General features: G+C 71.0%; 27 protein-coding genes and 1 riboswitch. Of the genes, 14 read left to right on the forward strand and 13 right to left on the reverse strand.

Annotated elements, in window-relative coordinates:
- Positions 1-152 precede the first annotated feature (152 nt).
- The gene (locus tag AB0J58_RS33110) at positions 153-866 is read right to left on the reverse strand and encodes a CHAP domain-containing protein (protein WP_364223379.1); all 714 of its coding nucleotides are present in this window, start codon (positions 864-866) and stop codon (positions 153-155) included.
- A 17-nt stretch (positions 867-883) separates the two neighbouring features.
- A riboswitch (cyclic di-AMP (ydaO/yuaA leader) is annotated at positions 884-1022 on the reverse strand.
- Positions 1023-1692: 670 nt separating this feature from the next.
- On the opposite strand from AB0J58_RS33110, the gene AB0J58_RS33115 reads away from it, so the two are divergent.
- From AB0J58_RS33115 to AB0J58_RS33125, 3 genes are all read left to right on the forward strand, one after another.
- Positions 1693-2733 (forward strand): hypothetical protein, encoded by a 1041-nt coding sequence (locus tag AB0J58_RS33115; RefSeq protein WP_343966073.1) that lies wholly within the window; start codon positions 1693-1695, stop codon positions 2731-2733.
- A 137-nt stretch (positions 2734-2870) separates the two neighbouring features.
- Positions 2871-4058 (forward strand): DUF6716 putative glycosyltransferase, encoded by a 1188-nt coding sequence (locus tag AB0J58_RS33120; protein ID WP_364223381.1) that lies wholly within the window; start codon positions 2871-2873, stop codon positions 4056-4058.
- A 621-nt stretch (positions 4059-4679) separates the two neighbouring features.
- Positions 4680-8102 (forward strand): amino acid adenylation domain-containing protein, encoded by a 3423-nt coding sequence (locus tag AB0J58_RS33125; protein WP_364223383.1) that lies wholly within the window; start codon positions 4680-4682, stop codon positions 8100-8102.
- A gap of 70 nt (positions 8103-8172) precedes the next feature.
- Here the strand turns inward: AB0J58_RS33125 and AB0J58_RS33130 are convergent, their stop codons facing one another.
- The 5 genes from AB0J58_RS33130 to AB0J58_RS33150 all read right to left on the reverse strand — a co-directional run bounded on the left by AB0J58_RS33130 (position 8173) and on the right by AB0J58_RS33150 (position 15243).
- Positions 8173-9462, reverse strand: a complete 1290-nt coding sequence (locus tag AB0J58_RS33130) for a polysialyltransferase family glycosyltransferase (protein ID WP_364223384.1) — start codon at positions 9460-9462, stop codon at positions 8173-8175.
- On the reverse strand, positions 9459-10388 hold the full coding sequence (locus AB0J58_RS33135; RefSeq protein WP_364223386.1) for a glycosyltransferase family 2 protein: 930 nt from the start codon (positions 10386-10388) through the stop codon (positions 9459-9461). The genes AB0J58_RS33130 and AB0J58_RS33135 overlap by 4 nt, the downstream gene beginning before the upstream one ends.
- A 451-nt stretch (positions 10389-10839) precedes the next feature.
- Entirely contained in the window at positions 10840-13008 is a 2169-nt protein-coding gene (locus AB0J58_RS33140) for an N-acetylneuraminate synthase family protein (protein WP_364223388.1), read from the reverse strand.
- Positions 13009-13072: 64 nt separating this feature from the next.
- On the reverse strand, positions 13073-14035 hold the full coding sequence (locus AB0J58_RS33145) for an alpha/beta hydrolase family protein (protein WP_364223390.1): 963 nt from the start codon (positions 14033-14035) through the stop codon (positions 13073-13075).
- Between the two features lie 161 nt (positions 14036-14196).
- Positions 14197-15243 carry a LacI family DNA-binding transcriptional regulator gene (locus AB0J58_RS33150; protein WP_364223392.1) on the reverse strand — a complete coding sequence of 349 codons (1047 nt, stop codon included), beginning with the start codon at positions 15241-15243 and terminating at the stop codon, positions 14197-14199.
- Between the two features lie 160 nt (positions 15244-15403).
- Between AB0J58_RS33150 and AB0J58_RS33155 the strand changes: the two genes are divergently transcribed.
- The 6 genes from AB0J58_RS33155 to AB0J58_RS33180 all read left to right on the forward strand — a co-directional run bounded on the left by AB0J58_RS33155 (position 15404) and on the right by AB0J58_RS33180 (position 22125).
- On the forward strand, positions 15404-16672 hold the full coding sequence (locus tag AB0J58_RS33155; protein WP_364223394.1) for a maltose ABC transporter substrate-binding protein: 1269 nt from the start codon (positions 15404-15406) through the stop codon (positions 16670-16672).
- A gap of 158 nt (positions 16673-16830) precedes the next feature.
- Positions 16831-18354 (forward strand): ABC transporter permease subunit, encoded by a 1524-nt coding sequence (locus tag AB0J58_RS33160; RefSeq protein ID WP_364223396.1) that lies wholly within the window; start codon positions 16831-16833, stop codon positions 18352-18354.
- Positions 18351-19187 carry a sugar ABC transporter permease gene (locus AB0J58_RS33165; RefSeq protein WP_364223398.1) on the forward strand — a complete coding sequence of 279 codons (837 nt, stop codon included), beginning with the start codon at positions 18351-18353 and terminating at the stop codon, positions 19185-19187. Before AB0J58_RS33160 ends, AB0J58_RS33165 begins: the two co-directional genes overlap by 4 nt.
- Positions 19188-19189: 2 nt before the next feature.
- Positions 19190-20980, forward strand: a complete 1791-nt coding sequence (locus AB0J58_RS33170) for an alpha-amylase family glycosyl hydrolase (protein ID WP_364223400.1) — start codon at positions 19190-19192, stop codon at positions 20978-20980.
- Between the two features lie 94 nt (positions 20981-21074).
- Positions 21075-21332, forward strand: coding sequence for a hypothetical protein (locus AB0J58_RS33175; RefSeq protein WP_364223402.1), 258 nt, complete (start codon positions 21075-21077; stop codon positions 21330-21332).
- 76 nt (positions 21333-21408) lie between these two features.
- Positions 21409-22125, forward strand: a complete 717-nt coding sequence (locus AB0J58_RS33180; RefSeq protein WP_343966116.1) for an MgtC/SapB family protein — start codon at positions 21409-21411, stop codon at positions 22123-22125.
- Positions 22126-22238: 113 nt separating this feature from the next.
- Here AB0J58_RS33180 and AB0J58_RS33185 read toward each other — a convergent pair whose 3' ends face one another.
- Both AB0J58_RS33185 and AB0J58_RS33190 read right to left on the reverse strand, forming a co-directional pair.
- Entirely contained in the window at positions 22239-23003 is a 765-nt protein-coding gene (locus AB0J58_RS33185) for an ABC transporter permease (RefSeq protein WP_364223404.1), read from the reverse strand.
- The gene (locus AB0J58_RS33190; protein ID WP_364223406.1) at positions 23000-23941 is read right to left on the reverse strand and encodes an ABC transporter ATP-binding protein; all 942 of its coding nucleotides are present in this window, start codon (positions 23939-23941) and stop codon (positions 23000-23002) included. The genes AB0J58_RS33185 and AB0J58_RS33190 overlap by 4 nt, the downstream gene beginning before the upstream one ends.
- Before the next feature lie 110 nt (positions 23942-24051).
- Between AB0J58_RS33190 and AB0J58_RS33195 the strand changes: the two genes are divergently transcribed.
- From AB0J58_RS33195 to AB0J58_RS33205, 3 genes are all read left to right on the forward strand, one after another.
- The gene (locus AB0J58_RS33195; RefSeq protein ID WP_364223408.1) at positions 24052-25161 is read left to right on the forward strand and encodes a histidine kinase; all 1110 of its coding nucleotides are present in this window, start codon (positions 24052-24054) and stop codon (positions 25159-25161) included.
- Positions 25158-25808, forward strand: coding sequence for a response regulator transcription factor (locus AB0J58_RS33200; protein ID WP_364223410.1), 651 nt, complete (start codon positions 25158-25160; stop codon positions 25806-25808). Before AB0J58_RS33195 ends, AB0J58_RS33200 begins: the two co-directional genes overlap by 4 nt.
- Before the next feature lie 137 nt (positions 25809-25945).
- On the forward strand, positions 25946-28261 hold the full coding sequence (locus AB0J58_RS33205) for a serine/threonine-protein kinase (RefSeq protein WP_364223412.1): 2316 nt from the start codon (positions 25946-25948) through the stop codon (positions 28259-28261).
- Between the two features lie 286 nt (positions 28262-28547).
- Here the strand turns inward: AB0J58_RS33205 and AB0J58_RS33210 are convergent, their stop codons facing one another.
- Entirely contained in the window at positions 28548-29894 is a 1347-nt protein-coding gene (locus AB0J58_RS33210; protein ID WP_364223414.1) for an aspartate aminotransferase family protein, read from the reverse strand.
- 89 nt (positions 29895-29983) lie between these two features.
- Between AB0J58_RS33210 and AB0J58_RS33215 the strand changes: the two genes are divergently transcribed.
- A complete protein-coding gene (locus tag AB0J58_RS33215) occupies positions 29984-30883 on the forward strand; it encodes a LysR substrate-binding domain-containing protein (RefSeq protein ID WP_364223416.1) in 900 nt (299 codons plus the stop codon).
- Positions 30884-30951: 68 nt separating this feature from the next.
- Here the strand turns inward: AB0J58_RS33215 and AB0J58_RS33220 are convergent, their stop codons facing one another.
- The 4 genes from AB0J58_RS33220 to pulA form a co-directional block, all read right to left on the reverse strand.
- Complete coding sequence (locus AB0J58_RS33220) at positions 30952-31827, reverse strand: AEC family transporter (protein ID WP_364223418.1); 876 nt, start codon at positions 31825-31827, stop codon at positions 30952-30954.
- Between the two features lie 138 nt (positions 31828-31965).
- On the reverse strand, positions 31966-34935 hold the full coding sequence (locus AB0J58_RS33225) for a carbohydrate binding domain-containing protein (RefSeq protein ID WP_364223420.1): 2970 nt from the start codon (positions 34933-34935) through the stop codon (positions 31966-31968).
- An 84-nt stretch (positions 34936-35019) separates the two neighbouring features.
- Positions 35020-36741, reverse strand: a complete 1722-nt coding sequence (locus tag AB0J58_RS33230) for a carbohydrate-binding module family 20 domain-containing protein (RefSeq protein WP_364223422.1) — start codon at positions 36739-36741, stop codon at positions 35020-35022.
- 92 nt (positions 36742-36833) lie between these two features.
- A complete protein-coding gene (gene pulA, locus AB0J58_RS33235; RefSeq protein WP_364223424.1) occupies positions 36834-42692 on the reverse strand; it encodes a pullulanase-type alpha-1,6-glucosidase in 5859 nt (1952 codons plus the stop codon).
- 368 nt (positions 42693-43060) lie between these two features.
- Here pulA and AB0J58_RS33240 point away from each other — a divergent pair, with 368 nt between their 5' ends.
- A complete protein-coding gene (locus AB0J58_RS33240; protein WP_343978852.1) occupies positions 43061-44353 on the forward strand; it encodes an extracellular solute-binding protein in 1293 nt (430 codons plus the stop codon).
- The last annotated feature ends 73 nt before the right edge of the window (positions 44354-44426 follow it).

Consider the following 44426-nt stretch of genomic DNA (forward strand, 5'->3'; position numbering starts at 1 on the left):
GCCGTCCGGGGCGCCGCTCGACCGAGCGGCGCCCCTGACGGCGTTCGAGCCGTCCGGTGGTCGCCGGACAGCGCGCACCGCCTGGATCGGGCAGGTCCAGGCGGTGCGGAGTGGCCGCGTCGCCGGGGGGGCGGCGCGGACGAGGGGATGGATCAGTCGGCGTAGACCGGGTAGCCGTAACCCACGACCTGCGAGGTGGGCCGGACGCGCTGCTCGACGTTGCCGTTGCCGGTGTTACCCTCGATCGTGGTGATCGTGCCGTCTCCGTTGTCCTTCTTCACGAAGCCGACGTGGTCGATGCCGTCGAGGTCCTTGCCGCCGGCCCAGTCGAAGTAGACGACGGCGCCGGGGGTGGGGGTGGTGCCCCAGTGCTGGTTGTTCTTGAACCACTTGGCGTGGGTGACGGTGTAGGCGTCCCAGCCCATCGTGGGCCGGATGCCGGCCATCTCGCCGACCCAGGAGACGAACATCGCGCACCAGGGGGCGTTGGCGTAGCCCTGGATGCTGCCGCCGTCACGGGCGACGGTCTCCTTGGCGCGCGGGGAGGACATGTACCACGAGTGGAACTTGGTCCCGCCGCCCTGGGAGTTCTCGCGGACGCCGATCTGCTTGGCGGCGAGGTCCAGGACCTGTGCGGCGGAGATCTTGGGCAGCCTCTCGGCCGCGATCTCGAGCGGGGTGCTCGCGGGCCTGTTCTGCGAGACCTCGGAGACCTTCGCGTCGGCGGGCGGCGTGTTCAGGGCGGGACGGCTGTCGGCCAGGGCGGCGGAGCCCACGGAGCCGGTCGCCAGGACGACGCAGGCGCCCAGGAGGGCGCTCGCCACGCGGGGGGCGCTGAGGGTGGGGGTGAGGCGGTGCTTGGTCATACCGGGGTCGACTCCTTGCTTCGCTTCCATACCGCCTACCGGGTTAGCTGACGGGTTCGGGCTGGGAAGTGCCCTACGGCGCGAGAACGCGCTGATTCACCCCAGGAACGTGGTTCCCCGGTTCCGCAGACTTCGCGGATTCGGCGGCCGTGCTCACCGCGGGCGGAGGGGCTCCGCCCAGGTGGAACACGGTCGGGCAATGTGACGGCAATGCTTAGACCTATACAGACCCAGACATTTGCCACGAACAGGACGAACGTACGTCACTCGGACAGACGATTACAAGTAGGACACATTGCCCTGACTTGGTAGTACGTCCAGATCGAGGGGGTAGGACGGGGGGTCGCTTGGCCTGGGGAGGGGGTGGGTCACGCCCGTCCTCCGGCCGGCCGCCGCGGCTGGGGTCGCGATCTCGCCGCGGGTGGAATCCCCTGTTCCCTCGGCGATCCGGGCGAGTGGTACCCGCTGCTGGATCGCCTGACCTGGGATGATATGTCGTGATCCGAGAGGCTCGCCGGCGAGAGCGTTCGACTCCAATTACTTAGAACAAATATTCGATGGTAAAAAGTATGGAGCGAGTGCGTCCCTCTACCCCAAAAGCCCGAACGAGGCCCGGCGGCCCACCGGCGGGAGGGTGAGCCTCAGCTCCCCGCCGGATCGGGAGCCGGCCGTGTCCTCGACGGGCTTCCGATGACGACCCCCCGATCCGGTGGCAAGCCGGCGCCTTGATGCCCTGAGGTTCGGAAAGGCCGCGCGAGCACGCGTGGGCGGCTGTTCACCCGTGGTTCCCCGGCGCTTAAGGCCACCGGGTTAGCTTGGGTCAGTCGTGAACGGGTCATCACCCGGCGTGGAGGACGGTCGAGACCACGCGCGGGATCAGGGTTCGGCCATCGCCTGGGTGGAATCCCCGCTGCAGATGCTCTGCGCCGTGGAGGCCCACCACGCGGGGCTGCTCGGTGCCCGCAGCCACCTCGTGCCCAGGGCGAGCCTCCGTCCGCTGGCCGCCACCGGGCGCGAGCTCGGGCGTCTCACCCTGCCGCCGGGCCTGGAGCTCACCGCCGCGCGGCCGGACATGCCCAGGCCGCGCCGGGGCGTGACCTGGGTGGTGGGCGACGCCTTCTCCGGCAAGGTCCAGTTCCGCTGGCTCACCGGGCGTCCCGGTCGCATCGTGATCGTCGACGACGGGCTGGCCACCATCAGGCTTCTGGAACTGCTCGTCGGCCACGTGGGTACGCCCCTGCTGAGGGCCCGGGGGAAGGCGGGACGGCTCAGAACCGCCCTCGGCGCGGCGGCCGGGCTCAGGTTGCGCGCCGCGGCCCGCTCGGGGCGGCTGTCGATCTTCACGGCGCTGCCCGTTCCGGCGGACCTGGCGAAGGCCGTACGGGCGAGAGGGGCCGAGCTGGTCACCCACGACTTCGCCTGGCTGCGGTCGCAGCCGCTGCGCGTGCCCCGTCCCAAGGAGCTCACGGTCGTCCTCGGCACCTCGCTGGTCCGCAACGGCCTGATCCACCGCGACCACTACCTCGGCTGGCTGGCCGCTCTCGGCTCGGCCGGGCCGGTGGCCTACTTCCCGCACCGCAGGGAGGACCCCCACGATCTCGTCAGGGTCGGGGAGCAGCCCGGCATCACCGTCTACGGCGGCGGGGTCCCCGCCGAGATGACCCTGCGGGGGCTGGCCGCCGGGCAGCGGGTACTGAGCCTGCCGTCCACCGCGGTCACCTCCCTGCGGGTCCTGCTCTCGGCCAGGGGCGTCCCGGTCGAGACGGTGGACGTCCCGGACGAGTGGTGGACGGGGGAGGCGGCCCCCTCGCTCCGCTCCCACCTGTCGATGTTCGCCCATCACGACACGGGAGCCACCGGGGCATGACCTCGTGAACTCGTGACCCCGCGGCCGGAGGCCGGCGGCGTGCCGCCCAGGGACGCGAGCCGTGCCGGGTCCGCCCATGTGAAATCGGATATGAAGCGGGGGATTCCCGTTGGAGGTTCTCGTTGAAGGTCCTGGCCGTGGCCGACTCTGACTCCTACCTGAAGTGGGCGGCCTGCCTGCTGCGGGACCTGCCCTCGGGATGCACGAGGGAGCTGGCGGTCATCCGCACCCCCATCACCCCGTCCCCGGGGCAGATCAGTGCCGCGGTCGCGGGCTCGGCGGCGGATCCGCCCGTGCTCTCGGCCCGCGCGCTGCGCCGGGCCGCCGAGCGGTTCGGGCCCGACGTGGTGCTCGCCGCCTGCACGGGGCCCGTGGTGGACGTGCTGGTCGGCGAGGTGCTGGCCGGGTTGCGGCCGCGGCCGGTGTTCGTCTCGGGCCTGCCGGGCATCTCCGTCCCCGCCACCGAGAAGGCCTGGCTGTTCCGCAGCGGATGCGAGCTGTTCGTGCTGCACAGCGGGCGGGAGGTCGAGGAGTTCTCGGCGATGGGCCGCGAGCTGGGCGGGGGCGGCCAGGTGGGGCTGGCCCGGCTGCCGTTTCTGCGAGGTCAGGAGGAGGTCGCCCGCATCGGGCCGCGGGACCGGGTGGTGTTCGCCACCCAGGCCAAGGTGCCCAGGCGGAGGCAGGAGCGCGAGAGCGTCCTGCTCGCCCTGGCCGAGCTGGCCGGGCGGCGGCCGGATCTGGACGTCGTCGTCAAGCTCCGTGCCCTGGACGGCGAGCGGCAGACCCACAACGAGCGCCACCACTACCAGCGCCTGTGGCAGTCGCTCGTGGCGGAGGGCAGGGTGCGCGTCGGGAGCGTGCGTTTCGCGGTGGGGCCCATGCACGAGCACCTGGCTCACGCGGCCGGGTTCGTCACCGTCAGCTCGACCGCCGCGCTGGAGGCGATCGCCCAGCAGGTGCCCCTGCTGGTGCTGTCGGACTTCGGGGTGGGCGCCGAGATGATCAACCTGGTCTTCGAGGGCAGCGGCCTGCTCGGCACCCTCGACGATCTTTCCGCGGGGCGCTTCCTGGAGCCGGACGCCGCCTGGTGCAGGGACAACTACTTCCATCCCGGTGACGAGAGCGACTGGGTCTCGCGGATGGTCTCCCTGGTCGGGCAGGCACGCTCGGGGCGCCTCGTCCCTGCCAGGTCCCTGCTCGACGGCCCCGAGTACGCCGCCGCCCGCCGTCGCGCCCGGATGCGCGTGGAGGTCCCGCCGAACGTGCTGCGCGCCGGCTACCGCGCCAAGCGCCGGATGCGCCGCTACCTGAGGGCGCTGGGCTAACCGTACGGCCCGGAGAGGTCAGGTGCGCGGCCGGCGGGTGGTCGGCCGTTGAGGGCGGTGTGGCCGCGATGACGACCGTGGTGATGACCGTGGTCGTGCGGCCGCCGCGGAAGTGCTCGGTGCTGTTCGGTCTCCGAGGCCGGGTCGCCGGAGCGGCGGTGGCCGTCGGAGGTGAGGGCGGTGGCGTGCTGCCCGGCGGCCCGGTAGCGGCCGTGCGGCGGGTACGGCCCGCGAGACGGCGGTTCGCCGGCCTCGCCGTGCCGACGGGGGCAGGGTTTCCGGCGGGAATTCGCGCCGCCCGATTGTGCGGCACGGGTCTGCGAGATTAAGTTAGGTCAGGCTAACCAAACTTTATTTAGGTTAGCCTATCCGAATAATAATCTGCCCTGTGGTCGCCGGAGGTCTCCAGATGTCCCAGCGTCCTTCCCTCTCCCCCCGGCGGAGCGGCGGAGGTCCCCTCGGGGGAAGCGGCCGTCGGCGCGGGCCTTCTCCGCCCCGCCTGTGGAGCCACGACCGCCGACGCCGTCCTCTCGGCGGCCTTCGCCGCCTCGGCCTCCTCGCGGAGCGCGACCGTACCCCGGCCCGTCCACGCCATCGAGCAAGCAAAGGACACCTCACTTCATGCTGACGATCGACGATCTCCGGCAGATGGCCACCGAGTTGCTCGGTCCAGGTACCACCCCGCCAGGCGACCACGAGGATCTGATCGCCTTCGGACTGGACTCGATCCGATTCATGCAGATCGCCAACCGCTGCCGGCAAGCCGGCTTGACCGTCGGCTTCGGCGACCTGGCCCGCACCCCCACCCTGGCCGAATGGGCACGTCTGATCGCTCCCTCGCCCGGCTCCGGCCCCGAGCCCGAATCCGGACCGGCCCCGGTGCTCGTGGACGGGAGCGATCCGTTCCCGCTGGCCTCTATGCAGCACGCCTACTGGGTCGGCCGGGGCGGATCGGCCGACCTCGGCGCGGTCGCCGCCCACCTCTACACCGAGTTCGACGGCCACGGCGTCGACCCGGCCAGGCTCGGTGCCGCGGTCGCCGCGCTGGCCGACCGGCACCCGATGCTGCGCGCCCGCATCACCGACGACGGCCGGCAGGTGATCGAAGCATGGAGCCGAGGGGAGGAGCTGGAGGTTCTCGACCTGCGCGAGGCCCCTCCGCAGGAAGCCGAACGCCGCCTGGCGGAACTGCGCGACCAGCTCTCCCACCAGCTCCTCGACGTGGCCGCCGGGCGCATGTTCGACATCAGGATCACCCTGCTGCCCGGCGGCGGCACCCGGGTACACGTGGACGTCGACATGCTCGCCGCCGACGCCCGCAGCTACCGGGTGCTGCTGTCCGACCTGGTCGCCCTGTACCGGGACCCCGCCGCGCGGCTTCCCGAGATCGGCTGCACCTTCGCCGGCTACCAGGCGGTCCGCGGCGCCCAGCGCCCAGCCGAGCGCGACGTCACCTGGTGGCGCGAGCGGGTGCCGAACCTGCCCGGCGCGCCGGCCCTGCCCCTGCGCGCCGACTCCGCGGAGCCCGACCGGGTCACCCGGCTGCACCACTGGCTCTCTCCGGCCGAGCGCGACCGGCTCACCACCTTGGCGCGCGCCCGCGGCCTCACCCCCGCGGTCGCCGTGGCGACCGTGTTCGCCGAGGTCGTCGGGGCCTGGAGCGGTGAACCGCGGTTCCTGCTCAACGTGCCGCTGTTCGACCGCCGTCCGCTGCACCCGGATGTGGACAACCTGGTCGGTGACTTCACCAGCTCGATCATGCTGGAGGTGGACCTGACCGAGCGGCGCACCTTCGCGCAGCGAGCCGCCCAGGTCCAGGAACGCATGCACGAGGCCGCGGCGCACTCCTCCTACCCGGGGCTGGACGTCCTGCGCGACCTGGCCCGCGAGCAGGGCGCGCCGGTACTGGCCTCCGTGGTGTTCACCAGCGCCCTGGACCTGGGTGAGTTGTTCGGCCCCGAGGTCGAATCCTGCCTGGGCGAGTCGGTGTGGATCGTCTCCCAAGGGCCACAGGTGCTGCTCGACGCGCAGATCACCGAGTTCCACGGCGGGCTGCTCGCCAACTGGGACGTACGCGCCGGGGCGTTTCCCGACAATCTGCCCGAGGACATGTTCGCCGCCTTCCGCACGCTGCTGGCCAGGATCGGCGACCCCGAAGCCTGGGACGAGCCCGTCGGGCCGCTGCTGCCCGCCGCCGCCCTGAAGGTCCGGGCCGAGACCAACGACACCGACGGCCCCCTGCCCACCCTCCCGCTGCACCGGCTCTTCTTCGACCAGGCCGCCCGCACCCCGCAGGCGCCCGCCCTGCTCGGCCCCGGAGGGCCGGTCGGCTACGGCGAGCTGGCGGAACAGGCCCTGCGGGTGGCGGGGGCGCTCCGCGCGCACGGCGTACGCGACGGCGACCCGGTCGCGATCCGCCTGCCCAAGGGCCCCGAACAGGTGGTGGCCGTCCTCGGCGTGCTCGCCGCCGGGGGCCACTACGTGCCGATCGGCGTCGAGCAGCCGCAGGCCAGAGCCGAACGGATCACCGTCCGGGCCGGGGCCGCCGTGGTACTCGGCCAGAGCCTGCCCTACCGGGACGCGGTGAGCTGGCCGGAGCCGCTGGCCGAGCCGGCCGCGACCGCACCCGAGGCGATCGCCTACGTGCTGTTCACCTCGGGATCGACCGGCGAGCCGAAGGGTGTGGAGGTCTCCCACCTGGCCGCGGCCAACACCGTCGCCGATCTCGCCGACAGGTTCGCTCTCGGCCCGGCCGACCGGACGCTCGCGCTGTCGGCGCTCGACTTCGACCTGTCGGTCTTCGACATCTTCGCGCCGCTGTCCACCGGTGGCGCCGTGGTCACCATCGGGGAGGAGGCGCGCCGTGACGCCGCCTCCTGGGTGCGGGAGATACGCGCGCACCAGGTGAGCGTGCTCAACTGCGTGCCGAGCCTGCTCGACATGCTGCTGACGGCCGCCGAACGCGACCCGCTCGGCCCGAGCCCGCGTGCGGTCCTGCTCGGCGGCGACTGGGTCGGCGTCGACTTGCCGGCCCGGCTCGCCGCCCAGGTGCCCGGCTGCCGCTTCGCCGGTCTGGGCGGCACCACCGAGACCGCGATTCACTCCACCTTCCAGGAGGTCACCGCAGGCCGCGTCCCCGTCGGCTGGACCAGCGTCCCCTACGGCACGCCGCTGCGGAACGTGCGCTGCCGGGTGGTCGACGCCCAAGGCCGGGACTGCCCCGACTGGGTGCCCGGGGAGCTGTGGATCGGTGGCGCGGGCGTGGCGAACGGCTACCGCGGCGACCCCGAGCGCACCGCCGACCGGTTCGTCTCCCTGGGCGGTGTGCGCTGGTATCGCACCGGTGACCGGGCCAGGTACTGGCAGGACGGCACGATCGAGTTCCTCGGCCGCGCCGACCACCAGGTGAAGATCCGCGGTTTCCGGATCGAGCTCGGCGAGGTCGAGGCGGCTCTGGGCGCCCACCCCGCCGTGCGCCAGGCCACCGCCCTGGTCCTCAGGACCGGCGCACCGCGGCTGCACGCCGTCGTGGCCGCGGCCGGCGGTCTCACCGAGGAGGAGATCACAGCGCACGCGGCCGAACGGCTGCCCGCGCACATGATCCCGGACCGGGTGGTCGTCGTCGACGCGCTGCCGCTGACCGGCAACGGCAAGGTGGACCGCCGTGCGCTGACCGCTCTGGTCACCGCCCGGGCGCAGGCCCCCGGGCAGGCCGAGCCGGTCACCGCGCTGGAACGGGTGGTCGCCCTCGTCTGGGCTCGGGCGCTCGGGCTGGAGAAGGTGGGCAGAGACGACGACTACTTCCTGCTCGGCGGCGACTCGGTGCTGGCCACCGTGATCGTCGGCAGACTACGAGACGCGCTGGACACCGACGCGGTCTCGGTTCACGACGTCCTGCGGCACCCGACGGTGGCGCGGCTGGCCGCCCAGGTCCATGACGACCGCACCGCTCAGGTCGCCGAGATCTACCTGGAGATCGAGGCGATGACCGACGACGAGCTCAACGGTGAGTTCGACGGGGAGACAGGGGCGAGCCGTAGCTGATCTGGGCCGGTGGTCCGGAGGCGCCCCGACGAGGTGCCTCGACGCGGTGCCCCGACGCGGTGCCTCCGGCTCAGGGGGACGTTCTCGACAGGCGGCTGCGGAGCCTGCCGAGAGGGCTCCGTTCCCGGGGGACGGCGGCCGGGGCGGGGGCGGGGGCGGCGATCAGCTCCAGGGCGGCGAGCCGCCGGTGCTTGAAGTAGCGGTCGGGGCCGCAGGTCCGGAGGTAGGCCGCGGCCTGCTCGCGCAGCCCCGGATACGCCTCGCTCCGCATGCAGTAGCCGACCGCGCCCACCAGGGCGGAGAGGTCCACCGGCGGGGGTTCCCACAGCGAACCGTCCGTCGACAGGCGGGGCAGCAGGGCGTCGGTGATGGTCGCCGGGATCCGGTTGCTGTTCTCGTACGGGGCGAGCCGCTCCAGGATCAGCTCGCCGCCCACCGTCGCCACCGGAAGCCCGAAGTACCGTCCGGCGGTGATCAGAGCGGTGGAGAAGCAGCCGACCACGAGCTCGGGCCCGCGGGTGGCGAAGCACGACTCCGCAGGGACGGTCTCCGCCACCACGTCCAGCTCGACGCCCAGTTCGGCGGCCGTCTCGCGCAGCCGCCGGGCGTGCCGCCGCCCGGCGGCCGGGTGCGGCTTGAACAGCACGCGCGAAAACCCCCGGGCGACGAGGCCGCGCAGCATGTCGGCGTGGAGCTGCGCCTCCTCCTCGGAGGTGAGGATGCCGAGGGCGGACAGGTACTGGCCGAGGATCATCGCCTGGCCCGAGGGCGGGTCATCGACCCGATGGCCGACCACGTCGAGGAAGGCCCGGTCGGGAAGAGGTTCGGCGGGCACCCCGTACTCGGAGAGCAGCAGCGGCCGGAGACCGGGCACCAGGTCGAGATGGAGCAGGCGGGTGATCCGCCCGTGGATCTCCTGCGGCAGCGGGTCACGGGTCGGGCCGTAGCTCATCAGACCGTCGGAGTAGACCGAGATCGGGCAGTCCCTGACCAGCCCGGCCAGCGTCCTGGCAGGGGGGACCACGACGGATTCCAGAACCAGCTCGGCGGGCCCGGCCCCCAGGGACAGGTGCGAGCGGAGCAGGCGGCCCAGCATCGGCACCTCGACGACGCGTGCCCTCCAGTCCGCCGGATGCAGCGGGGCCACGATCTCGTTCCACGAGTGGATCTCGTCGAAGCGCGGGCGCAGCGTGGCGAAGCCCGGGGTCTCGTCCAGAGCCGGGGTGATCTCCGGGATGGCCGCGTTGTTGGAGACCAGCAGGATCCGGCGCCCCCTGCGGGGACCGAAACGGCCGTCGTCGATCGCCGCCGCCAGCGTCATCGCGCCGAACAGGGTCGAGGCGTAGAACAGCTGCGTCATCGGCGCTCCAGGAGATCGAACAGGATCTGATCGCGTTCGGGGTCCAGGGCGGTCCCGGCGAGCAGGTCGGCGGGGAACCGCCTCAGCGCCGTGGCACCGCGCTCCTCGAAGCGGGCTCGAAGCTCGGGGGAGAGGCGCTCGCCCAGCTCCAGGTGGTGGGCCAGCAACGCGCGGAAGGTGCGCACCGCCTTGGGCACGAACTCCTCCTCCAGGTCCGCGAAGACCAGGTCGAAGGCGTCGAAGAAGTGCAGTTGCCTGGCGTCGCCGGTCCGCGTCAGCGAGCCCGCCACCATCCGCCGGTAGAACAGCCCGGCCAGTGACACCACCGCGAACGAATCCGCGTCGCGGTGCAGCCGCCAGATCCACGGCCTGTCCTCGGCGGTGTGCAGGTGCCCCGGGAAGGTCAGCAGGTCGCCGAGATCCCGGCGGTAGATCCCGGCCCAGGCGTAGGGGTAGTCCACCATGGTCTTGGCGTGATCGGGCAGGATATGGTCGCGCGGCTTCAGCACCACCTCGCGGGTGGCGAGCGGGGCCCGGTGGATCGTCCGCTTGCGGCCCTCCACCTGTACGTGGTCGACCCGGACGAAGTCGCAGTCCAGCCGCTCGATCGCGCCGACCAGGTCCCCGAGATATCCGGGCGCGAGCCAGTCGTCGCCGTCCATGAACGTCAGGTAGCGGCCGGAGGCCAGGGAGATCCCGAGGTTACGCGCGTCGGCCAGTCCGACCGGCGCGTCGTTGCGGACCACCACCAGACCGGGCAGATCACGGCAGAAGTCCTCGACGATCTGCCCGGTGGCGTCCACCGACCCGTCGTCCACCACGATGAACTCGAAGTCCCGCCGCGCGTTCCTGGCCAGCGACGCCAAGGCGTCCCCGACGTAGCTCTCCGCGTCCCGCACCGGAACCACCACCGACAACTTGATCAACTTCGCCCTCCCATCCTCGACTCAGATGAACGAACCAAGAGGCCCATGTCACCCCCCACCTCGTCCTCTGGGGGACGACCCGTGAGGATGCGCCGGTGACCGGACCAAGGAGCCCTCTGGGGGCGTGCCCCAAGCTCCTCCCTTGGGGACTCCCCGTGAGGCCGCGCCGGGGACTGGACCGAGGAGAGCGGGCCGTGAGGCCGCGCCGGGGACTGGACCGAGGAGAGCGGGGTTGCGAGGTACGAGCGGCCCCGGTCGACGAGGGAAGGAGCCGGGTTTGAGCGGCCGAACCGCGACGCGCAGCGTCGCCGGCAACTTGTGAGGTACGAGCGGCCCCGGTCGACGAGGGAAGGAGCCGGATCCCAGCGGCCGAACCGCGACGCGTTAGCGTCGCAATAGGTAGGTGGCCGAACCGCGACGCGCAGCGTCGCAGTCAACACAGCGTCGCCATTTACACACCAACGCGGCGGAGGCGGGACTTGGGCGCCTGCTCGCCCGGGAAGACCCGCTTGACGCCGTCGCCCAGGGCGGTCTCGATGATGCGGATGTCACGGACCAGGTGCTCAAGCCCGGCGGGCTCCAGCGAGGCGGCGTGGTCGGAGCCCCACATGGTGCGGTCGAGCGTGATGTGCCGCTCCACGGTCACCGCGCCCAGGGTCACCGCGGCGAGCGAGATCTGCAGGCCGCGCTCGTGGCCCGAGTAGCCGACCGGCACGCCGTACCGCTCCTGGAGTGTGGTGATCGTGCGGAGGTTGGCCTCCTCGGGGGGAAGGGGGTAGGTGGAGGTGGCGTGCATCAGCACCAGCTTGGAGGTGCCGAGCAGCTCCACCGCCCGGTCGATCTCCTCCAGTGTGGACATGCCGGTGGACAGGATGATCGGCTTGCCGGTCGCGGCGAGTGCGCGGAGCAGCTCCAGGTCGGTCACGCTCGCCGAGGCGACCTTGTGGGTGACCACGTCCATGGACTCCAGGAAGTCAACGGACGGCACGTCCCACGGCGAGGCGAACCAGTGCAGGCCCCGCTTCCGGCAGTGCTCGGCGATCTGGGAGTACTCGTCCAGGCCGAACTCGGTCCTGAGCTTGTACTCCATGTAGGTCATCTCGCCCCACGGCGTCTGCCGGATCTGGTCGCGCTGCTCCAGCGGCACGCAGATCTCCGGTGTGCGCTTCTGGAACTTGACGGCCTGACAGCCCGCCTCGGCCGCCACGTCGATGAGCCGGCGCGCGATGTCCAGGTCGCCGTTGTGGTTGATGCCGATCTCACCGATCACGTAGACCGGCTGTCCGGCGCCGATCAGCGCGTCGCCGATCTGGACGGGCCTGGCGACCGGGGCGAGCCTCAGTTCGGTGCGGGGCGGGGTCCCTCCGGTGACCTTCTCGTCCGCCGGACGGGCCGCGAGGACCCGGTCGCACAGCTCCCGTACGGCCCCGGCCCCGCCGGGCCTGGTCAGCACGGTCCTGGCGGCGGCGCGGACCTTCGGGTGGGCGTCGGGGACGGTGACGGGCCAGCCGACGTCGCTCATCGGGCCCAGGTCGTTGACGTCGTTGCCGACGTAGGCGACGCGGGCCGGGTCGATTCCCTCGATGGCCAGCCAGTCGCGCAGCACGGTCCGCTTGTCGGTCAGGCCCTGCAGGACGGGCACGCCGAGCTTGCGGGCACGGGCCGCGACCACCGGGTTGTGCTCGGTGGACATGATCATCAATTTGACGCCGGAGCTGCGCAGCAGTGAGATGCCCATGCCGTCGGAGCGGCTGACCGCGACCATCTCGCGGCCGTCCTGGTCGACGTAGGCCCGGTCGTCGGTGTGCACGCCGTCGAAGTCGGTGATCACCGCGTCCACGTCGATCGGCTCGGGCCGGTCCACGAACGGGGCCAGCGCCCGTACGATCTCCAGGTCCTCGGGGGTGTCCACCTCGACGGCATGGTGAGGGGAGACCCGCTGCACGGCGACGGCGCCGAAGAAGCGGTGGCCGTGCTCGCGCAGACCCTCGGCGCGCATCACGTAGAAGGCGCCGGTCTCGCGGAACTGCGGTTCGCGGTCCTGGCGGCGCGGCCGGTGGGAGGGGTCGTGGTTGACGCCCGCGCCGTTCACGCTCCACAGGAACTCGTGCGTCTCCAGCCCGGAGAACACCACGTCGGCGCTGCCGTCCAGGACCTTGGCGATGGCACCGTCCAGATCGGCGGGGTCGATGAACGCGCTGGTGCACTGCACCAGGATGACCACGTCGGGGACGTCGGGGGTGTGGTCGAGCGCGTGCAGCACCGCGGACTCGCTGGAGGCGGTCCCGCCGCTCAGCTCCTCCGGCCGGTCGATCACGGTCGCGCCCGCGGCGCGGGCCACCTCGGCGATACCGGCGTGGTCGGTGCTGACCACGACCTCGTCGACCAGCTCGGCCCGCACACAGGCCCGTACCGCGCGGGCGACCAGGGGACTGCCGCCCACCGGGGCCAGGTTCTTCAGGGGAACGCCCACCGAACCTCCGCGGGCGGGGACAACGGCCAGGACTCGCAAGGTGGCTCCTCGTGACATACGACAAACGCCCCTGAACTGGGGTGTTTGACGAACGCTAGTCACGGGGGTGACCGGCCAGGGGTGCCTGAGCTGAACGCCCAGAGTCATCAGCCTTAACTTTCGGCGCCCCGGTGCCCGGGTGGGCACATCTCCGAGAAGGTGTGCCAGGTCGTCAGGGAGCGGCGCCGATGGAGCCCATCAGCATGGGGAGCGCGCGTTCGAGGCCGCGGCTCCAGTAGGGCCAGCTGTGGGTGCCGGGACCGTAGAAGTCGACGGTCACGTCGACGCCGTTGGCCCTGGCCCGTTCGGCGAAGGTCACGGCCTGGCCGAGCAGGGCGGCCTCGCCCTCGTCGCGCTGCTCGGAGGCGCCGTCCAGCGGGCCGGGGGAGCCGTCGCCGCTGGAGACGAAGAGCCGTACCCCACGCAGCGCGCCGGTGAGATCGGCAGGGTTGTGGGCGGCCCACTCGGGGTCTCGCGGGGGACCCCAGAGCTTCGCGGAGTCCTCACCGTTCCGGTTGAGCAGCCAGTCGACGCCGCCGTTGCCGTCGCGGGTGTGCAGCACCCCGGAGAAGGAGGCGGCCGCCTGGAACATGCCGGGATGGCGGGCCGCGTACGACATGGCCCCGAACCCGCCCATGGACAGTCCCGCCACCGCCCGCCGGTCCCCGGCGCCGTAGTCGCGCTCCAGGATCCGCCGTACCTCGGTGAGGTGGAAGGTCTCCCAGCCGGGGCCGTCGCGCCAGTCGGAGTAGAAGCCGACGGCGCCGCCCTCGGGGACGACCACGATCGCCCGGTAGCCGGAGGTGAGGCTCGCGGCCTTCCCTCTGGTGACCCAGGTGTCGTAGTCGGACTGGCAGCAGCCGTTCAGCAGGTACAGCACCGGCCACGGACCCGAGTCCGGGGTCCAGCCCTCGGGCAGCAGGACCCGGACCATGCCCTCGCGGCCGAGCGCGATGGAGGTCACGGTGAGCTCGTGGTCGCGGCCGCCCAGCTTCTTCACCGCGACGGCGGGGGTTCGCGAGGACCCGCCGTCACGGCCGCCGGGCGAGGACGGTGGCAGCAGTGCCATCAGCACCGCCACGACCGCCACGGCGGCCAGCAGGAACACTCCCAGACGTACAGCTGTGCGGTTCACGCCGCCAATACTCCCGCTTCCCGCCGATCACGTGAAGCCCACTCGACGCGTCGAGGGCCGATGGGACGGACAAAGTTCCCCCCGAACAGGGGCACAGGTCACTTTTGCGACGGGCAGCGGCGGCGGGTACGTCATGATCCACCGGGCCGCCCGGCGCCGGCTCAGAGAACCGGGCCCGGTGGAGCGTTCCGGTCAGGGGAGGCCCATCGGGCCCGAGTGGACGCGCGGACCACGAGTTCGGGCTGGAAGAGGTACTCGGCGGCCCTGGCGGGGCGCCCCTTGATCTCGTCGAGCAGGGCGCGTACGGCCGCGACCCCCATGGCCTGCACCGGCTGGCGGACCGTGGTGAGCGGCGGGTCGGTGAAGGACATGAGCGGGGAGTCGTCGGCGCCCACGACCGAGACGTCCTCGGGCACCCGCAGACCGTGCCGCCGTACCGCGCGCACCGCGCCCAGCGCCATCAGGTCGCTGCCGCAGACCAGGGCGGTGGCGCCCCGCCGCACCAGCAGGGACGCGGCGCTCTGGCCGCCCTCGACGTCGAAGGGCGACAGTTCGACCAGGTCGTCGGTGTCGTGCCCCAGGCCGAGTTCCCGCAGCGAGGCGCGGAATCCGGCGAGCCGCCGCTGGACCGTGGAGTAGCGCAACGGGCCGCTGAGGAACCCGATGCGACGGTGGCCCAGTTCGACGAGGTGGCGCGCGGCGATACGGCCCGCGGTGACGTCGTCGCAGGAGACGCAGGGAACGCCGAGGCCCGGGATGTCACCGTTGACGAACACGATGGGCAGCCGCCGCCGCCTGAGGCCGTGGTAGCGGGAGCGGTCGATGGTCGTGTCGGCGTGCAGCCCGGAGACGAAGAGGATGCCGGAGACGCCACGGTCCAGCAGCATCCCGACGTATTCGTCCTCACCGGCCCCCTCGGGGGTCTGCGTGCACAGGACCGCGGTGTATCCGTGGCGCGCCAGTCCCGTCTCGATCACCTGGGCGAAGAACGGGAAAACCGGATTCTGTAACTCGGCGGTGATCAGCCCGACCAGCCCTGAGCTTCGCGGGCGCAACCCGTTCGGACGCTCGTAACCGAGCACGTCCATGGCGGTGAGCACCGCGCTCCTGGCCCTCGGGCTCACTCCGGGGCGCTCGTTGAGCACCCGGGAGACCGTCGCCTTGCTGACCCCGGCCTGCCGGGCGATCTCGTCGAGTCGTGCCGCCATGGTCAGTGATTGTGGATCAGCTTTCTGAAACTCTGCAAGACATCCTGAAACATTGCCGCAATTTCCTGCAACGCATTCCAGGCTGGATGAACCCTCTGTTAACTTCGGCGCACATCACGGTGCACCCCCTGAAAAACCCCCTCCCACCTGGAGCTCAAGCGTGCGCAGACCCATGAAGACCCTTGCCGGAGCCCTCGCGCTCGGCCTTGTTCTGACCGCCTGCGGTGGAAACACACAGGCGCAGGGGCAGCCCTCCTCGGCTCCGGCCGCCGCAGGCGACACCACCCTGCTCATCTGGGCCGACCAGATGCGCTCGGACACCCTCAAGCCCTTCGCCGAGGCCTTCGCCAAGGAGAACGGGATCAAGGCCGAGGTCGTCGTCGTGGCCCAGAACCAGCAGCAGACCTTCACCACCGCCTCACAGGCGGGCAAGGGCCCCGACGTGGTCGTCGGCGCGCACGACTGGATCGGCAACCTGGTGCAGAACGGCCTCATCGACCCGATCCAGATGACGGAGGACCAGCTCGCCGGGTACGTGGACGTGGCCCGCAAGGCCGTCACCTACGACGGCCAGGTGTACGGCGTGCCGTACGCGGTCGAGAACCTGGCGCTGTTCCGCAACACCGAGCTGGCGCCGGAGGCCCCAGGAAGCTTCGACGAGCTGGTCGAGACGGGCAAGAAGCTCAAGGCCGCGGGGAAGGTCGAGCAGATCGTCGGCTATCCGGTCAGCCAGCAGGACGGCCAGTCCGGCGACACCTACCACCTGTACCCGCTCTACACCTCGGCGGGCGCCCACCTGTTCGGCACCACCCCGAGCGGCGACCCCGACCCGTCCCAGCTAGGTGTGGGCGAGAAGGAGTCCGTCGAGGCCTTCGAGCGGATCGCCAAGCTCGGTGAGAAGGGGGAAGGGGCGCTCAAGCGCTCCTTCACCTCCGACAACTCGGCGGCCGCCTTCAACGAGGGAAAGACCGCGTTCATGGTCGCCGGGCCGTGGCGGCTGGCCGACGCCCGCAAGTCGGGTGTGAAGTACGACGTCACCCCGGTGCCCGGTTTCAAGGGGGCCGAACCCGCCAAGCCGTTCGTGGGCGTGCAGTCCTTCTTCGTGGCGAGCAAGGGCAGGAACAAGGCGCTCGCCCAGGAGTTCGTCACCGGCACCCTGGCCTCGGCCGAGGTGGCGCGGGCACTGTTCGACGCCGAGCCGCGGATGCCCGCCCTGAACGAGGCCCTGACGTACGCGGCGGGCAAGGACCCCGATGTCGCCAAGTTCCAGGCCGCCGCGGAGAACGGCACGCCGCTGCCCGCGATCCCGCAGATGGTGGCCATCTGGGGGCCGTTCAACACGCTCATCCACGCCGCGGTGAAGGGTGAGCCGGTGCCTCCGGCGGTCGAGGCGGCCGCCAAGGCCATCGCCGAGCAGCTCGAGCAGTGAACACGAGACGACTCCGGAGCGGGGAGGGGCGCCGCCCTCCCCGCGAGGGGGATGTCCTCGAAATCGGGCGCGGGCGCGCGGCCCAGGAGGGCCGGGGGGCTCGGCCGCGCCAGGCGACGCCTCCACCCGAACGGCCCCGCCGCGGACGAGGGTGGGCCGTGGCGACCGGGGCGTGGCCGGGAAGCGCGGGCGGGATCGCGCTGCGGGTCCTGGTGCTCGGGCTCATCGTCGCCGTCGCGCTCTGGGCGGTCGCGCCGCTGGTGGCGGCGGAGAACTGGCTCGGGGTGGGGATCGTCGCGGTCGTCACCGCCGCAGGTCTCCTCGTCTACCTGACGCCGCGGCGGCTGCCCGCCAAGTACCTGCTGCCCACCACGCTCCTGGTCCTCGCCTTCCAGGTGTTCCCGGTGGTCCACACGATGTCGCTGGCGCTGACCAACATCGGCGACGGCCACCTGGGGAGCAAGCAGGACGCGATCACCGCGATCGAGACCTCCTCCGTCAAGCGCCGGCCCGGTTCCGCCGAGTACCGGCTCACCGTGGCCGAGAAGGACGGAGACCTGGTCTTCCTGCTGGCGGCGGGAGGACGCGCCTACACCGGCACCGCCGAGGGGCTGCGCCCCCTGGAGGGCGCCACCCTCGGTGCCGGCGGCCGGATCACCGCGGCCGGCGGCTACACGGTGCTGACCGCCGCGCAGGCCTCCGCCAGGGGCTCGGAGATCACCGAGCTGATCGTGCCCGTCGAGGGCGGGGCGATCCGCAGCCAGGGCCTGTCGAGGGCCTATCGGGGTACGGCGACGCTCGCCTACGACGTGGGCTGCGACTGCGTCACCGGCCAGGACAGGATCTGGCGGGCCGACGAGAAGCTGGGCAGGTTCGTCTCCGCCGACGGGCAGGCGCTGGCGCAGGGCTGGAAGGTCGACGTCGGCCTGGCCAACCTCACCGCCGCGCTCACCAACCCGAAGATCAACGCGCACTTCCTCGGCGTCTTCGGCTGGAACCTGGTCTACGCCACGTCCGTCGTGGTGCTGACCGCCGCGCTCGGGGTGGCGGTCGCGCTGGTGCTGCACCATCCCCGGATGCGTGCCGTACGGGCCTACCGGACCCTGATCGTGCTGCCGTACGCCATGCCGGCCTTCGCGATGCTGCTGGTCTGGCGGGACATGTTCAACACCGACTTCGGGTTGATCAACAAGATGTTCGGGCTCGACGTCGACTGGCTCGGCGCCCCGCTCACCGCCCGCCTGTCGGTGCTGCTGGTCCAGCTCTGGCTGGGCTTTCCCTACATGTTCCTGATCGCCACCGGGGCGCTGCAGACGATCCCGTCGGAGTATCTGGAGGCGGCCCAGGTGGACGGCGCGACCGCCTGGCAGCGGTTCGTGAAGGTCACGCTGCCACTGCTGATGCTCGCCCTCGCCCCGTTGCTGGTCTCGTCGTTCGCGTTCAACTTCAACAACTTCAACGGCATCTTCCTGGTCACCGCCGGAGGCCCGTTCCCCGCCGACAACCCGACGGTGGGCGCGACCGACCTGCTGATCACCTACACCTTCCGGCTCGCCTTCGGGCAGCAGGGCGCGCAGTACGGCCTGGCCTCCGCGATGTCCATCTACGTCTACCTGATCGTGGCGGTGCTCTCGATCATCAGTTTCCGGCGTACCCGGGCCTTCCAGGAGGTGGACCGATGAGAAGCGGACTGGTCCTCCGGCACCTGGTGGCGATCACCGTCACCGCCTTCGCCCTCTTGCCGATCCTGTTCGTGGTCTCCTCGGCGCTCAACCCGCTCGGCACGCTCAGTTCGGCGACCCTGTTCCCGAGCGGCGCCGGCCTCGCCAACCTCACGGACCTCTTCAAGACCACGGCCTTCCCGACCTGGTACCTCAACTCCGTTCTGATCGCCGGGCTCACCGCCGTGCTGTCGGTGACGGTGTCGGCGATCTCCGCCTACGCCTTCAGCCGCTTCCGCTTCGCCGGTCGCCGTACCGGCCTGGTGGCGCTGCTGGTGATCCAGGCGTTCCCACAGTTCCTGGCCATCGTCCCGCTGTACGTCATCTTCAGCGTGATCAGTGACAATTGGCCCGTCTTCGGGCTCAACAGCATCTGGGGCGTGGTCCTGCTCTACATCGGCGGCCAGGTCGGCGTGAACACCTGGCTGATCAAGGGGTTCTTCGACACGATCCCCCGGGAGCTCGACGAGGCCATGCTGATCGACGGCTGCACGCCCACCCAGGCGTTCCGCAAGGTGATCCTGCCGCTCTCGGCGCCCATCCTGTCGATCAGCGCGCTGCTCGTCTTCATCGGGACGATCAACGAGTTCCTCATCGCCAGCGTCTTCCTCACCGGCGACGACGCCCGCACCCTCGCGGTCGGGCTGTTCAGCCTGCTGGCCGACCAGCGCAACGCCAACTTCGGCATGTTCGCGGTGGGCACGTTGCTCACCGCGATCCCGACCGTCGTCGTCTTCCAGTTCCTGCAGAGATACATCGTCCACGGGCTCACCGCGGGCGCGGTGAAAGGTTGATCATGATAGACCGGGGATTCCATCACGACGGCTCGCCCGACCACGTCAGCACGGAGGCGCCGGAGCCGGGGGAGACGGTCACCGTCTTCGTCCGCACCCCGCGAGGCCACCGCTCCGGCGTGCACGTGCGGACCACGCCGGACGGCGAACCGCACTTCACCGAGGCGGTGATCGACCGCGAGACCGAGCGGGAGACCTGGTGGCGGGCCGACATCGTGGCCCGCAACCAGGTGACCGGCTACCGCTTCCTCATCGGCGGTCCGGACGGCTACCGCTGGCTGACCGCCTCCGGCCTGGCCGCCCACGACGTCCCGGACACCACCGACTTCAAGCTGGTCACCCATGCCGCCCCACCCGAGTGGGCGGCCGGCGGTGTGATCTACCAGATCTTCCCCGACCGGTTCGCCTCCTCGGGCACGGCACGCGACCTGCCGCCGTGGGCGATCCCCCGCGGCTGGGACGACCCCGTCGCGGGGAGCGGGCCCGACACCTCGCGGCAGATCTTCGGCGGCGACCTGGACGGCGTGCGCTCCAGGCTGGACCACATCACCGCCCTCGGCGCGGACATCCTCTACCTGACGCCGGTCTTCCCCGCGGCCTCCAACCACCGCTACAACGCCTCCTCCTTCGCCGAGGTCGACCCGCTGCTCGGAGGCGACGCGGCCTATCGCGCGCTGATCGACGAGGTGCATCGCAGGGGCATGCGCATCCTGGGCGACCTCACGACGAACCACTGCGGCGACACCCACGCCTGGTTCCAGGCGGCGCTGCGGGACAAGGGCGCCGCCGAGCGGGAGATGTTCTTCTTCACCGACGACGACCTGGGCTACGAGGCATGGATGGGCGTTCCCTCCCTGCCCAAGCTCGACTGGTCGAGCGAGCGGCTGGCGGTGGCGATGGAGGAGGTCGTCCGCGGCTGGCTCCGGTTCGGTCTGGACGGCTGGCGCATCGACGTGGCCAACATGACCGGCAGGCTCCGCCAGGCGGACCACACGCACGAGGTGGCCAGGCGCATCCGGCGGGCGATGACCGAGGAGTGCCCGGACAGGCTGCTCGTCGCCGAGCATGCGCACGACGCCACCGGCGATCTCGACGTCGGCGGCTGGCAGGGGACGATGAACTACGCCGGTTTCACCCGCCCGGTGTGGAGCTGGCTGCGAGGCCCGGAGGTCCACCTGCCGTTCCTCGGGGTTCCGGCGGAGGTGCCCAGGATCGGCGGCGGCGACGCGGTGGCGACGATCCGTGCCTTCTCCGGCCACATGTCGTGGCGCTCGCTGATCCACTCCTGGTCGATCCTCGGCTCTCACGACACCGCCAGGATCCGCACGATATGCGGAGGGGATCCCGCCCTGGTGGAGGTCGCCGCCGGGCTGATGCTCACCCTGCCCGGCACGCCCATGGTGTTCGCGGGCGACGAGATCGGCCTGGAGGGCGCGTGGGGAGAGGACTCCCGCCGGACCATGCCCTGGGACCGGCCGGAGAGGTGGGACCGGGGCACCTTCGGTGTCTACCGCGACCTGATCGCGTTGCGCCGGGGCGAGGCCGCCCTGCGCCACGGAGGCCTGCGCTGGCTGCACGTCTCCGAGGACGCCGTGGTCTACCTCCGGGAGCGCGCGGGCGAACGCCTGCTGATCCTGGCCGCCCGCGCCGCCCACCGGCCGGTGCGGCTCCCGCTCGGCGCCCGGTGCCTGCCCGTGTACGGCGACGCGGAACCGTCCCCCGAGGCCGACGGCACCGTCACGCTGCCCGCCGACGGCCCGGCCCTCCACATCTGGCGCCTGGCCCGGAGCTGAGGAACCGGGGCGGGCAAAGTTCTCGCCAAACGGCGTTACGGGCCGTATGGGGCCGGGGATTTGCGATAGTACGTCGTAATTCACGGAGGCTGTCATGGTCAAGGGAACCGCCACCGCACTGGATGGCAGAGCGGGCGGGTCGGAGCGGCCGCACATCAGCCTGCCGGTGATCGGCACGCTGGCCGTACCGCCGCCGGATCGACTGGTCTTCTACGGCGTGCTGGGCGCGCTGGGCGCGCTCGGAGTCGTCGAATGGCCCCTCGTGCTCGTCGTCGGGATCGGTCACTATCTGACCGAACAACGGTTCTCGCCCTTCCTGCGGGAAGCCGGGCAGGCCGCGGAGGCGGCGTAGCCAGGACAGAGACGCCGAGCGGCGGCCCGGCCCGTCCCGGCGGACAGGGCCGGGGCTCGACCTGGAGGTGGCGGCGTTGGCACCTCTCGGTGACCTGGCGGGACAGGGCTGGACGCAGCTCGGCGAGCTGGCCCTGGCATTCGTGCTCTCGGCCGCGATCGGCCTGGAGCGGGAGATCCGCCAGAAGAGCGCGGGGCTGCGCACCCACACCCTGGTCGGCTTCGCCGCCGCCCTGATCATGCTGGTGTCGAAACACGGCTTCGCCGATGTGCTGGGAGAGCACGTCTCCCTCGATCCGTCCCGGGTGGCCGCCCAGATCGTCTCCGGCATCGGCTTCATCGGCGCCGGCCTGATATTCGTCCGAGGTGACGCGGTCCGGGGCCTCACCACCGCCGCGGCGATCTGGCTCACCGCGGCGGTGGGCATGGCGGCGGGAGCGGGACTGTGGCTGCTGGCGGTGGCCGTGACCGTGGGACACTTCGCGACGGTGTTCGTGCTCACCCCACTGGCCGACCGGCTCCCCCGGTCCAGGCACGCACCCTCGCGGCTCCATCTGACCTACCTCGACGGGCGGGGCGTGCTCCGGCTGGTGCTGGCCGAATGCACGCGCCGGGGGTTCGTCGTGGACGAGCTCTCCATCGACCAGCGCGGCGAGCGCCGTCCCCCGGCGACCGTCTCGCTCTGGCTCACCGTGCGCGGCGCCGGCCTGATAACCGAGCTGACCACCGTGCTCTCCGAGATCGACGGGGTGCTCGCGGTGGTGAGCCAGGACGCCAACGCGCCAACGCTCTGAGCGGGATTTTCGGATGATGTCCCGGTGCGGACCGGCCGCCCCCGGGCGAAACGGCGGGCGGTGCGCCCGCCCCGGCCGCCCGCCCCGGCCGCCCGGGGCGGGCGCACGGCCGGCTAGTCCCAGCGGAAGAACACGGCCGCGACGACGCCGCCGAACACGAGGCCGGCGGCCAGGCCGATCAGGTTGGACGCCTCGATGGGCGCACCGATCCAGGCGGCCGACAGGGCCTGGCTCCCGGCGCCGAACGGCAGCCACTGCCCGATCGTCGTGATCACCTCCGGGAGGCTGTCACGCCCGCCGAACATGCCGCCGGTGGCGCCCAGGGCGAAGAAGACGCTCAGGCCGATCGCCACGGAGGAGTTCGGGGTGGGCGACACTGCGGCGACGATCAGGCCCACGGCGTACATGGCGGCCACCGTCAGCGCCAGCACACCGAGCGCCGCGCCGACGCGCATCGGGGGGTTGGCGTCGAACGCCAGCATGGCCAGTATCCAGGCGGCCGCGATGCCGACGGCGATCTGCAGCACACCGGCTGCCGCCTGGGCGACGAGGACCAACGCGGGCGAGGCGGGCGTCACCCCGAGGCGGCGCAGGATGCCGCTGCGCCGGTAGTAGGCCAGGAAGCTTGGCATGTTGACGATGCCGGTCGTGGCCACGACCATCGTGAACACCAGCGGCAGCACGTAGACGTCGAACGCCGTGCGGCCGTGCGCGATCGTCTCCCGGCCGGCGGACGAGGCGTTCATCACCAGGATGAGCATGGGCAGGCCGATCGGCACGATCAGCCCGGCGGTGTCGCGGGCGACCATCTTGAGCTCGCAGATCAGCAGTCCGGCCCAGGCGCGCGGGCCGGGGCGGTGGACGGTGATGTCGGTCAACGGACCGTCTCCTCGGTGTCGAGCCGGTGTCCGGTCAGGGCGACGAAGGCGTCGTCCAGGCCGGCCTGTTCGCCGCGTGTCCCGGTCGCCACTACGCCGGCGCGTACGAGCGCGACACTGACGACCTGGAGCAGGTCGCCGCGGCCTTCGACGATGACGCGGTCGCCGTCGGCGCGTACCCGCTCGACCTCGTCGAGTCCTTCGAGCAGCCCGTCCGGCACGGGGGTGGCCGCGCGGAAGGTGACCCGCTGGGCGAAACCGGCCCTTCGCACGAGCCCGGAGGGCGAGTCGAGGGCGGCGACCCGTCCCTCGTCGAGCAGCGCGACCCGGTCGCACAGCCGTTCGATCTCCTCCATGGCGTGGCTGACGAGCAGGACGGTCACGCCGGACTCGCGCAGCCGCTCCAGGGTCGCCCACATCTGGCGGCGTGCCTCGGGGTCGAGCCCGGTGGTGAGCTCGTCGAGGATCACCACCCGGGGTCGCCCGACGAGGGCGAGCGCGATCGACAGCCGTTGCTGCTGGCCGCCGGAGAGGTTCTCGAAGCGGGTGCGATGGGAGGCGGTCAGGCCGACCGACTCGATCAGGTCGCCGGTCGGCAGCGGGTCGCGGTAGAAGCTCCCGTACAGGCGGACCAGCTCGGTGACCGTGAGCGCGGAGTGCAGGGTGGCCTCCTGCAACTGGACTCCGAGGACCTGGCGCAGCCGGGCCCGGTCGCGCCGGGTGTCCAGGCCGAGCACGCGGACGGTGCCGCGGTCAGGTCGCCTGAGCCCGGCGATCAGCTCGACGGTGGTCGTCTTGCCGGCTCCGTTGCGTCCCAGGATGCCGAAGATCTCGCCGACGGCGACCGAAAGGCTGACCTCCTCGACGGCGACCTTGGAGCGGTAGCGCTTGTGCAGGCGGTCCGCTTCGACGGCGGGAGATGACGTTGTCGCATGCATGCCGTCGAGGTTAGGAAGGGCGAGCCCCTGGCGCCTGTGCCGATGGTCAGCATCGGTACCCATGACTTTCGGCACCTCAGCGCGGATGGGAGCGTCAGTAGAGTGACGGTATGCGGCGAATCGAGCCGGACGCGTGGGCGGGGCTGGCGGCACTGCTGGTGTGCCTCGCGGTGGGCACCCCGACCCTGCTCGGCGTGGCCGAGACACGGGTGCCCCGGCCGCTGTGGGGTGTGCTGTTCGTGGCGCTGCTGGCCACGTCGCTGACCGCCGCGGTCTTGGAGGACCGCCGGCCGAGGCCGGCGTGGGCCTGCTACGGCGCGGCCGTCGTGCTGGGGTGGCTGACGATCCTGACGGCGCCCGGCGCCGGGTGGCTGCCGATCCTGCTGGTCTTCACCGCGACCTTGAGCGCGTACGTCGCGCCGCGGTGGACGGGCCCGGTGGTGGTCGTGCTCAACACCGTCGTCATCGCCGTGACCGCGGGCCTCGCCGGCGCCACCCTCACCGAGATCGGTCTCGGCGCGCTGCTGTACCTGCTGATCCAGACCGCGACGCTGCTCAGCTCACTGGCGAGCCTCCGGGAGCAGCGGATGCGCCGTGAGCTGAGCGAGGCGCATCTGGAGCTGCGGGCGGCGAGCGTCATCCTGGCCGACACCGCGCGCGCTCACGAACGCCTGCGCATCGCCCGGGAGCTGCACGACCTGATGGGGCACCAGCTCACGGCGCTCACCCTGGAGCTGGAGGTCGCCCGGCACCACGACGGCCCCGGCGCGCGGGTGCACATCGAGCGTGCCGACCGGGTGGCGCGGGACCTGCTCCGCGACGTGCGCGCGACCGTCGGGCAGCTGCGCGTCGACGCGCCCGATCTGCGCGAGTCCCTGAGCGCCGTGGTGCGCGACATTCCCGGCCTCGACATCGGTGTGTGGATCGACGACGACGTACGTCCCACCGAGGAGGTGACCATGACGCTCATCCGCGTCGTCCAGGAGATCGTCACCAACACCATCCGGCACGCGAACGCGACCTCGCTGCGCATCCGGATCGAGAGCACACCGGACCAGGCCGTGAAGCTCACCTCCGTCGACGACGGGCGCGGCAGCCCCCGGCTGCGGCCGGGCAACGGGCTGCGCGGCCTGAGCGAGCGGATCGACGCGATCGGCGGCGACGTGCGGCTCGACGGCAGCGACGGTTTCCGCGTCACCGCCAGGGTGCCCGCGCGATGATCCGGGTGATCGTGGTCGACGACCAGACCCTGGTGCGGCAGGGCATCCGCAGCCTGCTCGACCTGACCGACGACATCGAGGTGGTGGGGGAGTCCGACGACGGCATGTCCGCGCTGGCGGCGATCGAGGAGCACGCCCCCGACGTCGTCCTGCTCGACCTGCGCATGCCCCGCCACGACGGCATCTGGGTGCTCAAGGCGTTGCAGGAGCGCGCGGACGACGCGCCACCGGTGCTCGTGCTGACCACGTTCGACAACGACACCCTGGTGCTGGACGCGATGCGGGCGGGGGCGTGCGGCTACCTGCTGAAGGACGTGACGCTCGAACGGCTGACCCGGGCCATCCGGGTCCTGGCCGACGGAGGGACGCTGATCTCGCCGTCGATCACCGATCGGCTACTGCGCGCGGTGCGCCGCCGCCGGCCGGCGGATGACGACGACCTGCCCGCGATCCAGCAGCTCACCGGACGAGAGGTGGAGGTGCTGCGGCTCGTCGCGGAGGGTTACAGCAACCGTGAGATCGCCCAGGCCCTGTTCCTGGCCGAAGGCACGGTGAAGAACCACGTCTCGACCATGCTGCTCAAACTCGGGGCGCGCGACCGCACCAACGCGGTGCTGCGCGCCCTGCACGCCAACATCCTCGACTGATATTTAGTAGGCATTTGGTCTAATTTACCGATACTGGCATGCTCTTTTCCGGGACTCGGCTGCCCGGAACCCGGCGCGTGCGGCAGGGCGTTGGCCGCCGGACCACTCGGGCGGGCTCGTGGCGGGGGAGGAGCACGATGGCCGGTACGGAGCTCAGATCCGGCGATCCCACGGCCTTCGGGCCGTACGCGATCGAGGCCAGGCTCGGTGAGGGCGGGCAGGGAACGGTCTACCTCGGACGCGACCCGGCCGGTGGGAGCGTCGCGGTCAAGGTGCTGCACCCGAAGTTCGCCGCCGACCAGGTCGCGAGGACGCGCTTCCAGCGGGAGATCGCCGTCGCCCGGCAGATCGCCGAGTTCTGCACCGCCCGGGTGCTCGACGCGGGGGAGAGCGGCGACCGCCTCTACGTGGTGAGCGAGTTCGTCGACGGGCCGTCGTTGCAGCAGGCGGTCGAGAGCGAGGGACCGCGCGACGGCGCCGCCCTGCAGCGCATCGCGATCAGCACCGTCACCGCGCTCGTCGCCATCCACCAGGCGGGCATCGTGCACCGCGATTTCAAACCGGCCAACGTGCTCCTCGGCTTCGACGGCCCGCGGGTCATCGACTTCGGCATCTCCAAGACGCTCGACGCGACCGCCCACACCAGCGGCGCGATCGGAACCCCGGCCTACATGTCGCCCGAGCAGATTCGCGGCGAGCCCGCCGCCGCCCCCTCGGACGTGTTCAGCTGGGCCGTGACGATGGTGTTCGCCGCGACCGGAAGTCCCGCGTTCGGCCAGGACACCATCCCGGCCGTGCTGCACCGCGTCCTCAGCCTCGAGCCCGACCTGTCCGGGGTGCCCGAAGGGCTGCGGCCGCTGCTGCGCGACTGCCTGGCCAAGTCACCCGCCGACCGTCCCGTGGCATCCGAGGTGCTGTTCAGGCTGATCCGCCAGCCGTCGACGGGCACCGCCGCCGCGCCGCCCCGGCAGCCGTCGCAGGCCGAGCGGTCGCCGGAGTCCCGGCGACCGTCCGCCCACGACCTGCCGCCGTCCCCCCAGCCGCCACCGTGGCGCCCTTCTCGTGTCGAGCAGCCGCCATCCGGCCGGAGCACGGCGCCCCAGCAGTGGGAGCCGGCCGGCCACGGAAGGGCGCCCGCACCCGCTGGGCCGGTCCCGGCCGGGACCGGCGTGCCCGCCGGGCAGGGCGGCCCGGGAGGCGGCGCCCCGGCCGTGACCGTGCCGGCAGCGGCCGGTCGGTCGCGCCCGTGGTGGATCGGGGCCGTCGTCGTCGCCACCACCCTCGCGGTCTCCGCGGGAGCCTTCGTGCTCCCGCCGCTGCTGTCGGGAAGCGAGAAGGGGGATGCGGACCCCACCCCCGTGGCACTGACCGGCTCCCCGCCATCGGGTTCTCCGTCGCCGGTCTCGGACGTCTCCCCATCCCCCGACGGGTACCCGTCGGGGGATGGGTCGTCGCCCCCGCAGAGCACGGGGCAGCCCTCTCCCGCGGCCACCCCAACCTCGGTCACCGGAGACTGGAAGAGCGCGCCGGTGGGCGGTCCGCTCCGGGGCCACCGCGACGACCTGCAGGCGGTGGCGGTCGCCAGGGTGGGCGACAGGTCCGTGATCGTCTCCGCCGCCTACGACCGCACCGTCCGCCTCTGGGACCTGGCCACCCGCAGGCCGCTGGCCACGCTCACCGGGCACACCAACTGGGTGCGCTCCGTCGCCGTCGCCGAGCTGGACGGCAGGACGATCGCGGTGTCAGGCGGTGACGACGGGACCGTACGTCGCTGGGACCTCGCCGCCAGGAAGGCGGTCGGCAAGCCCATCGCCGCCGCCGAGCCCGTCTTCTCCCTGGCCGTGGCCACCCTCGACGGTGAGCCCGTGGTCGTGACCGGCGGCCGCGACGGGGGCCTGCGGCTGTGGAACCTGAGAACCGGCGCCGCGATCGGCAAGGTCCGCCGTGCCTCCAGCGGGGCGCTGTTCGGCCTGGCGACCGCCGAACTGGACGGCGAGCCCGTCGTGTTCACGGGGAGCGGGGACGGAACGGTGCGCCGCTGGCCGCTCCGCTCGGGCCGCGGCGAGACGATCGCCACCCAGCGCGCTCAGGTATCGGTGGTCACCACCGCCGAGCTGGACGGCAGGCTGGTGGTGCTGTCCGCCGGCGGTGCGCAGGACATCCACATCGACGACGCCGCCGGCGCCGGTGAGGCACGCCCGCCCATCCGCGACCACAGCGGCTGGATCTACTCACTGGCCGTCGGCAGGGTGGGGTCGCTCACCGTCGTCGTCTCCGGCAGCAACGACGGCACCGCGCAGGTCCACGACCTCGACACCGGAGCGTCGGCCGGGCGGCCGTTCAAGGGCCACGACCACAACGTGTTCGGCGCCGCGGTGGCCGAGCTGGGCGGGCGTCCCGTCGCGGTCACCGGCGGCGGCGACGACACGGTCAGGATCTGGCGCCTGGGCTGACCGGCCGCGCGTCACCGGCCGAGACCGTCTCCGTACCGGACTTCGAGCAGCGCCTCTGAGCTCGGTGCGGGAACGCCACCGTGAGCCGCCTGCGAAGCGGCGATCCGGAACGCGTTCGGTTCGGAGACCCTGTCGGCGCCAGTCCGCGCACCGCTCCAGGGACCGTACGGTGTGGCACGCAAGGTGCTGACCGGCCACCACCGTGGCGAGCTCCACACGGAGAACGCCATGGTCCCGGGCGGCATGAGCCGGAGGGGCGCCCGGGAACCCGGAGCCTGTCCCTTGGTCAAGCAGCGAGGTGCGTTCGTGAGACCACTTCTCCGATCGCCTGGTCGAGCATCTCCAGGCCGAGGGCGATCTCGGCTTCGGTGCTGGTGAGAGTGGGGGCGATCCGGAACGTGCCGCCGATTCCCGGCAGCTGCACGATGTTCATGTGGAGGCCGAGTTCGAGGCAGCGGCGGGTGATGGCCGCTCCGAGCTCGTCCGAGCTCTCCTCGGCGCCGGGGTCGGGCGCGAGTTCGATTCCCTGGAGAAGCCCACGGCCCCGCACGTCGCCGACGACGGCGTGCCGGTGCTGGATGGACAGCAGACCGGCGCGCAGGAACGCCCCCAGCTCGGCCGCCCGCACATCCAGCGCGTCACGTTCGAGCACGTCGAGCACGGTGTTGCCGACGGCGGCGACCAGGGGGTCGGAGACGTGCGTGGTGAAGAAGAGGAACCCCCGTTCGGCGGCGGCCTGTTCGATCTCGGCCGAGGTGACGACCGCGGCAAGCGGCAGGCCGGCACCGAGCGTCTTCGACAGGGTCAGGATGTCGGGAACGACACCGTCGCGCTGAAAGGCGTACCAGGTGCCGGTACGGCACAGCCCGGTCTGAGCCTCGTCGAGGATGAGGAGCATCCCGCGCTCGGCGCACTTGCGCTTGAGCGCCGCGAGGTAGCCGAGCGGCGGTTCGATGACCCCCCCGGAGCTCAGGATGGGTTCGACGATGCAGGCGGCGAGGTTTCCCGTGGACTGCGCGTCCACGAGCCCGAAGGCGACGTCGAGCTGACGCCGCCAGTCGAGTCGTCCCGCCGCGTCGACGAAGTCGGGCCGATACTCGTAGGGGACCGGGATCGGGATGTTGCCCGGGGCGGCCGGACCGTATCCCCTGCGGCCCGAGCTGTAGGTCGCCCCGGCTGCGGCCTGGGTCATGCCATGCCAGGACCGCGCGAACGACACGATCTCATGCTTTCCGGTGACGAGCTTCGCCATCCGGATCGCCGCCTCGTTCGACTCGGCACCCGTGCTCAGCAGCAGACTCTTGGTGAGAGGGGCGGGTAGCGTCTCGGCCAGGCGTCGTGAGAGCTCGACGACCGGCCTGGAGAGCATGCCGCTGTAGAGGTGGTCGAGACCGGCGACCTGGCGCCGCACGGTCGCCACGATCTCCGGGTGGGAGTGGCCGAGGATGGAACTCATCTGCCCCGACGTGAAGTCGAGGATCTTCCGTCCCCCCTCGGTGTAGACGAAACTCCCCTCGGCGCGCGCGATTATCTCCGGAACGAACGGGGCGCCGTACCGGATGACGTGCTTGTCGACATCCGACCAGAACGCGGCATCGGAGGCGAGCGGGGGATCGGAGGCGATGGGCGACATGGTTCGACGGTACTGACGCCAGACTGTGCATGTCCATCGCAGCATTTCCATCATTCTGTTCGGTTCCATCGAACAGTAGGCTGCGTGTCATGACCCTGAACCCGTGGCGACTTCGGCTTCTCGATGTGTTCGAGCGGGTCGGAACCGTGCGCGCCGTGGCGGCGGAACTGATGTTGAGCCCCTCGACGGTGTCGCAGCAGTTCGCGGTGCTGGAGGCTGAGACGGGGGCGCAGCTCTTCGAGCGGGTCGGCCGAACCCTCACCCTCACGCCGACCGGTGCGACGCTCGTGGAACGGGCGCGCGAGCTGCGCGACCACATGGATTCCATCGAGGCGGAGCTGGCCGAGGTCACGACCGAACCCGCGGGACAATTACGCGTGGGCGGGTTCGCCAGCTCGATCGCCCCTATCCTGATCAAGGCGGTGACGGCTGTGGCGCGCGCGCACCCGCGGCTGAGGCTGGAACTGCTCGAGATCGAGCCGCGCGAGAGCATGGCGGCGCTCCATCAGGGCCGCTGCGATCTCGTGGTCACCGTCGACGAGGCCGACGGCGCGCTCCTGAGCCCCACCATCACGGTGATCCCGCTCGCGACCGACCCGCTCCTGCTCGTCGCGCCCGCGGCCCACGCGGTGGGGAAGCTCGACGTCGTCTCGCTCGCCGATCTCGCCGCGGAGCGGTGGGCGCTTGACCACTCGGGCACGTACCTGGGTGAACTCGTTCCTCGGCACTGCCGGCTCGCCGGATTCGAGCCGATCGTCGCCGGTCGCTTCTCCAGCTACGGCGTGCTGCTCTCCCACGTCGCCGCGGGACTGTCCGTCGCGGTGCTCCCCGAGCTCGCGGTCGAGCCCAGGGCCGGCGTCGTCGCCCGCCCGATCGTCGGTCTCTCCGATCGGAGGATCGTGGCCGCCGTTCGCTCCGGCAGCGCGCGGCGGCCCGCGATCACGACCGTGGTCGAAGCACTTCGGCAGGCCTCCGCTCACGCCTCATAGTTCTGTGGAAGTGAGGCCGGATCCCGGTACGGGCTCACGGTGCGAGCCTCAGCGGGGGTGACCCCGGATCACCCGGCTCCCAGCAGGGCGATGACGGACAGGGTCACCAGGGACAGGAGGCTGGAGACGAGGATGGCGTCGCGGGGCAGTTCGGTGGGGCGGCCGTGCTCGGCGGCGTAGATGTAGGTGTTCTGGGCGGTGGGAAGTCCCGCGAACAGGACCGCCGCGAAGAGCGCGGGGCCGTCGAGGTCGAGGAGGAAACGTCCGGCCAGGAGCGCCACCAGCGGCTGGAGCAGGAGTTTGAACACCACCACCGGCCCGATTCCGCGCCAGGCGACGGCCGAGCCGCTCAGGGACATGCCCAGTGAGAAGAGCGCCAGGGGCACCGCGGCGCCGCCGAGGATCTCCAGGGGCCGCAACGCGAGGTCGGGCGGTTGCCAGCCGAGGGCGGACACGCCCAGGCCGAGGATCGAGGCCGCCACGATCGGCGTCCGCAGCGGGGCGAGGAAGGACGAGCCGCCGGCCCCGAGGCCGAGGAAGAGCAGCGGGGAGACCACCAAGACCTGGAACATCAGGACCGACACCACGAACGTCGCGTCGTGCAGGACGTAGAGGCCGACGGGGATGCCGAGGTTGCCGGCGTTGACGTAGCACGACGCCATCGCGCCGGTCACCCGGTCGGGCAGCTTGCCGCGGAGCAGCGCGAGCGCCAGCAGGCCGACGGTGAAGGTGCTGATCGCGAAGGCGAGCAGCGGGCCGGGCTGGACCTGGCTGAGCGGGGTACGGCTGAGCGTGGTGAACAGCACCGAGGGCATCGCGATGGTGAACGCGAATTTCGTCAGCGCCTGCCGGACCTGAACGCTCGCCGATCCGGAACGGGCGGCCAGCCAGCCGAGGGCACCGATGCACCATATCGGGACGAAAGCCGCAATAACCGCCTGCACTCGGCATACCGTATCCGGGCCCCAGCGCCGGAGAGCCAAGGGGGTGCGCGCCTTGTTCGACTGGGGAGAGTGCGGTGAAAGGCGCGACACCGCCCGGATCCGGCCCCGAGCCGGTCCGGGCGGTGCCGCCGGGCGCGGTTACCTCAGGTACGGCCCCGCGGAGCCGATCTTGCCGGGAGCGGGGTTGCCGGGCAGTGCGAGCACGTAGGCCCGCATGTTGCCCTTGCCGCTCAGGGAGATGGTGAGCGTTCCGCCGGTGACGGTCTTGCTGTCACCGGTGACGGCATCGACGTAGGTGCCGTTGGGGATGCCGGTGAAGGTGGCGTTCCCGGAGACCGAGACCAGCACGAAGCTGTCCACGGACCCCTGGGTGAAGCGACGCTTGTAGGCCATGCCACCCGAGACACCCTCGGTGGAGTACTGCCCCTTCTGCAGTGCCGGAACGGCCCTGCGGATCTGGTTGAGCCGCTGCACGTGCTTGACCAGCGGTTTGTCGAGGGTCTGCGCCACCGCGCCCGAGGCACTGGACACCGTGCCGAAGCCCGAGGCGGTGACCGATCCCGCCAGGTGGTCACCGAAATAGGCGCGTCCCGTCGTGGCCAGCGGGCAGGTCGGCCCGCAGTCGATCGGCTTGCCCGCCTGGAACTCGATCTCCGAGCCGTAGTAGAGCGTCGGAATGCCGCGGAAGGTCCACATCAGGCTCATGTTCTCCGCCCAGGCGTCGGTGCCGCCGTCGTAGCGGACCGAGGACTTGTTCGGACCGTAGTCGTGGGAGTCGACGTAGACGGTGTTGTAGGTGGCGTCGTTGTAGCTGTCGTCGGAGTCCTTGCCGTTGTGGAACGCGTTGGACGCCTCGCCGAAGTTCATGTGCATGCGCATGTCGATGACGTTCATGCCGGAGAACCTGCTGTGGTCGGGCGCGTGGTAGGTGTTGCCGTTCAGCGTGGCGTTGGTGCTGGTGGGCTGGTTGCCCGAGCCCATCAGGTTCTCGTAGTCGTACTGCTCGATCGCCGCTCGGACGTCGTCGGCGCTGTACTCCTTGCGCTCCTTCCAGGTGAAGAACTGGGCGGAGTGGTTCACCGAGCCGCGGTTCCACTTGTCGTGCACGAACGCGGCGACCTCGCCGAAGACGTAGAAGTCCTTGGCCTTCTCCGCGCCGAACTTCGCGGTCGCGTGCTCGCGGATCGCGGGCAGGAAGCGGCGGTTCCAGGTGACCCTGGGAATGTGCACGGCGGTGTCGACGCGGAAGCCGTCCACGCCCATGTCGATGTACCTGTTGTAGACGTCGATCAGGTAGTCCTGGACGGCCTTGCTCTCCGTGTTGAAGTCGGCCAGGTCGTCGTGGAGCCAGCAGCTACGGGAGTCCTCCCCCTCCCAGTTGCCGATCCAGCACTGGTGGTAGTAGTTCGCGGGGAACATGCCGGAGGTCGGGTTCGGCCACTGGCAGTTGTGGATGCGGAACCCCTCGGGGCTGCTCCACTGGGTGGGAGTGCCCCAGTTACGGCAGGTGTTGCCCGCCGGCTCGGTGGTGGACCACTGGTCGCCGTTGTACGGCCTGCCCTTGGCCATCGCGTTCTGCGCGGCCGTCAGGCTCGGGTCGTTGCCCTGATGCTCCTGCATCGGGTCGTACTCCCGGCCCGCCTCCTTCTCGCTGTAGAGCCACTTCCACTGATCGTCGCGCGCGCCCCACACGGTGGGGGTGAACAGGCCCTTGGCGCCCCAGCGGGAGCTGTGGTTGTAGACGACGTCCTGGTAGATCTTGATGCCCTTGGCGTGGGCCGCGTTGATCAGGTCCTGGTACGACGTGCCCTCGGACTCCAGGCGGGGGTCGACCCGGTAGAAGTCCCAGCCGTGGTAGCCGTGGAAGTCGTAGTCGGAGCGGTTGAGCACGACCGGGGTGATCCACAGGGCGGAGAAGCCGAGGCCCTTGATGTAGTCGAGCTTGTCGACCAGGCCCTTGAAGTCACCGCGGAACATCGGGTCGTTGTTCGCGGCGTTGCCCGACTTCATGTGCTGGCTGCCACCCCGGTTGTTGGAGGTGTCGCCGTCGGCGAACCGGGCGGTCATCACGAAGTAGATGGAGTCTTCGCGCGGGTCGCCGCCGAGCGGGGTGCCACCCTCGGGCGCCTCGGGCTTCTTCCCGGTGGTGGCGCCGGCCTCCTGGCTCGCCCCGGAGAGGTTGCCGGCGGCGTCCCTGGCCTGGACGGTGTAGCGGTAGAGGGTGTTCTCCGCCAGACCGGTGTCGGAGTGCGCGGTGGCCATCACGTCGACGACCTTGGTTCCCCCGGTGCCGCCGGTGCGGGTGACCTTGTAGCCGGTCACCTTGACGTTGTCGGTGGAGGCGCTCCAGGCCACCGCGATCGAGACACCGTTCGCGGTCGCCGTCACCCCGGTCGGCGTGCTGGGCTTCTCGGTGTCCGGGATCTCGGGGACGCAGGGGCCGGCGGCGTTGCCGGTCACGACGCCGTTCTTGACGGTGCTGACACCGGTGCCGATGGTGTGGTCGGCGCCGCCGTTGTTGTCCCAGGTGCCCGAGCCGTTGTTGAAGGCGGCCTTGAGCCCGGTGGCGGTGCCCAGGTCGATGGTCTTCTTCTTCCAGCCGGTGCAGGCGGTCTCGTTCATGCCGACGCCGGGGACGGTGGTCCAGGCGCCGCCGGTGGGCTGGTAGTGGATGTTGGCGGTCGTCCAGGTGGTGGAGTAGTAGACGGTCGCGGTGTTGCCCGAGCCCGAGTCACAGGGGTTGCCGGAGCCGATCGTACGGCCGGAGACGGTCACCACCCCGGTGCCGATGGTGTAGTCGGCGCCGCCGTTGTTGTCCCAGGTGCCCGAGCCGTTGTTGAAGGCGGCCTTGAGCCCGGTGGCGGTGCCCAGGTCGATGGTCTTCTTCTTCCAGCCGGTGCAGGCGGTCTCGTTCATGCCGACGCCGGGGACGGTGGTCCAGGCGCCGCCGGTGGGCTGGTAGTGGATGTTGGCGGTCGTCCAGGTGGTGGAGTAGTAGACGGTGACGCTGTTGGCGGCCAGTGCCGCGGACAGCGGGACGAGGGCGGAGGCCAGGCCGAAGATCGCGACGACGAGCAGCCTGAGCACGCGTTGGGGGGATGAACGCATGGGGATTCCTCTGTGCGAGGCGGAGAGGGGAACCCCGGGCGTCGGCGGACGCCCGGGGCGGATGGGCCGGATACGGCCCGAAGGTCAGCGCCAGGCGTCGTTGCGCGTCGCGGTGCCGCTCGCCGGGGTGGTGAAGGACCGGTTGGGGTCGCTCTCCCACGCCACCGAGCCGTCGGGGTTCTTCTTGATGTACTTGTACTGGATGGTCGTGCTGGGCGGCAGGTTCACCGTCGCCTTCCAGACCGGGTAGGAGGCCGAGGACAGGGCGATGGAGTTCGCCGGGTTCCAGGAGCCCAGCTCGGCGACGTTGCCGACGACGAAGACGTTCTGGCCCCAGGTGGTCGTCACGTTCGCGTTGAACGAGGTGGCGACCTGGCCGGGGTCGACCGTCGGCGTCGGGGACGGGCTGACGCCGCCGGTGTGGACGGCTACCGCGCTCTTGCCGGGGACGGTCACCGAGGCGGAGCCGTTCGAGCCGACGGTCACCGAGCCGCCGCCCACGACGTTGGCGTAGGTTCCGGCGGGCAGGCCGGTGGAGAAGGTACGGGTGACGCTGCCGCTCTCGTTGTTGATCGCGACCCAGCCCTTGTCGCCGCGGCTGAAGGCGATCACGTTGTTGCCGTTGTCGTACCAGTTGCCGACCGAGGTGCCGGCGACGGCGCGGTTGAAGCCGACCATGCCGCTCATCTGGCGGTGGAAGCAGGTCCACTGGCCGTTGCCGCAGTTGGCGTCGGTGGCGAAGCCGCCTCCTGCCGACGGCGGCCCCGCCTCGCTGTTGCTCCAGGTGAAACCGGAGTAGACCCTCGGCGTCCCGTACGGCCAGGCGAGCATGAAGACGTTGGCCAGCTTGTAGGCGTCGCCGTACTTGTAGTTCATGGTCGAGCCGTTACGCTCGGTGTCGTGGTTGTCGATGAAGACCACGGCCTTGTCGCTGGGCACCGACAGCCCCCAGCTCTGCCCGAAGCTCTGCAGGTTCTTGATCTGCCCAGCGAACTGCTCCTTGAGCTTGCGCCCGTACACGAACTCGTGCACGTCGCCGATCCCGGTGTACTGGCTCGGCGTGATCGCCTCCTGATCGCCCTGGATGACCTCCTGGTGGATGTAGGGCGAGCCGGTCAGCTTGCCCTTGATCGCGGCCAGGTCGCCCGGGTTGATGTGCTTGGCGGCGTCGATGCGGAAGCCGTCCACACCCAGGGAGGTCAGCTTGTTGAGGTAGCCGGCGATCTGGTTGCGGACGTACTCGGAGCCGGTGTTGAGGTCGGACAGGCCGACCAGCTCGCAGTTCTGTACCCGCCAGCCGTCGTTCCTGTAGTCGGAGTCGTTGATCCCGCAGGTGGGCGTGTGGAAGTCGGCGGAGGAGTAGAGCCCCGGATAGTTGTACTTGCCGAAGCCGTAGCCGCCGTAGCTGGTGCTGCCCTGGCCGGTCATGTGGTTGATGACGGCGTCGGCGTGGACCTTGACGCCCGCCGCGTGGCAGGCGTTCACCATGCTCCTGAACGCGTTCTCGTCCCCGAACTTGCTGGTGAGGGTGTAGCGGGCGGGCTGGTAGATGTCCCACCAGACCGAGCCGCCCTTGGACATCGAGTCACTCGGCGGCGAGACCTGTACGGCGGAGTATCCGGCCGGGCCGAGGACGTCGGTGCACTCCCTGGCGACGGAGTTCCAGTTCCAGTTCCACAGCTTGACGATCGGGCCGGGGGTGGGCGGTGCCGCCTGGGCGGGGGTGCTCAGTGCGACGGGCACCACGACCGCGGCGGTTGCCAGCGCGCTTAACGCGGTGGCAACGATGGCTCTGTAGGGTTTCATGAGTGGGGGGCCTCCAGGATCGATGGACGGGTTCCCTGGCCGGGCCGGGTGCTGCAACACCTGGCCCGGCCGTCTTTCCGGGGTATGCGGGGTCAGGGCTGGACGAAGACGGCGACCGTGCGTGCCGGGACCGTCAGCGTGCCCGTGGCGGGGTCGAACGTCGACTGCTTCACGACGGCGTCGTCGCCGGCCGTCTGGACGGGGTGGAGCGTCACCTGGGCGCCCTTCAGCGCGGTGACCGTCTGCGGCCGCGTCTCGGGGGTCGCGTTGAGGACGACGGTGATCGACTTCCAGCGCGGGTCGATCCCCGAGGCGTCCAGGTGCATGGTCACCACGCCCGGGGTCTCCGAGGTGCCGCTGGTCGGGAAGGTCAGGCGCTTCTGCACCTCGGCCAGGCCGGCGAGGCCGAAGGCCGGGGAGGACGAGCGGATCTTCAGCAGCTCGCCGTAGCGGGCGCGGGCCGCGCCGATCGCCGCGCAGTCCGGCTTCAGCGCCGGATCGGCGAGCAGCGGCCTGGCGTACTGCCACTTGTCCTCGTTGTCGGCCTTCGGGGGGAGCCCGGCGCCGAAGCCGTTGCCCGCCGAGCAGTCCCAGAGCAGCCGGTTGAACCAGTCGCCGGAGTCGTAGGAGTTGCGGTCCAGCGACTTGGAGCGGAGCCGCTCGCTGCCGGCGTGCACGAACGAGGTGCCCTGCCCGAGCACGGCCGTGGCCAGCGAGAGGGACTGCATGCGCACCCGGTCGGCCATGGTGGTGGCCTGCGGCAGCTTGTAGGCCAGCGCGTCGAACAGCGTCTCGTTGTCGTGGGCGTCGACGTAGGTGACGACCTCGCCCGGCGAGGCGGTGTATCCGGCGGGGGAGCCGTTGTAGTCGACCTGCGAGCCCTTGACCTCCTTGCCGTTCGAGGCGGTGAAGGTGTAGTCGCGGAGGTTGCCGGCCAGCCCGACCTTGATCAGATCCTGGTAGCCGAGCAGCCGGGCCCGCTGCTGCGCCTCGTCGCCGTTGGCGGGCGACCCGTTGGGCGCCCCGGCCAGCCCCGAGCCGAAGCCCTGGACCCGCGGGTCGGGGTCGAACGGGCTGCCGCCGCGGACCGCGTCACGGAGCCGGTCGCTGAAGGTGCCGATCCCGGTGCCCGCCATGTTGGCCTGGGTGGCCTGCTCGAAGCGGGCGTTGTCGGCGACCTCGCCGAAGTTCCAGCCCTCCCCGTACAGGATGATCGACTTCCCGTCCACGCCGTCGCGGGCCACGGTCAGCCTGTCCAGGGCGGCGCGGACCGCGAGCATGTTCGCCTTGGGGTGGTGACCCATCAGGTCGAACCTGAAGCCGTCCACCTTGTACTCGCGGGCCCAGGTGACGACGGAGTCGACGACGAGCCTGCCCATCATGGCGTGCTCGGGCGCGGTGTTGGCGCAGCAGGTGGAGCTGGCCACGGTGCCGTCGTCGAGCAGCCGGTGGTAGTAGCCGGGCACGATCCGGTCGAGCACCGAGGTGGGGTCCTGGCCGGCGGCGTGGGTGTGGTTGTAGACCACGTCCATCACCACCCGCAGCCCCGCCCCGTTCAGCCCGCCGACCATGCTCCGGAACTCCTTGATCCGCGAGGACCCCTCGGGGTCGGCGGCGTAGGAGCCCTCGGGCACCGTGTAGTGCAGCGGGTCGTAGCCCCAGTTGAAGGAGTCTCCTGCCGCGGTGCGCGCGACGCAGGCCTGCTGCTCCTCGGAGTCGGGGGGCATCGAGGCCAGGTCGCAGTCGGGCTCGGTCCGCTCGGACCTGCGCTCGGGGACCGTCGCGATGTCGAAGACCGGCAGCAGGTGCACGTGGGTCAGGCCGTCCTTGGCCAGCCCGCGCAGCTCCCTCATTCCCGCCGAGTCGCCGGTGAAGGCCGAGTAGGTGCCGCGCCTGGCGGCGGGGACCGTGGTGTCGGAGGCGGAGAAGTCGCGCACGTGCAGCTCGTAGATCGACGCCTTCTCCTGCGGCACCGCCCTGGGCTTGGCGAGTGACGACCAGCCGTCGGGCCGCAGGGAACGGTCGGACAGGTCGACCAGCTGGCTGCGGCCCGAGCCGGCGGCCAGCGACAGGCTGTAGGGGTCGGTCACCTCGTTGGTGACGATCCTGCCCTCGGCGGGTGCGTAGACCGTGACCAGGAAGGTGTAGTAGCGGTCCTTCCAGCCCTGCTGCCCGCGGACCGACCAGATGCCGGTGCCGTCGTCGCGTCGCATGGCGTGGACGGTGCGGGCCCCGCCGGAGGGGTCGCGGTAGAGCGCCAGTTCGACCTTGCGCGCCGTCGGCGCCCAGACCGACAGAGCGGGCGTGCCGCCGCTCCACGAGGGGCCGAGCCCGGCGGTCGCCGCCTTGGCGTGCAGGTCGTCGAGTACGCCGGGCAGCTGCACGCCGGTGGCGGCCAGCAACACGCCCGAGGCGTCGCGCTCGACGGCCACGACCTGGCCGCGCAGCGCCTTCCCGACGAGGTCGGCGTCGCGCGGGTCGATCGTGAACGCGGCGTGCCCGGCCAGGTGCGGCCACTTCGCCCGCTGCGCCTCGGTGAGCGCTCCGGGAAGCAGGCGGATGATCCGGAGGTCACCGGTCAGCTCGCCCTTGGCGTAGGCGATGTCGCCCTTCTCGGAGAAGGCCAGGGAGTGCCGGAGCGAGGACGACGGCTCGACCTTCCACACCACGGTGCCGCGGTCGATCCAGTGCGCCGCGGACTTCGACAGGTCGGCGTCCGCGCCGCGTGCCGCCGGCTGCGGCAGCAGGTGGCCCTCGGTGGCCGCGATCCGCCAGACCTCGTGGCCGGTCGCGGTGAGGTCCAGCGCCTGGTTGCCGGGAAGATCCTTCTCGTCGCCCTTGTGGATGATGTAGCTCACGTTCTTGGCCCCCTCGGTCAGGGGGACGCGGAAATGGACACCGAAGGCGTCTTCGCCTGCGGGCTGGAGTGGGGTGGCCCACTCGGTGGGCTGGGCCACGTCACCCCACAGGTGCAGTCCCCAGCCTTCATACTTCCCGTCGGGGCGGTGGTAGTGCAGGATCGCCACGTTCTCGGCCGAGGCCCGGCTCCGGTGGATCTTCGCCACACCCGAGACGACGGCGGCCTCCGGCTGGAGTGCCGGGGTGAACGACTGGTCGGGGCCGGGGTCCTTGGTGTCGCCCTTGTGGATGATGAAGTTCACCGGCGTCGAGGCGTTCTTCAGCGGGACCTTCCAGAACGCGCCGTAGGAGTCGGTGCCGTCCGGCGGGCGCGGTGTGGCCCACTCGGTGGGCACCCCGTCGGCGAGCCCGTCACCCCACAGGTGCAGGCCCCAGCCGTCGTAGTTCCTGTCCGGCCGGCTGTAGCGGATCGTCGCGTGGCCCTGGGCGGCCGCGAGGGACAGGTGCGTCTCCGCCCTCCCCTCCGCGAGCCAGATCTCGCCGTTCCTGGTGGGGTTGACGACCCGGTCGCCGCCGTCCTTCTCGTCACCCTTGTGGGCGATGATCCCGACGTTGGACGCGCCGGGCTTGAGCTTGATCCAGGCGAAACGGCCGTAGGCGTCCTCCCCGGTGAGCTTGAGCGGCTTGTCCCACTCCGTGGGGTTCTCCACGTCGCCCCAGACGTGCAGGCCCCAGCCGTCGTAGTTCTCCCGCTGGTAGTGCACGACCAGCCAGTCGCGCCTGACCGCGCCCGGCTCCTCGGGGGCCGGCTCGGCGCCGACGGTCGCCGCCGCGCTCGCCGAGGCGAAACGGCCCGCGGAGTCCTTCACCACCGCCTTGTAGGAGATCTTCGTGCCCGCCGCGATGCCGCGCAGGTCGTGGAAGACCCGGAAGACACGGCCCGCGGCGGAGGCGTTCGGCGCGTCGTCGGTGCCGATCACCCGCCAGGCGCCCTCGCCGACCTTGGCGGCGAAGGTGACCTGGTCGAAGCCGCCGCCCGGTACGGTCGCGGTGACCGGGATCCGGCCGTCCTCGGCGGTGCCCCTGATCTCGGCCCCCGGCAGCGCGATCGAGACGGCCGGGGCCGCGGCCGGGGCGGCGAGCTTCGCGGACGCCTTGTAGACCACAGCCGACAGGGCGGGGACGGTGAGCGCGAGCTTCGTGTCCGAGCCGGTGGTGAGCGCGGCGGCGCCCTCCCCGTACACCCTGGTGAAGGCGGCGCCCGCGGAGAAGGTGGGCACGCTCGCGCTCGCCGGCTGCTCGGCGTTGTTGACCGCCACGACGTACTCGACCTGTCGCGTGGCGTCGATCCTGGAGAAGGCGTAGACGCCGCCCGAGGCGAGCCGCTCGATCTGGGCGCCGTCGGCCAGGGCCGGGTGGGCGTCGCGCAGCGCGGCCAGGGCGGAGATGCCCCGGTACAGCGGGTGGGAGGGGACGAAGTTGTCGCGCGCGTGGGTCGCGTCGGTGCCGATCAGGTCGTCGCTCAGGTAGCTCTCGGTCTTCGAGGCGAACATGGACGCGCGGGCGTCCTGGTCGCCGCCCTTGCCGGTGAAGCCCTGCTCGTCTCCGTAGTAGACGACCGGCTGGCCCCGGGTGAGGTACATCAGCTCGTGGGCGAGCAGGTCCCTGCGGAGCAGTTCGGAGTCGGGCGCGCCGGGGTTGTCCTGGGAGATGAAACGGCCGATGCGGCCCATGTCGTGGTTGCCGAGGAAGGTCGGCAGCGATGCGGCGTTGCTGTCGGCGTCGGTGTGGTGGTCGTCGCCGGCGTACAGCTGGGCCAGCCGCGCCGCGCCCGCCGTGCCGCCGCTGAAGGAGCGGGCGGCCTCCTGGAACGGGAAGTCCAGGGTGGCGTTCATCTGGCCCCGGGTGGAGTAGCGGCTGGTGAAGGCGGGCTCGCTGGAGTAGACCTCGCCGAACATGAAGAACCGCTTGTTGCCGTGCTGGGCCGCGTAGCCGCGCAGGGCCGGGGAGAACTTCTCCCAGAACTCCATGTTGACGTGCTTGGCGGTGTCGATGCGGAAGCCGTCGAGGCCGGTCTCGCGTACCCAGGTCTGGTAGATGTCCGTCATGCCCTTGACGACCTCGGGACGCTCGGTCCACAGGTCGTCGAGGCCGAAGAAGTCGCCGTACTGGTCGTTCTCGCCGCTGAAGGTGGAGTCGCCCCGGTTGTGGTACATCGTCGGGTCGTTCAGCCAGGACGGGGTCTTGGCCTTCTTGGGCGCGACCGGGGTGTACGGGAACGAGTCGGTGTCCACCTTGGGGAAGGTGTTCTTGCCCGCGTAGGCCCGGTCGTCGAACGGCACGCCGTCGGTGTCGACGTAGGGGTAGGCGCCCTTGGACCGGTAGGAGTAGGTCTTCTCCGCGTAGTCGATCACGTCGGCGGTGTGGTTGGTGATGATGTCGAAGAAGACCTTCATCCCGCGCCGGTGCGCCTCGCGCACCAGCTCCTTCATCTGGGCGTTGCTGCCCAGGTGCGGGTCGATCCTGGTGAAGTCGGTGATCCAGTAGCCGTGGTAGCCGGCCGAGACGTTCGCGCCGGTGCCCTGCACGGGGCGGTTGACGAACGCCGGAGTGATCCAGATCGCGGTGCTGCCCAGGTTCTTGATGTAGTCGAGCCTGCCGAGCAGCCCTTTGAGGTCGCCGCCCTGGTAGAAGCCCTTGTGGGTCGGGTCGAAGCCGGTGGTGAGCCGGTCGCCGGACAGGCCGCCCCGGTCGTTGCCGGTGTCGCCGTTGGCGAACCTGTCGGTCATCGCGAAGTAGAAGCGCTCGCGGCTCAGGTCGGCGCGGAGCGCGTCGCGGGCCAGGTCCCTGTCCGAGGGTTCGGCGGTGCGGCTCAGCGCGGAGACCACGGGTTCGGCGGGGCGTTGCGGGATGGGGGCCGAGAGGGGCGGCCCGGAGGATGGCCCGGAGGCCGCGAATCCGGAGGTACCGGTGGCGGAGGCGGCTGCGGGGAGGGGGGTGGCGGCGAGGGGGGTGACGACCAGGGCGACCGCGAGCGCGGCACCCTGCAGAAAGGTGTTTCTCGCGCGCCGTGGGGGGAGTGGCCAGACCACGGGGGCCTCCACGGGAGTTGTTTCGAGGGTGTTGCCCGGAAGTTACTCACTGGGATTGTTCTATGCAATCCCTTGCGGCAATTTTCTGAATCCGACTCTCTGTGGAGAGGGGCGCCGAGGGGAAATTGGGGGGCAAAAGTGTATAAATGCCACTTTTTGCCCTCCGGGGGACGGTGACGCCTCCGTAAGGGTCTTCAGTCGGAGGTGTCTCGGCCCCCGGTTTTGGAGTACTTTGTAACGACTTTGCAGACTCTTGCAGAAAGTTCTTCCAATGGGGTTCACGTCGGCGTAACGTCCGGCGTACTCCAGACCCGGCCGGGCGGCTTCCCCCGCCCCTGGCCGGTCCCCTTGAACCTGAGGAGAAACACATGCGGCGAGCCTTCTCGGCTGCGACGATCGTCGCGGCCCTCGCCCTGGCGGTCTCCGCCTGCGGTGGCGGTGACGCCGGCACGGCGGCCCCCGCCCAGTCCGCGGCGACGGACCCGTCGAAGATCAGCGGCGAGATCACCTGGTGGGACACCGTCCGGCCGGACAGCGAGGGTCCGACGTTCCAGGCGCTCATCAAGGAGTTCCAGGCGAAATACCCGAACATCAAGGTCAAGTACGTCAACGTCCCCTCGGACCAGGCGCAGAACCAGTTCCAGACCGCGGCGCAGGCGGGTACGGGGGCCCCGGACGTCATTCGCTCGGAGGTCGCCTGGACCTCCCAGTTCGCCTCCCTGGGCTACCTGCAGCCGCTGGACGGCAGCCGCGCCGTGGAGAACGAGTCCGACTTCCTGGCCGGCCCGCTGAGCAGCACCAAGTACAACGGCAAGACGTACGCGGTCCCGCAGGTCACCGACACCCTCGCGCTCATCTACAACAAGCGGATCCTGGCGGAGGCCGGCCACGAGAAGGCTCCCGCCACCGTCGAGGAGCTCAAGCAGGCCGCGCTCGACGTCAAGGAGAAGACCGGGGTCAACGGCCTCGCGCTCAACGTCGACTCCTACTTCCTGCTGCCCTTCATGTACGGCGAGGGCGGTGACCTCCTCGACGTGCAGAACAAGAAGATCACCGTCAACTCCCCGGCCAACGTGAAGGCGATGGCCTCGGTTGCCGATCTGGTCACCTCCGGAGCCGCGCCCAAGCCGGCGATCCAGGACAGCTACGCCAACGCGATGACCGCCCTCAAGGACGGCAAGGCCGCGATGATCTACAACGGCCCGTGGGCGCTGTCGGAGATCTACCAGGGCAAGGAGTTCAAGGACAAGGAGAACCTGGGCATCGCCCCCGTCCCGGCGGGCTCGGTCAAGGCCGGCGCCCCCACCGGCGGCTGGAACCTGGCGATCTACGCCGGCTCCAAGAACATCGACGCCTCCTACGAGTTCGTCCGCTTCATGAGCACCCCGGAGGCCCAGGCCAAGGTCGCCAAGGAGATCAGCCTCCTGCCGACCCGCGTCTCCGCCTACGACAACCCCGACGTGCAGGCCAACAAGGACGTCGCCGTCTTCAAGCCCATCATGGAGACCGCGACCGCGCGGCCGTGGATCCCCGAGGGCGGCCAGCTCTTCCAGCCGCTCCTTGAGGGCTACCAGTCGCTGGTCGGCGGCAAGACGACCCCCGAGGACATGCTCAAGAAGGTGGATGACCAGTACCGCGGCATCTTCAAGGACTGGAGCTGATCCGTGGCGCTCTCGACTGGACGTGTGAACAGCACGGCCAGGGACCGGGCCGCGGGCGCCGTCGGCGCCCGCG

It is taken from the genome of Streptosporangium sp. NPDC049644, assembly GCF_040675205.1.
In the GTDB taxonomy this organism is placed as follows: domain Bacteria; phylum Actinomycetota; class Actinomycetes; order Streptosporangiales; family Streptosporangiaceae; genus Streptosporangium; species Streptosporangium fukuiense.

Bases quoted from the DNA above. Each gene is read 5' to 3' on its own strand.
- AB0J58_RS33110 (WP_364223379.1), bottom strand. From the start codon at position 866: ATGACCAAGCACCGCCTCACCCCCACCCTCAGCGCCCCCCGCGTGGCG.
- AB0J58_RS33125 (WP_364223383.1), top strand. From the start codon at position 4,680: ATGCTGACGATCGACGATCTCCGGCAGATGGCCACCGAGTTGCTCGGT.
- AB0J58_RS33130 (WP_364223384.1), bottom strand. From the start codon at position 9,462: ATGACGCAGCTGTTCTACGCCTCGACCCTGTTCGGCGCGATGACGCTG.
- AB0J58_RS33140 (WP_364223388.1), bottom strand. From the start codon at position 13,008: ATGACTCTGGGCGTTCAGCTCAGGCACCCCTGGCCGGTCACCCCCGTG.
- AB0J58_RS33150 (WP_364223392.1), bottom strand. From the start codon at position 15,243: ATGGCGGCACGACTCGACGAGATCGCCCGGCAGGCCGGGGTCAGCAAG.
- AB0J58_RS33165 (WP_364223398.1), top strand. From the start codon at position 18,351: ATGAGAAGCGGACTGGTCCTCCGGCACCTGGTGGCGATCACCGTCACC.
- AB0J58_RS33170 (WP_364223400.1), top strand. From the start codon at position 19,190: ATGATAGACCGGGGATTCCATCACGACGGCTCGCCCGACCACGTCAGC.
- AB0J58_RS33175 (WP_364223402.1), top strand. From the start codon at position 21,075: ATGGTCAAGGGAACCGCCACCGCACTGGATGGCAGAGCGGGCGGGTCG.
- AB0J58_RS33190 (WP_364223406.1), bottom strand. From the start codon at position 23,941: ATGCATGCGACAACGTCATCTCCCGCCGTCGAAGCGGACCGCCTGCAC.
- AB0J58_RS33195 (WP_364223408.1), top strand. From the start codon at position 24,052: ATGCGGCGAATCGAGCCGGACGCGTGGGCGGGGCTGGCGGCACTGCTG.
- AB0J58_RS33200 (WP_364223410.1), top strand. From the start codon at position 25,158: ATGATCCGGGTGATCGTGGTCGACGACCAGACCCTGGTGCGGCAGGGC.
- AB0J58_RS33205 (WP_364223412.1), top strand. From the start codon at position 25,946: ATGGCCGGTACGGAGCTCAGATCCGGCGATCCCACGGCCTTCGGGCCG.
- AB0J58_RS33210 (WP_364223414.1), bottom strand. From the start codon at position 29,894: ATGTCGCCCATCGCCTCCGATCCCCCGCTCGCCTCCGATGCCGCGTTC.
- AB0J58_RS33215 (WP_364223416.1), top strand. From the start codon at position 29,984: ATGACCCTGAACCCGTGGCGACTTCGGCTTCTCGATGTGTTCGAGCGG.
- AB0J58_RS33225 (WP_364223420.1), bottom strand. From the start codon at position 34,935: ATGCGTTCATCCCCCCAACGCGTGCTCAGGCTGCTCGTCGTCGCGATC.
- AB0J58_RS33230 (WP_364223422.1), bottom strand. From the start codon at position 36,741: ATGAAACCCTACAGAGCCATCGTTGCCACCGCGTTAAGCGCGCTGGCA.
- AB0J58_RS33240 (WP_343978852.1), top strand. From the start codon at position 43,061: ATGCGGCGAGCCTTCTCGGCTGCGACGATCGTCGCGGCCCTCGCCCTG.